Below are 57,671 nucleotides of genomic sequence, written 5' to 3' on the forward strand. Positions count from 1 at the left end.
GGCGCTTGGCCACGGGCTTGGCGGCCACGGTGGGGCCCTTTCTCGGGGAAGCGTTTGTACGGTCGTACGAATGCTTCGCGCCCCGGGATACGGGGAAGTCTACGAAGCGGCCGACCGTCAGCAACGATACCGGCACACCGGGCGGCCCCCACGGGACGGGGGCGTGGCCGGAAGGTAGCGTCTGGGACGAGCGGGCTCGGGAACGCGGACGTGCGGTGGCGCGTTCACGAGAGGACGGCTCGCACCGGAGCGGTCGTGTTCGGCACGTCGGATCCGCACGCCCCGTCAGCACGCCGTGACCGCCAGCAGTGCCCACCAGCCGTATTCACCAGTCGTATTCACCAAGGGGAAGACGCTCACTTGATGTCGGACCGCAGCCTGCGACTCCTCATGCTCCCTCCGCAGTCGGCACCGGGAGGGGAGCGCACCGGCGTGCTGCTGCGGGAGCGCCCCCCGACGCCACCCGACGCGCCGTCGAACGGCGACGGCGACCGGCGGGGCGGGTCCACGCCGGACGACAATCCGTTCGCGCCGCCGCCCGAGGGCGCCCCGGACCGGCCCTGGCAGCCGCGCCGCCCGGCCGGCGACGGCGGGGACTCCTCCGACTCGCAGGGCTCCTCCGGCTCTCGGGGCGGGGGCGGCCGTCCGCTGTGGGGCAGCCAGTGGAGCGACCGGCAGCCCGGCCGCTCCTCCGGCGGCGGTTTCGGCGACCGGCCCGGCGGCGGCCCCGAGGGCCAGGGCGGCGGTCCGGGCCGCGGCGGAGTGCGCTGGGATCCGACGGACCCCGCGCAGCGCCGGGCGCGCTACGCCCTGCTGTCCGGTATGTGGGCGTTCTTCTTCGCCCTCTTCAGCTGGCCGTACGTGGCCCTGCTGCTGGGCGCGCTGTCCCTGTACTGGGGCATCAGCGCCCTGCGCACCAAGTCCCGCACCCCCGACCCCGACACCCCTGCCGCCGCGAACTCGGCCACGGGGCGCCCCCAGACGACCGCCGCGGTCAGCGGTCTGGTGACCGCGTCCCTGGCGATCATGCTCGTGGCGGCTACCTTCACCGCGCAGTTCGTGTACCGCGACTACTACACGTGCACCAACGACGCCCTCACGAACGAGGCCCGGCAAGCCTGCAGCCAACTGCTGCCGGACGGGCTGCGGAGCGTGCTGGGGGCCAACGCCTAGGACCGCGGTTCCCGGGAGCCGGTCTCACGAGTCGTCCGGCTCGCTCCCGGCCTGCCCCGACGCCTTCTTCAGCGCCGCCCAGCGGGCCTCGCGGGCGTCGTCCTGCCAGGGCGTCGAGGGTTCGACGGGCAGCAGGTCGTAGTCGTCGCCGCTGGGGTCGTACGCGCCGTCCGAGGTCCGGTGGGGCGCGTTGCCCGGGGAGTCCGACCGGCGGTCGGGACCGTTCTCGTCACCCTTGCGGGGTCGCCAGAGGCGACGCAGGCGCGGGGCGGGGTCAGGCGTGCGGGGCGCGGCGGGCGCGGCCGATGCGGCGGCGTGGGGGGCGGCTCCGGCTCCGGCTCCGGCTCCGGCTCCGGCTCCGGCTCCGGCTCCGGCTGCCGAGGGTGACGGATTCGCCTTCGGCTTGCGGGGTGACGGAGAGTCCGGGGCGGGCGCGGGGGGATGCGGCGCCTCCGTCCGCGGGCTTCCCACTACGTGGCCGGAATCCGGTGCTTTCAAGCTGACGTTCGCCTTGTCGGGGCGGGGGTCCCTGTCGATGAGGGGGTCCTCGTCGGGGCGGGGGGCACGGTCGTGGCCGGGATCGGGGCCGGTGCCATCGGGATCGGGACCCGGGTCAGAGGCGCGCTCCACCGTCGCTCGCTTCGGCGTCGCTGCCGGACCGTCGGCCTCCGCGTCCGTGCGGTCCGCTCCGCCGCCTCCTCCCAGTCCGTCCACTCCGTCCACTCCGTCCGCCGCGTCCTCTTCGGGCCGCGAGCGGGCGGCGGGTGAGTCTGCGGCGTCGGTACGGGCCGTCGGGTCCGATGACCGGGCATCACCATCGGAACCGCCCAACTCCGTGCCGCCGCCGTATGCGCCGCCGTCCACCGCGGCCTCGGCCTCCCCGGGCGACCCGGTCTGGGACTTTCCGGTCGGCGCCGACCCGGCCGAACCGGTCTCCTCGTTCTCCGCCTCGGAGTCCGTCGCGGGGCTTGCGTCCTCCTGCGCCTCGGCCGACTCCAGCGCTTGGGCCGAGGGCTGCTCGCCATCCGCCGTCTCGGCTCCGGCGTCCTCCGCCGTACCGGGCGCGGCCACCACGGCCCGCGAGGCCGCGGCCGTTCCCGCATCCGACGCCGGCGCTTCCCGCTGCCGGCCGACGGCCGCCGTCGCCCGCCGTTCCCGGCGCCGGCACAGCAACGCCCGCGCGGCCAGCGCCGTCGGGACCGCCACGACCGCCATCCACACCAGCGCCGCCGCTCCCACCTGCCACCACACCGGTCCGAACCGGGTGAGCACCGTCACCCCGAGGGGACCGCCCGCCAGTCCGGCGAGCACCGCGAGTCCCGCGGCGCACCACACGGCCGCGAGCCCGGCCGCGCCCGCTGTCCGCCCCGACGACCACGGCTCCCGGCGCCGCCCCGTCCCGGCCCGCGCCGCCCGTCCGGCGTCGCCGCCCGGCCGCCCGGTCCACGGAACGGATCCCCGCGTGCTTCCGGTCCCGCCGTTCACCCCGCCGGCCCCCCAGGGCACATCGTCGTCGGACTCGGCTCCCTTGGCAGCGGCCCTGGCGGTGAACCACCCGATCGTCATCCCGGCCGCCACGGGCACCGCGGCGGCCGCCCAGCTCAGCGCCGTTCCCGGCCCCGTCCCCGGCACCGCCGCGAGCAGCGGGAACGGCGGCAGTTCCGGAACCGGGTCGCCGGACAGCGGTCCCGCCGTATGCCCGACGCCGAGCGCGAAACCGGGGCCGAGGGCGTACGCCGCGGCCCACACCGCAGCGTTCGGTACGAGCGCCAGGCACAGCAGCAGCACCGCGAACCGCCCCGACCACCCCTCCGTCAGCTGCGCGAAGGCGTCGCGGGCCGCCCCGCCGTGCCACACCAGCGACACCGCGACCAGCAACGCCCCACCGCCGACGAGCACGGCGGCCCCGGCCGCGCCCGCCCGTGCCGGATAGGCGATCCGTTCCTGGACCCTGGTGCCGCGCACCAGCGGGCGCAGCCGGCGCGGCAGCAGGATCAGCACGCCGTTCACCGGACCACGCGGTCGCCCGTACGCCGCCCACACCCCGGTGGCCGCCGCCACCATGGTGATCACCGGCGGGCACAGCGCCGTCCACAGCCAGTCGGGGCGCAGCGCGCCGCCCCCGGCCGCGTAGCCCGCCACCGCTCCCCCGACAGCGAGGTATCCCAGCACCACACCCGCCCACGCCGTGCTCCCGCCGACCAGCGGGCCGCCCTCCACCTCGCCGTCCACCGCGTCCCGCGCCGCCCGGTGCAGCAGCCATACGGGCAGCGCGAACAGCAGCAACGGAGTGATGCCGACCGGTGCGGGAACACCGGAGAGCGTGTCGGGCCGGACGAGTTCCGCGCCGTGCGCCAGCAGCCACAGGCCCGCTGCGATGTGCAGCGCTCCCCCGGGACCGCTGTCCGGATACGGCGAACTGATCCAGAGCACCATCACCAGCACGGCGAACGAGCCGAACCCCAGCCCGGCCGCGACCGCGCCCCCCAGCAGGCTGGCTCCCAGACCGGGCGAACGGCCACGCATCCGGGTGAGCAGCGGCGACAGGGGCGATGAGTGGTGGTCCGTCATCTGGGTCACGACCGTCATGCTCCCAACGACACGCGCTTTATCCGCGTAACAGGCGAAGCTCGGATGTGTCGCCCAATATGTGTTTATGTTCTTTTTCACGCGAAGGGGCGCCCTGTGAAGCAGAGCCCTGGAAACCCGCTTCCCCCGCCCGAGGAGCGCCGACGTCTGCGTGAGTCCCGCTCGCTGACAGAGGCTCAGCTGGCGGAGCGCCTCGGGGTCACCCCGCGGAAGGTGCGGGCGTGGGAGACCGGCCGCGCCGACCCGCGCGGCCGGAGACATGAGGCGTACGCGCAGTTGCTGCGCGAGCTGAGGACGGCCGCCGAAGCCGCCGCGCGGAGAGCCGATGTGACGGCAGGTCACGGCAGTCCCTCCGCCGGCAGATCCTCCGCCGGCAGATCCTCCGTCGGCAGATCCGCCGCCGGCAGATCCTCAGCCGGCAGCTCGTTCGCCGGCACCGCCGGTACCGCCGACGCCGCCACTGCCGATCCCGACGACACGGCCGAACTGCCCCCCACCCCCGCCGCCCTCACGTCCGGCCCCGCGCCGGAGGGGGTGGGGGAGGCGGGGATGGAGTTCGGACCCGACGTGCCCGACCTCGTTCCGTCCGAGACCGTCCTGACTCCCACTCAGGCCTTCGACGCCCTCTACGCGTTCTGCGCCCCCGGCCTCGTACGCCAGACCTACGTCCTCACCGGCCGGCGCGAACTGGCCCGCGAGTCGGTCGAGCGGGCGTTCCAACTGGCGTGGCAGCGGTGGCCCGAAGTGGCCGTCGACCGCGATCCGACCGGCTGGGTGCGGGCCGCGGCCTACGAGTACGCCCTCTCCCCCTGGCACCGGTTCCGCCCGCGCTACCGCCACCCCGAGGCGCCGCCCTCCGACGCCTACGACCGCACCCTGCTGAACGTGCTCCTGGAACTGTCCCCACCGCACCGCCGCACCCTGCTGCTCTACGACGGCGTGGGTCTCGACCTGCCCGAGACCGCGGCGGAGACGGAGGCGAGCACCCCGGCGACGGCGAACCGGCTGCTGAACGCGCGCCAGGCGGTCGCCGAGCGCCTGCCGGAGCTGTCCGACCCGGGCGAAATGCACCGCCGCCTGTCCCGGCTGGCCACCGCGGAACGGCTGCGGGCGCCCAAACCGCTCGCGGTGCGCAGCGACAGCGAACGCCGCGCCCGGCTGTGGACCCGGGCGGCCATCGCCTTCACGGTCACCCTCATCGGGGTGACGGCCCTGACCCTGCGCACCGCCCCGACGCAGTACGAGCCGCCGGTGGCACCGGGCGAGACGGTCCGCGGAGTACCGCCGCGGGCGGCACCGGGACCGCTGTCGGAGGACCAGCTGAAGCTGCGGAAGGCACTGCGAGAGGAGACGGCCAGCGGTCCGGAGAGACTCGTACCGCAGCCGAGATGAGGCCGGGGCGCTCCGAGCCGGGGGCGCACCGGAGCGGGGGCGTGCCGGAGCGACGGGCTGCCGGGGTGCCGGAGCGGCGGGGTGCCGAGCCGCCGGGGTGCCGAGCCGCCAGGGTGCCGGATCGGCGGGGTGCCGAGCCGCCAGGGTGCCGGATCGGCGGGGTGCCCCGGCGGGCGTGTGCGGCGGTGGGCCCGCCCCGCCGGTGTGAACGACGGTGGGCCCGCCCCCACCCGGGGAGCGGGCCCACCAGCGATCGGATCGGCCGAACTCAGCCGGCCAGGATCTCGCGCGCGAGCTTCGCGGTCTCGGTCGGCGTCTTGCCGACCTTCACGCCGGCGGCCTCGAGGGCCTCCTTCTTCGCCTGCGCCGTGCCGGAGGAGCCGGAGACGATCGCGCCCGCGTGGCCCATCGTCTTGCCCTCGGGGGCGGTGAAGCCCGCGACGTAGCCGACGACCGGCTTGGTCACGTTCTCCTTGATGAACGCCGCGGCCCGCTCCTCGGCGTCGCCACCGATCTCACCGATCATCACGATCAGGTCGGTGTCGGGGTCGGCCTGGAACGCGGCGAGCGCGTCGATGTGCGTCGTACCGATGATCGGGTCGCCACCGATGCCGACGGAGGTGGAGAAGCCGATGTCACGCAGCTCGTACATCATCTGGTACGTCAGCGTGCCGGACTTCGAGACCAGGCCGATACGGCCCGGCTTCGTGATGTCGCCCGGGATGATGCCGACGTTGGACTGGCCCGGGGTGATGATGCCGGGGCAGTTCGGGCCGATGATGCGGGTCTTGTTGCCCTTCTTGCCGGCGTACGCCCAGAAGGCGGCCGTGTCGTGCACGGCGATGCCCTCGGTGATCACGACGGCGAGCGGGATCTCGGCGTCGATCGCCTCGACGACGGCGTCCTTGGTGAACTTCTCCGGTACGAAGATGACGGAGACGTTGGCGCCGGTCTTCTCGATGGCCTCCTTGACGGTGCCGAAGACAGGTACCTCGGTGCCGTCGAAGTCCACGGTCTGACCCGCCTTGCGCGGGTTCACGCCGCCCACGACGTTCGTGCCGTCACCGAGCATGAGCTTGGTGTGCTTCATGCCGGTGGCACCGGTCATGCCCTGGACGATGACCTTGCTGTCCTTGTTGAGCCAGATAGCCATGGTGTGTTGATGTCCTCGTCCTCGGTGCTTACTTGGCGGCTGCGGCCAGCTCGGCGGCCTTGTCGGCCGCGCCGTCCATGGTGTCGACGCGCTGGACCAACGGGTGGTTGGCCTCGGTGAGGATCTGCCGGCCGAGCTCGGCGTTGTTGCCGTCGAGACGGACGACGAGCGGCTTGGTGACTTCCTCGCCGCGGTCCTCCAGGAGCTTCAGGGCCTGGACGATGCCGTTGGCGACCTCGTCGCAGGCGGTGATGCCGCCGAAGACGTTGACGAAGACGGACCGGACGTCCGGGTCGCCGAGGATGATCTCCAGACCGTTGGCCATGACCTGGGCGGAGGCGCCACCGCCGATGTCCAGGAAGTTGGCCGGCTTGACGTTGCCGTGCTTCTCACCGGCGTACGCGACGACGTCCAGGGTGCTCATCACGAGACCCGCGCCGTTGCCGATGATGCCGACCTCGCCGTCGAGCTTGACGTAGTTGAGGTTCTTCTCCTTGGCGGCGGCCTCGAGCGGGTTGGCCGCGGCCTTGTCGTGGAGCTCCTCGTACTCGGGGTGACGGAACTCGGCGTTGTCGTCCAGCGACACCTTGCCGTCGAGGGCCAGGACCTCACCGGAGGCGACCTTGGCCAGCGGGTTCACCTCGACCAGGAGGGCGTCCGACTTGAGGAAGGTGTCCCACAGCTTGACGAGGACGTTCACCACCTTGTCCGCGACCTCGGCCGGGAACTTGGCGGCCTCGACGATCTCGCGGGCCTTGGCCTCGTCCACACCGTCGATCGGGTCGATGGCGGTCTTGGCGACGGCCTCCGGGCGAGTGGCGGCCACCTCCTCGATGTCCATGCCGCCCTCGACGGACGCGATGGAGAGGAAGGTGCGGTTGGCGCGGTCGAGGAGGAAGGAGACGTAGTACTCCTCGACGATCTCCGGAGCCGTCTCGGCGATCATGACCTTGTGGACCGTGTGGCCCTTGATGTCCATGCCGAGAATGTCCGTCGCGCGCGCCACGGCCTCGTCCGGGGTGGCGGCGAGCTTCACGCCACCGGCCTTGCCACGGCCACCGACCTTCACCTGCGCCTTGACGACGGACTTGCCGCCCAGACGCTCGGTGATCTCGCGCGCCGCCTCAGGCGTGTCGATGACTTCACCGGCCAGCACCGGTACATCGTGCTTGGCGAAGAGGTCCCTCGCCTGGTACTCGAACAGGTCCACGCGCTTCCGTCCCTATCAGTGATCTCGCGGTTCGTTGGATGCGTGGGCGTGCCGCGAAGGGCAACGTGACGACCGCATGTGTCACAAGGGATGCGCACACGGTGTCCGAGCGCGCGGCATGTCCGTCTCGCAGGTTATCCCCGCTTCCGGGGGGTCTCTAAATCGCGGGTCACACCTGAGCGGTGATACCTGTCACATGATGCCGCGTTCCCTGGCACGGCGTGCCCTCCGAACGGCGCGGGGCAGGGCCTCACCGGGCTGGGGTTGACCCGGTGAGGCCCCTTCGACACCCCCGGGAGCCCGCTGTACGCGCGGGCTCCGGCGGCTCGGTCCGGCGATCCCCACCCCAATGGGGACCGCCGGACCGTTACCGCAGGCTTCCGACCACCCGGAGGACCGATGGATTTCGGCCGCCCCGAGGGGTGGGGTCCTGCGGAGTTCTCAGCACCACGACCCCGGTGACCCGGTCGGCCGCGGCGACGAAAGCGGGGCTGCGGAGCAGCGACGCTGGGGGCTGCGGCGCTGCGGTGGGTGTGCGGTGGGTTGGGGGGTGCCCCCGGCGAGGGCTGTGTGCGGTGGGTTGGGGGGTGCGCCTCCGGCGGGGGCTGTGTGCGGTGGGTTGGGGGGTGCGCCTCGCGCGGGGGCTGTGTCTTCGGTGGGTGGGCGGTCGGCGGGGGCTGTCTCTCCGGTGGGTGTGCGGTGAGCGGGGGCTGCGCCTCCGGCAGGTGTGCGGCGGGCGGGACTGGCGTCCGTCGGCTGTGCCTCCGGCGGGAGCGCGGGTGCCGGGACCGCGGCGGGTGCCGTGGGCGGGGCGGGTCCCGTCGGCGGGCGGGTCCCGTCGGCGCGGCGCGTGCGGTGGGCGGCGGGGTGGCGGTGCGGCCGGTCGGGGCCGACGCGGTGGCCGCGGCGCGTGCCGTCGGCGGGGTGGTGGCCCTGCGGCCGGCCGGGGCGGGTGCCGTGGGCGGGGCAGCGGGTGCACCGCACCAGAGCGGGTGCCGCGCCAGAGCAGGTGCCGTGGCCGGAGCGGGTGCCCTCGCCGGGCCGTCCTGCTGTGCCCCCGCACGGAAGGCCGCGCCGGGAAAGTGCCTGCCCTACCCGGGGAAAACGGGAATGTCCCGGTGGCGGTCCTTCGTCCCGTCCACCTCGACGCCCTCGACGGCACCCGCGACGAGCGACAGCGGCGCCCGCGGGTTCACGGCGACGGCGTGCCCGTCGAAGTGCCGTGACGTGCCGTTGTCCGACGCCGAACGGTTGCCCAGCACTCCGTCACCATGACCGCCCGGCGCATGACGCACGGCCGCGTATTCGTCGCCGACGTGCGCCTGCCGCCCGTCGCCCTGAGACGTGACCCGCCCCGCCTCGCCGGTGGACTTGCCGAGACGCGGCCCGTGACCAGTACCCGCCCGCGCCGTACCGCCATGCCCCGCCAAACCGACGTCAGCGGACGGCGACGTCTGCACCACTGTTCCCGGCCCGGACTCCCCGCCGACAGGCAGCGGAAGGATCTGCCCCGGGAGCTCGGGCAGGACCGGGAGCGCGGGTGTGGGATCGGACGGCTCGGCGGCGCCGGGCAGGTTCGGCAGGACGGGCAGGGTGGGTGACTCCGACAGACCGGGGATCGGCAGCGGCAGCAGCGGCTCGGGCGTCTCCGCTCCGGCCCGCGCCAACCCCTCGGTCACGGTCTCCACCACGTCACCGACCGGCCGCACGACCCGCTCGTCTACGGACGCGCCGAGCGACCCGACGAGAGGCTGGACGCCCGCCGAAACAGCCCGCCCGGTCACCGGGCGCACAACCTGCTCCACGCGCCCACCGACACCGCTCCGGTTTTGCGGAGCACCGTCCCGGGGATGCCCTGCCGACTCCGGCGAGGATCCCGTGGCACGGTCAGCCGGCTCGGCGAAGTCACCCGGCGTCGAGAGGGCAACCGGCTCAGCAAGGTCAGTCAGTGTCGCAAGGCCAGCCGACTCGGCCAGGCCACCCGGCGTCGCGAGGTCACCCGGTGACGTGGGGTCGCTCGACCTCACACGGTCGGCGTCGTCCTCACGCCCGTCCGCATCCGTCGCTCCCGCGCCCCCCGTCGCACCGACCGTGGCCGTCACGATCGCCGAGACCGGTGAGGTCACCCGTCCCGCGCCGGCAATGCCCTCGGCTGCCCCCGCCTGCTCGCCGTACAGCACGCCGAGGGCGAACAAGCCGCCCACCAGCAGTGCCAGCTGGAGCGCGCCACGGCCGGCCGCCGCGCGCAGCACACGCACAGCGGCACCGGACAGAGCAGCCGACCAGATCAAGACGGGAAGGGTCCTCCGTGCGAGGGAACGAATCAGGTTGTGTCCGGCGCGGTACGGGCGAGTTGGGCCATTCGCGCCATGGACAAGGGTTCGATCCTCGCACGGGAGTCCCGAGGTTGCGCAAGCCCTCCGTTACCGATGGGTAGTCATATCCCCTTTCAGGGCGAACCCACCCGGTGCTCCCCGGTCGTCATGCGGTGTCCGGTATCGGAAGGGGACGCTTCTCGATGGCCGCCGCCATCACGTCCGGGAAGAGGTCGGGCGTACAGGCGAACGCCGGTGCGCCCAGTTCCGCGAGCGCCGCCGCGTGCTCGCGGTCGTACGCCGGCGCCCCCTCGTCCGACAGCGCGAGCAGGGTCACGAACTGCACCCCGGACGCCTTCATCGCCGCGACCCGCCTCAGCATCTCGTTGCGTATCCCTCCCTCGTAGAGGTCGCTGATCAGCACGACAACCGTCTCGGCGGGCCGGGTGATCTGCGACTGGCAGTACGCCAGGGCCCGGTTGATGTCGGTGCCGCCACCGAGTTGGGTACCGAAGAGGACGTCGACCGGGTCGTCGAGCTGGTCGGTGAGGTCGACGACCGCCGTGTCGAAGACGACGAGCCGGGTGCTGATCGACCGCATGGACGCCAGCACCGCTCCGAACACGGAGGCGTACACGACCGAAGCCGCCATCGAGCCGGACTGGTCGATGCAGAGGACGACCTCCTTCTTCACCGACTGCGACGCCCGCCCGTAGCCGATGAGCCGCTCGGGCACGACGGTGCGGTACTCGGGGAGGTAGTGCTTGAGGTTGGCCGCGATCGTACGGTTCCAGTCGATGTCTTGGTGGCGCGGCCGGTTCACGCGGGCGCTGCGGTCGAGGGCTCCGGTCAGGGTGGCCCGGGTGCGGGTCGCCAGCCGCTTCTCCAGGTCCTCGACGACCTTGCGCACGACTGCTCGGGCCGTCTCCTTCGTCGTCTCCGGCATCGCCTTGTTCAGGGACAGCAGCGTGCCGACGAGGTGGACGTCCGCTTCCACCGCCTCCAGCATCTCCGGCTCCAGCAGCAGGGCGGACAGCCCGAGCCGGTCGATGGCGTCGCGCTGCATGACCTGCACGACGGACGACGGGAAGTAGGTGCGGATGTCCCCCAGCCAACGGGCCACGGCCGGCGCCGACGCCCCGAGCCCCGCCGAACGGTCTTTCCCCGTCCTCGGTTTGTCCCCCTTTCCGTAGAGCGCGGCGAGCGTCCCGTCCATCGCGGCGTCCCGCCCGCCGAGCGCGCACCCCGTGCCGTCCGCCGCCTCACCGCCGAGCACCAGCCGCCAGCGGCGCAGCCGCTCCCGGGCGGCGTCGTCCGGCTCGGCCCCGGCTGTGGTCTGCGTCGTCATGCGTCCTCCTCCCCCGTGCACTCTCCCCGGTGGGCCGGCACGTCCGTCCCGCTCCCGCTGTCTCCGACTCGCCCGCTCATCCCGCCACCCCCACCAGCCCGGCGCCCTCGCCCGCTCCCGGCGCGTCCAGTCCCAACAGCAGCCGCACCACCGGCTCCACACCCGCCGCGCGCTCCGCGTCGAGGTCCGGACCGAACCCGGGTGCGCCGGCTCCCGGGGCCGTCGTGCTCCCCCGCTGTCCCGGACCGCGCCGCACCAGCTCGCCGAGCGTTCTGCGCACGCCCGGTTCGTAGGCCGAGAAGGTGCGCCGCAGTAGCGGCAGCACATCCGTGAACGCCTCGGTGGACACGCCGGTCAGCCAGCCGTCGACCAGCGCGAGCAGCCGCTCGTCGTGGATCAGCAGCATCCCGCCGCCTCCGCCGACGAAACCCTCGATCCACGCGGCGGAGTCCGCGGGTGGTGTACCGGCGGAAAGGGCGAGCCCCATCAGCCGGGCCGCCTCGTCCTGGGCCAGTTCCCCGTCGTCCAGCAGCAGCCGCACCGCACGCCCCTGGATGACTCCGGGAACCGTGTCCCGCGCCGACAGGATTCCGAGCACCCGGTGCCAGCGGTCGCGAAGGCCGCCGCCGTGTGCCGAGGCACGTCCGGGGCGGACGGTCTCGTCGAGCATCCCCACCGCGCCGTGCACCGCGTCCACATGGTCACGTATCTCCTGGGCCGCGTCCGTGTCGAGCGCCGCGCAGGCCGGGGGCAGACCGACGAAGATCCGCTCGGCGAGGCCGGCGGCGACGCCGGTCAGCGCCGAGGTGTCGGTGCCGCGCACATCGCCGTAGCGCAGTGACCGGACCAGGGCCGGCAGCGCCTGGGCGAGGTGGCCGACGTCCGTGTCGAGTGCCGCGCGGTCGGCGAGGATCCGCATCACCGCCGGGAGGGCGTCGGGCAGTTCGGCCAGCAGGCAGCGTTCGGCGAGCCCGGTGACCTCGGCCAGGCCCTGCGCCGAGGTGGCCTCGGTCTCCGCCCTGGCGGTCGCCGCGGCGAGCACGGTCGTCCCCCACACTCCGGCCTCCGCGACCCGGACGGACAACTCCGGCTCCCAGCGCAGCCGCCATGTCTCCCGGAAGGTTCCCGTGCTGCCGCGTGAGGCCACCGGCTCCCCCCAGGCGATGCCCAGCAGCCGCAGCCGGTGCAGCAGCCGACTGCGCCCGGCGTCCGTCTCCTTGCGCAGGTCGAGCTCCAGCTCCCGCTCCAACGCCTCCGGTTTGAGCCGGAGCCGCCGCTGGAGCCGGGTGAGGTCGCGCTGCAACGGCACCGCCGGTGCCGCCTCCGGCACCTCGCCCAGTACGTCCCCCACGACCAGCCGGTCGTGCACCAGGGCCAGCGGCACGTCCGAGCCCTCGCACATCACCGCCCGCACCGCGTCGGTGGTCTCGCCGAGACCGGCGAGCGGCCGTCCGCGCATCACGGCGAGCGTCTCGGCCAGCCGCACCGCCTCGATGACATGCGCCGAGGAGACGATCCGGTCCTCTTCGCGAAGCAGCCCCGCGACCTTGGTCATCCAGCGCGCCACCGGGCGGTCCGGGGCGGCGAACAGATGCCCGTACCACCCCGGCGAGTCGATGCCCGCGCCGTATCCGCTGGCCCGGGCCAGCCTGCGGTTGGTCCACGGCACCCAGGTCATGTCGACCTTGACCTTGGGCAGCCCCTTCACCAGGCTCCGGTCAGCGGTGACGGTGGTCCTCTGCCGCAGCGCCGGCACGTGCCACGCACCGCAGACCACGGCCACGCCGCTCTCGAACTCCCGCCGTGCGGCGCGGATCTGGAGCCGCATGTACGCCTCGCGCACCAGGTCGCGGTCGTGGCCGCCGCTCCCGTACACCTCGCGCAGGGCGGTCATGGCCTCCTCCAGCACGCCGAACGGTGCGAACGCGTCCTTCTCCCCCGGCCCTCGGTGCTCGACGACGTCCTCCCACCATCGCTCGGGGTCGTCGTACCCCGCGGTGCCGGCGAGCACGGCGAGCGGATCGACCCGGACGTCCACTTCATCGGCCGGGCTCCCGGCGCCACCCGCCGCTTCAGCCCTGTCCCCTTCCGCCTCGGTCCCCGCCTCCGCCTCCGCCTCCGCCTCCGCCTCCGCCTCCGTCTGCGTCTGCGTCTCCGCCTCGGGGGCGTCCCCGGCCGGGCCGTTGATCACCGGACCCGTCTCGGACTCTCCGTCCCACACCAGCGTGTGTGTGGCCGGCAGATCGATGAAGCGAGCGGGAACGTCGTGCTCCAGGGCCCAGCGGATCGCCACCCACTCGGGCGAGAACTCCGCCAGCGGCCAGAAGGCCGAACGGCCCGGTTCGTCCACCGCGTGCGCGAGAAGGGCGACCGGTGGCCGCATGTCCTCCTCGGCGGCCAGCCCGATCAGCGCGTCGGCCTCGGGCGGCCCCTCGATCAGCACCACTCTTGGCAGAGCCGCGTCCAGTGCCGCCCGCACGGCACGGGCCGATCCCGGGCCGTGGTGCCGGACGCCGAGGAGCAACGGCTCCGCGGCGAGTCGCCCGGCTCGGGACTCCTCAGCGCCCGTCACGCCGTCCCCCTCGCCTGCGCGGCCACCCCAGGTCGTCCTCGCCCACTGCCCTCACTCCCCCCGTCACCACGGCCTGTCCTCTCTCCGTCCGACTCCCGTGCGCGAGACCCCCCTCGTCCGTCACGAGCTCACCTCACGGCAGGCCCGGTAGAAGTCCTTCCAGCCGTCGCGCTCCCGGACGACCGCCTCCAAGTACTCCTGCCAGACGACCCGGTCGGCCGCGGGGTCTCGCACGACCGCGCCGAGGATGCCCGCGGCCACGTCGCCGGCTCGCAGCACGCCGTCACCGAAGTGCGCCGCCAGCGCGAGGCCGTTGGTGACGACGGAGATCGCCTCGGCCGTGGACAGGGTGCCGCTCGGCGACTTCACCTTCGTGCGCCCGTCGGCCGTGACTCCGTCGCGCAGCTCCCGGAAGACGGTCACGACGCGGCGGATCTCGTCGATGCCGTCGGGCACGGCCGGCAGATCCAGGGAGCGGCCGATCTGGTCGACCCGGCGCGAGACGATGTCGACCTCGGCATCGACGCTCTCCGGTAGCGGGAGCACCACGGTGTTGAAGCGGCGGCGCAGGGCACTGGAGAGGTCGTTGACCCCGCGGTCCCGGTCGTTGGCCGTGGCGATCAGGTTGAACCCGCGGACCGCCTGCACCTCCTGGCCCAACTCCGGTATCGGCAGCGTCTTCTCCGACAGGATCGTGATCAGCGTGTCCTGCACGTCGGCCGGGATGCGGGTCAGCTCCTCGACGCGCGCCGTCATCCCCTCGGCCATCGCCCGCATGACGGGGCTCGGCACCAGCGCGTCGCGGCTCGGGCCGTGGGCCAGCAGCTGCGCGTAGTTCCATCCGTACCGGATCGCCTCCTCCGGTGTGCCGGCCGTGCCCTGCACCAGGAGGGTGGAGTCGCCGCTGACCGCCGCGGCCAGGTGCTCGGAGACCCAGGTCTTCGCGGTGCCCGGCACGCCGAGCAGGAGCAGGGCGCGGTCGGTCGCGAGGGTGGTGACGGCGACCTCGACGATGCGGCGCGGGCCGACGTACTTCGGTGTGATGACCGTGCCGTCGGGCAGTGTGCCGCCGAGCAGATAGGTCGCCACGGCCCACGGCGACAGCTTCCAGCGGGCCGGCCGCGGCCGGTCGTCCTGTGCGGCCAGGGCGGCGAGTTCGTCCGCGAAGGCGTCCTCGGCGTGCGCGCGTAGCACTTCCGCCGCGGATGCGGATGCGTGCGCGTCCGCGCCCGCGGTGATGAGGGTGTCCGCACCCGGGTTCGCGGGCGCGGACCCGTTCTGGCTCGGGTCGACGGACGTCGGTTCTGCGGACACAGACATGGCTGAGTCCCCCTCCAGCTCGGCCGGTTCTGATCTGCCCACAACGGTGCACCACGCCACTGACAATGCGGTCTGACCTGCGGAAATGTCCACACGAGGTCGATTGTCAGTGGTGGGATCTACCTTCGATGTCATGACTCAGCAGGGGGCGCGCTGGACGGCGGACCAGGTGCTGGCACTGGCGCCTGACACCGCGTCACGCAAAGCGGGAAGCAAACTCGGCGCGGCGGGGCCGTGGTCCGAGGGGGGCAGTTCTGACGAGGGGACGGTGTGGGGGCTGTGCAAGGGCAGCGGCAGCAAGCCGTATCGGACGGTCGTCGACATCGCGGACGCGTCGGGTCCCGCCTACAAGTGCACCTGTCCGAGCCGCAAGTTCCCGTGCAAGCACGCACTCGGGCTGCTGCTGCTCTGGGCGAGCGGGGACGCCGCGGTGGCGTCAGGCACGGCGCCGGACTGGGCGGAGCAGTGGACAGAGGGGAGACGGAAGCGTTCCGCGGAAAAGCGTGCGGCGGGCGCGGACGGTTCCCCGGCCGGTTCGGCGGATCCGGAGGCCGCGCGGCGCAGGGCGGAGCGCCGGGCCGAGCGGATCACCGCGGGCGCGACGGAGCTGGAGCAGCGTCTGACCGACCTGTTGCGCAGCGGCCTGGCCACGGCCGAGCACGCGGGATACGGGCTGTGGGAGGAGACCGCGGCCCGCATGGTCGACGCCCAGGCACCCGGGCTGGCGGCTCGGGTGCGGGAGCTGGGTGCCATCCCGGCGTCCGGTCCCGGCTGGCCGGTGCGGCTGCTGGAGGAGTGCGCCCTGCTCCACCTCCTCGACCAGGGCTGGCTGCGCCGTGACGAGCTTCCCGAGGAGCTCGCGGCCACGGTCGGTTCCCGGGTCGGCCTGCCCACGTCGGCACAGGGCCCACCGGTGCGGGACCGCTGGCTGGTCCTCGCCCAGTACGACGTGGCGGACGCCCGCCTGACGACCCGCCGGATCTGGCTGTACGGCTCAGACTCCGGCCGCACGGCTCTCCTTCTTTCCTATGGCGCGGCCGGCCGCGCTCCCGAACTCGCCCTGCCGGTGGGCCTCGCCCTGGAGGCGGATCTGCTGCCCTACCCGGGTGCGGGCCAACGGCGCGCGGCCCTCGGCGAGCAGTTCGCGACGGCCGCCCCGACCGCGGTACGTCCACCGGGAGTGACGACGACCCGTGCCGCCGTCGCCTACGGCGAGGCTCTCCGCACCGACCCGTGGCTCACCTCGGTGCCGGTGACGCTGGACCGGGTCATACCGACGCCCGACGGCGACTCCTGGCAGCTGTCGGACGCCGACGAGGACGCTGCGCTCCCGCTGACGCCCGCCGCCCGCTCACGCCCCGGCCTCTGGCGACTCGTCGCGCTCTCGGGCGGAGCCCCCGTCAAGGTCTTCGGCGAGTGCGGCCATCAGGGCTTCACACCGCTGACTGCCTGGCCGGCCGGCGAGGGCATTCCGATCCACCTGTCCTGAACGCCGCCCTCCCAGCACACCGGAAACCGTCCCCCTCCCACCCCGACCCACCCCACGCCGGCAGCCCCGAAAGACCACCCCCGAAAGGACCCTCGTGAACAGGACCTCCGCTCCCGCGGACTCGCCCACGTCGGGCGCCTGGGAGGAGCTCGTGACCACCGCGCTGCTCGGTACGGACCGGCGTACGCCGCCAGGCGTGGCGCCGGGCGTGGCGCCGGGCGTGGCGCCGGGCCGGGACGCCCCCGCGGCGCTGCTGGACGCCGCGGCCATGGAGACCGTACGACGACGTGCGGGCCTGATCCCGGCGCGATCGGCTCCGCGCCCCGACCCGGCACCCGAGGACCCACGCCCCTCGCTGCCCGCCCCGGCGGCCCGCCGACTGGCGATGCTGCTGGCCGACCGCCCCGCCACCGCGGGCAGTGGGCGCAGAGGCACGGCACCCGACCTCGTGGAACTGCTGCCCCAATGGCTCGCCACGGCGAACGCCCGCGGTTTCACCGCACCGCCGGAGACCTTGCCGGCGCTGTTGGACGCGGCCCGGGGCCGTACGGACCTGCGGCCGTCGGCACTGGCCTTCGCCGGTCCCCGTGCCCTGTGGCTCGCCCGGCTCAACCCCGAATGGCGGTTCGCGCTGCGGGCGACACCGGGCGGTGGAGCGTCGCTGCCGCACCTCGACGACACCGAGAAGGTGCGAGAGCTGTGGCAGGAGGGCCTGTTCGCCGAACGCGTCGCACTCCTCGCGGCCATACGCGCCGACGCGCCCCGAGCAGCCCGCGAACTGCTCGCCACGACCTGGGCGACGGAACGGGCCGAGGACCGGCTGATGTTCCTCGATTCGCTGCGGGACGGTCTCGGTGACGAGGACGAGCCCTTCCTGGAGCAGTCCCTGGCCGACCGGAGCCGCAACGTCCGGGCCACGGCCGCTGAGCTGTTGTCATCGCTGCCGGGTTCGGCGCTCGCCTCCCGGATGGCGGCCCGCGCCTGGGCCTGCGTGGCCGTCGACCACACCCGGGACACCCCGACGATCACGGTGGAAGCGCCGCACGAGTGCGACGCGGGGATGGAACGGGACGGCATCGCGGCCAAGCCCCCGGCCGGCCGGGGCGAGCGGTCCTGGTGGTTCGGCCAGTTGGTGGAGGCGACACCCCTGGGGACGTGGCCCGCGCGGCTCGGCAACCGGACACCGGAGGGCATCGTGGCGCTGCCGGTCGGCGACGACTGGCAGGGGGAACTGCACGCCGCATGGTGCCGGGCAGCCGTACGGCAGCGGAACGCCGTCTGGTCGCGGGCCCTGCTGGGAGCACCCTCGGCACCTGAGGCAGGCGGCCCCGGCGCGGTGTCGCTGGCCGAGCGGGCCAAGCTGCTGAGCACCCTGGAAGCCGACGAACGCGCCGAGTGGGTCGCCGGATTCATCGCGACGCACGGTCTGTCCGAGGCGTTTCAGCTACTGGGTGTGTGCCAGGTGCCATGGGCACCGCCGCTCGGGCAAGCGGTCGTGGACGCGCTCAACATCGCGCGGGACGCGGGAAGTTATCCGTGGAGCTTCAGTGGGGTGATGGGGCTGGCCGAGCGCTGCCTGGACCCGGTGGCGGCCAATCCTCTGGACGGACTGCTGGCGGTACCGGAGGAACCTCAGGACGCGTCACCGGGCGCCGGTGGCTACTGGGCCGAGGCCTTCCAGCGCCTGGTCACCACGCTGCGGCTGCGTGCCGCCATGGCCCAGGAGCTGGGAGTGGAGCGGGAGGAGAGCCCGCCCGCCCACGACTGACCGACGCGAAGCCGAAACACGGCCACCTGGCCACCCGGCACCGACCGCGGTCAACCGTGGGTCGGCCGCCCGGCCCCGACCGCGGTCACCCGATGGTCGGCCGCCCTGCACCGACCACGCCCAACCGACGGCCGGCCGTCCCCAACCACAGCCCTCCCCAACCCTCGGCTCTCGGTCCCAGCCCTAGCCCCCGGCCCCGGCCCCGGCCCCGGCCCCGGCCCCGGCCCCGAACTGAGGATCCCGTCCCCCGAACAGCCCACCACCGAAGACAGTGACCCACTCAGCTCGCCCACCACAGAACGACCCCATCAGCCCAACACCCAGCCCAGGGACCCGAACAGCCCAACACCCAGGACAAGGACCCGAACAGCCCACCACCGAACACAGGAACCCGATCAGCCCAAGACCTGGAACAAGGACCTCATCAGCCCAGCACTCAGGACAAGAACCCCATCAGCCCAACGCCCGGGACATGGACCCGATCAGCCGAACGCGCCGGACGCCGGACGCCTACGCGCTCGCGACCTGGCGGACGTTCGCCCGTACCCACTCCACGATGGCCGTGGTCGTCGCCCCCGGCGTGAAGATCTCCGCGACACCCTTCTCCTTCAGCAGGGGGATGTCGTCCTCGGGGATGATCCCGCCGCCGAAGACCAGGATGTCCTCCGCTTCGCGCTCCTTGAGGAGGTCGATCACGGCGGAGAACAGCGTGTTGTGGGCGCCGGAGAGGATGGACAGCCCGATGGCGTCGGCATCCTCCTGGATCGCCGTGTCGACGATCTGCTCGGGCGTCTGATGCAGGCCGGTGTAGATGACCTCCATGCCTGCGTCCCGCAGCGCGCGGGCGATCACCTTCGCCCCTCGATCGTGGCCGTCGAGTCCCGGCTTCGCCACCACCACGCGGATAGGACCGGCTGCCACACCCATCACTGCCTCCATGAAGCGATTACATCCATCCGTACCGATAAGTACCGCACACCACGGTGCCCGCCAAGAGAAGGCAACCGGCCCCGAACCCAGCCGGGAAGTGAACGAACGTTATCTCCAGCATCCCGCAACCGGCAGTTTCGCGGTGCAGACCGAGGGGGAAATCACACAGTGGGACATATTCGCCGCGCAGTGTTCAGAGTTTCCCGAGGCCCACCGCGCACCCAGCGGAGGACGGGCTGCGGGGGGACACTCGCACTGGGAGCCGCAAAGAGGTCGCCGCACCTCCACGCCGCAGGCCGCGCGCCGTGGTGAAGCGGCGCATCGACCGGAACGAAGGGCAGAACAGCACAGAGGGCACACAGGGCAGGTCCTACCCACCGCCGACGGCGCCGAGGACGCCACCCAACCGGACCGGCTCGCGCAGGACGCGCACCCCGCGCAGGAAGCGCCGGACGCGCACGATGCGCCCCCGCCCGCAGACCCCACTCGCGCCAGTCATCGCCTCCACCGCGACTTCCACGGGCGCACACGGGGGAACAAAGTGGTCCTCCCGCGTGCCGACAGGAGGTCGGCCATGAAGGTCACACAGGTCACCAGGGCGCTGCTGCCCTTTCCGCTCTGCCAGCGTCTGCTCCCGAGCAGCTTGGCTGGACTCTCCCTGGCCATCCTGAAGGCGGCCGCCCTCGAGGTCGCGATCCTCGCGGGGCACCTCCTCCTCTACCCGTCGGGCATCATCCAGGAGCGCCGGTCCCCAGCCGCCCTGATCCCCTCCCAGGACGGCACGGACGGCACGGCACACCTGCCGACGGAGACCAAACCACCGGTCGTCCTCCTGCACGGCTTCATCGACAACCGCTCCGTCTTCGTCCTGCTGCGCCGTTCCCTGTCCCAGCACGGCAGGCAGCACGTCGAGTCGCTGAACTACTCCCCCATGACCTGCGACATCGCCACGGCGGCGAAGCTGCTGGGCCGGCACATAGAGGAGATCTGCGACCGCACGGGCAGCGAGCAGGTCGACATCGTCGGGCACAGCCTGGGCGGCCTCATCGCGCGCTACTACGTGCAGCGACTGGGCGGCGACACCCGCGTGCGCACGCTCGTCACGCTGGGCACCCCGCACTCCGGCACGAAAGTGGCCCCGCTGGCGAACGCGCACCCCATAGTGCGCCAGATGCGCCCCGGCTCGGCGGTCATCGAGGAGTTGAGCAGCCCGGCGCCCGGCTGCCGTACGCAGTTCGTGAGTTTCTGGAGCGACCTCGACCACCTCATGGACCCGCTGGAGAGCGCCTGCGTCGACCACCCCGACCTGCTGGCACAGAACGTGCGGGTCAGCGGTATCGGCCATCTGGCCCTGCCCCTGCACCCCGCCGTGGCGGCCGGGATACGCCAGGCCCTCGACGGCGAATACGCAGCCGCGCGGAACGGCGCCGGGTCCGCGGCGCACCGTGACGGTCTCACCGTGGCCTGACGACCGCTCTCCGACAACTTGATTCAAGGCCTGTCAGAGCCAGTCGGTATCGAACAATCTTCGAACACAAAGCCAAACCCGTGCCCGCGGTCCCCCGAAACACGGCCGAATGCCCGTTTCCTGCGAGCGCGAAACCTGCCGAAGATTGTCGTGCCCGCGTACCGCCGGGTACAGTCACCGCACTGCTCTGCCAGCCCCTGTTGTCGAGGCGAAAGAGAAGTTGGTGAACGATCGTCACCCGTCGGGGGCCATGACCTCCCCGGCTCCGGCTTCCGAAGCCGCTTCGGCGCATTACGCGTCCTACGGCACACCGGAAGCCCAGTACGGCGACTTCACCACGTACGGCACCTACACCGCCAACGGTTTTGACACCAGCGGTCACGTCGCCGCGAGCGCCACCACGAGCTTCGAGACCGACCCCCTCTTCGGCGATCTCGCGGCCGGCGGTCACGCCACCGGCGGGTACGACGCCACGCAGTGGTCCACCGGCAACCATCAAACGCTCAACTACGACCCGTACGCGGCCCAGCACCACGCCGCCTACGACAGCGGCGCCTACGACGCGACCGCCTGGTCCGGCGACCACCAGCAGCTCCCCCTCATCCCGCAGCAGGCCGGCGCGCCCGATGTGAGCGGGCAGTGGGACGCGAGCGCATGGCTCCAGCCCGAGCAGGCGGCCGTTCCCGCCGACCGGACCCAGCAGTGGGACTGGGGCACGCAGGCCTACGACACCGGCGCGTACGACGCCACGCAGTGGAACTCCGACGGCACCCCGAACACGGGCTCCGATGCCTACGAGCAGCACGCCGAACCCTTTCCGCAGCAGGCCGGCCCCTACGAGCACCCCGCTGAGGAATTCGCCGCGCAGACCGAGTCCTACGACCACGCGGCCGAGGACTTCGCCGGGCAGGCCGATCCGTACGACCAGGCGAACACCCCCTTCGACCAGCAGGCGACCGCCACCTTCGAGCAGGTCGCGTACGGCGAATCGGCCGACGACGCCCGCGAGTCGACCGACTTCGCCGATCTGCCCACCATGACCGCGCCCCTCCTGGACGACCAGGAGGAGGTCACGCCGGCCCCTGTGTCGCGGACCGCCTCCCGCAGTGGTGCCCGCTCGCGGCGCCGGAGCCCCGCCAAGCGCTCCGCACTGCTGACGGTCGCCGTGCCCTCGGCGTGCGTGATGGGTGTGGCCGGCATCGCCGCCGCCTCCGTCGGCACGCTCGGCGGCGACGAGCAGGACACGAACACGACGGCGTCCGACGCGCAGCCGGTGAAGCCGTCCGCCGCCAACAACCAGCTCGACACCCAGCTCGAGAGCCTCACCGCCGAGGCCGACGACTTCGCCGACCGGGCCAGCCGTACGCAGGAGCGTATCGACCTCAAGGCGCAGCAGGAGTTGGAGAAGAGGAAGGCGGCGGAGGAGGCGGCCCGCAAGGAGCGGCTGCGCCCCAAGTTCGCCCTGCCGGTCGCGGGTGGGCTCAGCGCCTACTTCGGCCAGTCCGGCATCAACTGGATGTCGGTGCACACCGGTATCGACTTCCCGGTCCCGTACGGCACCACCGTGATGGCCGCGACCGACGGCACGGTCCGCACCCAGTGGAACAACGCCTACGGCAACATGATGATCGTGACGGCGATGGACGGCACGGAGACCTGGTACTGCCATCTGTCGAGCTACCAGGTTCCGTCCGGTACGACCGTCAAGGCGGGCACTCCGATCGCCTTCTCCGGCAACTCCGGCAACTCGACCGGTCCTCACCTTCACTTCGAGGTGCGTCCGGCGGGCGGTGCGGCGATCGACCCGCTGTCCTGGCTGCGCAGCCACGGGCTGGAGCCGAGCTGAAACCGCGGGCCATCGCCCCGCCCTGCCCCGAACCCTGGTAGCACCGCGCCCTCGGCGCACCCCGCCACGGGAGCACCGATCCCCTCACGCACCCCATCACCTCGTCCCGCGCCCCCGCGCGGCACGGTGGCGAGCCCCGCGCCCCCGCGCACCGCACGAGTGAGCCCCCGCCGAACGGCGGGGGCTCAGTGCGCATCGTACGAAGCGGCTACAGCTTCTCGACCGGCGCGTACCTCAGCAGCAGACGCTTCGGCTTCGTGTCCCCGAAGTCGATGGTCGCCTCGGCGTTCCCGCCGGTGCCCTTCACCGCGACGACGGTGCCGAGCCCGAACTGGTCGTGGGTCACCCGGTCCCCCACCGCGAGGGAGACCACCGGCTTCTCCGACGTCCTGCGGGTGGCGAACCCGGACGCGCCCGACGCCGACGAGCGGGACCGGGACGAGGACAGGGATGCCGCCACCGGCGAGACCGGGCCGGCCGGTGCCGCGCCGCCGCCCGTGCGCTTCCAGTCCACGTGCGCCGGGGGGATCTCCTCCAGGAACCGGGAGGGCGGGTTGTAAGACGGCTGCCCCCAGGCGCTGCGCATCGCCGAGCGGGTCAGATACAGCCGCTCACGCGCGCGCGTGATGCCGACGTACGCCAGGCGGCGCTCCTCCTCCAGCTCCTTGTTCTCGCCGAGGGCGCGCATGTGCGGGAACACGCCGTCCTCCATGCCGGTCAGGAAGACGACCGGGAACTCCAGGCCCTTGGCGGTGTGCAGGGTCATCAGGGTGATGACGCCGTCGCCCCCCTCGTCGTCCGGGATCTGGTCGGAGTCGGCGACCAGGGCGACCTGCTCCAGGAAGTCGGACAGCGTGCCCGACTCGCCCTCGCCGCGCTCCTGCTCGAACTCCAGGGCCACGGCGGCGAGTTCCTGGAGGTTCTCGATGCGGGTCTCGTCCTGCGGGTCGGTGGACGCCTGGAGCTCGGCGAGGTAGCCGGTGCGCTCCAGCACGGCTTCCAGGATGGTGGCGGGTCCGGCGCCGGACTCGACGATCGTCCGGAGGTCCTCCATGAGCGTGTTGAAGCGCTTCACGGCGTTCGTGGAGCGGGCGGCCATGCCGTACGCCTCGTCGACCCGCTTCAGCGCCTGCGGGAAGCTGATCCGCTCCCGCTGGGCGAGGGCGTCGACCATCGCCTCCGCGCGGTCGCCGATGCCGCGCTTGGGGACGTTCAGGATGCGGCGCAGCGGGACCGAGTCCTCCGGGTTGGACAGCACCCGCAGGTAGGCCAGGACGTCCCGGACCTCCTTGCGCTCGTAGAAGCGGACGCCGCCGACGACCTTGTAGGGCAGGCCGACGCGGATGAAGACCTCCTCGAAGACACGGGACTGGGCGTTCGTGCGGTAGAAGACGGCGACGTCGCCGGACTTCGCCTCGCCCGTGTCCGTGAGGCGGTCTATCTCGTCGGCGACGAACTGCGCCTCGTCGTGCTCGGTGTCGGCCACGTAGCCGGTGATGCGGGCGCCGGCGCCCGCATTGGTCCACAGGTTCTTGGGGCGGCGGGACTCGTTGCGCTCGATGACGGCGTTGGCCGCGGTGAGGATCGTCTGGGTGGAGCGGTAGTTCTGCTCCAGCAGGATCGTCGTCGCGTCCGGGTAGTCCTCCTCGAACTGGAGGATGTTGCGGATCGTCGCGCCGCGGAAGGCGTAGATCGACTGGTCGGCGTCGCCCACCACGCACAGCTCGGCGGGGGGCAGGTCGTCCGGGCCGGGCGGTACGTCCTCGTCGTGCGTGCCGGTGCCGACGAGTTCGCGCACCAGGGCGTACTGGGCGTGGTTGGTGTCCTGGTACTCGTCGACGAGGACGTGGCGGAAGCGGCGGCGGTAGTGCTCGGCGACGTCCGGGAAGGCGCGCAGCAGATTGACCGTCGTCATGATCAGGTCGTCGAAGTCGAGCGCGTTCGCCTCGCGCAGCCGCGACTGGTACAGGGCGTAGGCCTGGGCGAGGGTCTTCTCGAAGCCGTCGGTGGCCTGGGCGGCGAAGTCCTCCTCGTCGATCAGCTCGTTCTTCAGGTTGCTGATCTTGGCGCTGAAGGACTTCGGCGGATAGCGCTTGGGGTCGAGGTCCAGGTCGCGGCAGACCAGGGCCATCAGGCGCTTGCTGTCGGCGGCGTCGTAGATCGAGAACGACGAGGTGAAGCCGAGCCTCTTGCTCTCGCGGCGCAGGATCCGCACGCACGCGCTGTGGAAGGTCATGACCCACATGGCGTTCGCGCGCGGGCCGACGAGGTGCTCGACGCGCTCCTTCATCTCGCCGGCGGCCTTGTTGGTGAAGGTGATCGCGAGGACCTGGCCGGGGTGCACCCCCCGCTCGGCGAGCAGGTACGCGATGCGGTGGGTGAGCACGCGGGTCTTGCCGGAGCCGGCGCCGGCCACGATCAGCAGCGGGGAGCCGGAGTGGACGACGGCGGCGCCCTGGTTGTCGTTGAGCCCCTCCAGGAGCGCGGCGGAGTCCACGGCGGGGCGCGGGGCGCCGTCGCGGTAGTACGCGTCGCGGTCCGGGGGCGCGTCGAACTTCCCGCCGAACAGATCGTCCGGGACCGGCTCCGGTACGTGATCGTCCTCGGGCGGCGGCGGGGGCTCCTCGTGGGCCCGCGGGGCCTGGAGGTCCGCCAGGAAGCTGTCGTCAAAGAGGCTGCTCATCGCTCTCCGAGTCTAGGGCGCCCCACCGACAACCCGGGGCCGCCCCGGGAACATCGCGGCGGGAACGTGTTCGATCTTGAGCGGTGAGGCGGGCGTCACATCGCCCCCGGGGGCCGGCGACCTGCGGGTCCCTTCCGCCTCACCCTCCGGCGGCGCCCCGCTACCGCCCGCAACCACTGACTGAAGGTCACGAAAATGTATCGGGCATATCACCCACCAACCTTCACACGCGCCACACGAGTTGGCTACCGTTCCGGGCAGGCCGTACGACCCCCACCGGCGAACGACGCCGGGCCGTACGGCCTCCGCCGAATCCGGAGCCCACGCGGCAGCCGGAGCCGGGGACCCAACCGACTTTGGGGTGAATCGGTCCAACTCCTCCACGGGGAGGGACCGTAGGGCAACCCTTCCGAACCACCCGCCCGAACCCGACAGCTAACCCGGTAGGCGGCCCATGGAAGGAGTCGCCTCCTTTGGCGTCGCACCGCAAGTCGCGTCCCACGGGCGCGCGCGTCGCAGGCATACGCACCCCCGCGCTCGCGACGGCTGCCCTCACCTCGGTGGCCCTGCTCTCCCAGACGGCCGAGGCGGCTCCCTCGACCGACGACAAGCCGAGCCTCGAAGAAGTCGAGAAGAAGGTCGACGACCTCTACCGCCAGGCGGAGTCGGCGACCGAGAAGTACAACGCGGCCAAGGAGAAGACCGCGAAGCAGCGCAAGCGCGTCGACACCCTCCTGGACGACGTCGCCCAGCGCACCCAGAAACTCAACGACGCCCGCGAGGAGCTGGGCTCGTTCGCGGCGGCCCAGTACCGCACCGGGGCGTCCGCCCCCGACACCGCGACCTTCCTGCTCGCGGACTCGCCGCAGGACTACTTCGACCAGACCCAGCTGATGGGCCGGCTGACCAGCCGGCAGAAGGACGCGGTCGACGACTACTTCACCGAGCAGTCCGCGACCATGAAGAAGCGCCAGGAGGCCGCCGACGGCCTCGGAACGCTCACCGAGTCGCAGAGCGATCTGCGGACGGCCAAGGCGACCGTCCAGCAGAAGCTCTCCGACGCGCGCGAACTGCTGTCGCGGCTGACCGCCGAGGAGAAGGCGCGGCTCGCGGCGATCGAGAAGGAGAAGCAGGAGGAGGCCGAGCGCAAGGCCGCCGAGCTCGCGCGCGTACAGGCGGAGGAGCAGCGGCGCCAGGAGGCCGCCGCACAGGAGCAGCAGGAGCAGGAGACGGCCGGCAGCTCGTCGGGCGGCACCGAGACCGGCTCCGGCTCGGACACCGGCGCGTCCGACTCGGCCTACGGCACCAAGGCCGAGAGGGCGCTCGCCTTCGCCCGCGCGCAGATCGGCAAGCCGTACGTCTGGGGCGCGACCGGCCCCGACTCCTACGACTGCTCCGGCCTGACCCTGGGCGCCTGGAAGGCGGCCGGCGTGTCCCTCCCGCGCACCACGTACGACCAGGTGAACGCGGGCACGACGGTCTCCCTCGCCGCGGCCCAGCCCGGTGACCTGGTCTTCTTCTACGACGACGTCACCCACGTGGGCATCTACATCGGCAACGGCATGATGATCCACGCCCCGAAGCCCGGCACGTACGTGCGCGAGGAGTCGATCTACTACGACGGCGAGTCGTCCATCCACAGCGTGGTGCGACCGGCCTGACGAGGAGGGCGCGGGGCGCGCGCTCCGGGCGGGCCCGGCCCGTACCGGTGCCGCGCCCGCGTGGTTTTCCGCCGGTACGCGCGCGTGCCCCGGCCGCCGGGCCCGCGAAGATCCATAGCATCGGCGCATGTCCGGCACCTCACCCCTCCGCGCCTGGTGGGCGCGGCATCCACCGGCGGCCGGAGCCGCCGTCATGGCGACCGGCATCGTCTCGGTCGGCCTGTACCTGGAGGGCTACGAGGTCCTGTCCCTGGTCTTCCTCGCGGTCGCCTGCGCCGCGTGGCTCGCGCTGGCGGCACAGTTCCTCGTACGGCTGGTGCGGCAGCCGCAGCGCTGGATGAGCGAGGCGGCGACACCCGCGGCGCTCACCGCCGTCGCCGCGACCGCCGTTCTCGGCACCCGCTTCTCCGCGCTGGGGTGGCAGACCCTGGCCGCGGCGCTGCTGGCGTCGGCGGCCGTGCTGTGGGCGGTGCTGCTGACCGTCGCGGTGCGGCACCGGCGGCGCCGCATGCCGGGGTCGGTGTTCCTCGGCACGGTGGCGACCGAAGCGCTCGCCGTGCTCGGCGCGACCCTCGCGAAGGCCGAGTCGGCGGCGTGGCTCGCGCACGCGGCGCTCGTGCTGTTCTGGCTGGGCCTCGTGCTGTACGGCTTCGCCCTGGCCCGCTTCGACCTGCGGCAGGTGGTCGAGGGGGCCGGCGACCAGTGGATCGCGTGCGGCGCCCTGGCGATCTCGGCGCTGGCCGGAGCGCGGCTGATCGCCGCCGACGGGCCGGACCTCTACCTGTGGAACGACGACGCCGACGGTGTGCTGCGCACCATGACCGGCGCCCTGCTCGTACTCGATCTGGCCTGGTACGCGGTCCTTCTCGTCGCCGAGATCGTCCGGCCGCGTCCGGGGTACGACGTGCGGCGCTGGGCCACCGTCTTCCCGATGGGGATGACGGCGGCGGCGACATCGGCCGTCGCCTCCACGATGGACGTTCCGTGGCTCGACGTGCCCGGCGAGGTGCTGCTGTGGATCGCCGTGGCCGCGTGGCTCGCGGCGGCCGTCGGGACGCTCATGGCGGCCCGGGAGGCCGTCCGCGGCACGCCGCCCACGCCCCCGCGCGCCGGTCCGTGAGAGCGGGCCCCGGACACCTCCGCGGCCCCCGGCAGCCCTCGCTCGCCGGGCGCGCTCAGGTCCAGAGGACCGCGATGAAGACGTTCGCCGTGGTCAGCAGTCCGACCAGGCCGAACGCGCCCTTGTCCACCTTCTCCTCGTCGCGTTTCACATAGACGAGGCCGAGGATCACGATCAGCAGGGCCAGCTTCACGCCGATCTTGATGTTGTTGACGGCCTGGTCGTCGGCCTCGTTGAGACCGACCAGGATCACGCCGGTGACCAGCATGGTCAGCGCACCGTGCAGCATGGCGGGGCCGAATCGGGCGGTGCCCTCGCCCATCGCCTTCATCTGGGTGAGGAAACCACCGAGGAGGGAGGCGATACCGATGATGTGCAGGCCGACGAAGAGGTGGATGAGTACGTCCATGGCCGGGAGCCTAATCAGCGGCCCGGACCCGGCCCGCACCGGGCTTCGGCTCCCCGCCCGCACCGGACATCGGCTCCCGGCCCGCACCGGTCGGCGCCCCCGTGCGCCGGCCGGGACCGGACGCCGCCGGGCAGGGAGCCGGGCCCGGCCGACTGGATGCATATATGCGCTCCATAGCACCTCCGGACTCACACCCGTCCCGGAACCGTGACATCGGTCATCGCTCAGCGTGAAGGCGTCCGCCGCGAATCGGGATCACGGTCACATACGGTCACCTCGCGCTCCCCTCACGCCAGTTCCGCACATCGCGTCACCGGATCGTCACACCCGGGTCTAGCGTCCTCCACCAGGTGACCGGCTCCCCAAGGCCGCCCGGGCCAGGGGCGGCAGTCGGACATCACCGCCGAGAAGGTCCGGCGGCGACCCAGCTCCCCCTGCGCGGGCCGCCGCCGGACGCGGACCGCGTCGGGGCGGACCGCGTCCGTCCGGTGGCCGTACCGACCCGGTGGTCGCACGGCCGCACGGCGGTCCGGCCGCACGGCCGTCGGAGACGTACGAAAGGACGTGCAGTCCACGTGGCAGCCCACCGCAAGCCCCGGCAACGCTCGGCCCAGGGCGCCAAGGCCCGTACGGCGGCCACCATCGCCCTCGCCGGCGCGGCGACCGCGACGGGCGTCGACGGCGTCGGACACGCCGAGCCGCAGCTGACGCCGGGACAGGTCGAGGCGAAGGTGGACAAGCTGTACCAGGAGGCCGAGGTCGCCACCGAGAAGTACAACGGGGCGAAGGAGAAGGCCAAGGAAGCGGAGCGGCGTCTGGAGGCGCTGCGGGACGAGGCGGCCCGCAAGGAGGAGCGGCTCAACTCGGCGCGGGGCGCGCTGGGTTCGTTCGCCGCCGCGCAGTACCGGGGCGGCGGCCTCGACCCCGCCCTGCAACTCGCGCTGTCCGACGACCCCGACCGGTACCTCGACGGCGCCGCTTTCGCCGAACGGGCCGGCGACCGGCAGACCGCCGCCGTGACGCGGGTGCGCGGCCAGCTGCGGGAGATCGAGCAGCTGCGCGGCGCCGCACGCCTGGAACTGGCCTCGCTCCGGTCGCGGCAGGCCGAACTGAAACGCCACAAGAAGACCGTCACCGACAAGCTGGGTGATGCCCGGCGACTGCTGTCCCGGCTGACGGCCGAGGAGCGGGCGCAGCTCGCGGCGGACGGCGGCACCGACCGCGCCACCCGGGCCGCCGGGCAGCGGGACGGCCTGACCGCGCCGGGCACGGCCGAGGCGCCCAACGCCCGCGCCGCGGCCGCCGTCTCCTACGCCCACCAGAAGCTCGGCAGCCCCTACGTCTGGGGCGCCACCGGCCCGAACGCCTTCGACTGCTCGGGCCTGATCCAGGCCGCCTACCGCTCCGCCGGCGTCTCCCTGCCCCGCACCACCTACGCCCAGATCGACTCCGGCCGCCGCGTCTCCCGCTCCGAACTCCTCCCCGGCGACCTGGTGTTCTTCTACTCGGGGATCAGTCACGTCGGCATCTACATCGGCAACGGGCAGATGATCCACGCCCCGAACCCCTCGTCCCCGGTGCGGCTGGCCCCGATCGACCAGATGCCCTTCGCGGGGGCGACGCGGGTGGTGTGAGCCGGGCGGGCGCGGCCCCCGGCCCGCCTTCCGTCCGGCGCCACGACCGGACCGCCCCTCACACCAGCCGTCGCGCCGTGGCCCACCGGGTCAGCTCGTGCCGGTTGGAGAGCTGGAGCTTGCGCAGCACCGCCGAGACATGGGACTCGACCGTCTTGACGGAGATGAAGAGCTGCTTGGCGATCTCCTTGTACGCGTAGCCGCGGGCGATCAGCCGGAGCACCTCGCGCTCGCGCTGGGTCAGACGGTCCAGGTCCTCGTCGACGGGCGGCGCGTCCGTGGACGCGAACGCGTCGAGGACGAAGCCGGCCAGGCGGGGGGAGAAGACCGCGTCGCCCTCCTGGACCCGGAACACGGAGTCCACCAGGTCCGTGCCCGTGATCGTCTTGGTCACATATCCCCGCGCGCCGCCGCGGATCACGCCGATGACGTCCTCCGCGGCGTCGGAGACGGACAGCGCGAGGAAGCGGACCGGCCGCTCGGCGTCGGCCATCAACGCGGCGCAGCGGCGCAGGACTTCGACCCCGCCGCCACCCGGGAGGTGCACATCGAGGAGGACGACCTCCGGCCGGGTCGCGGTGATGACCGTGACCGCCTGGTCGACGTCCGCGGCCTCGCCGACGACCTCGACGCCGGTCTGCTCGGTGCGGCCGATCTCGGCCTGCACGCCCGTGCGGAACATGCGGTGGTCGTCGACGAGCACCACGCGCACGTGCCGCCGGGCCGCACCGCCGCCCGGCGACTGGGCGGGCTCGGCCGCCTCTCCCGCTCCCGCAGTACCGTTCGCCTCGGTCGGGTCGCTCATGACGTCTTCTCCGCCCTCTCCATCTCCAGCTCGACCTCGGTGCCGCCGCCGGGTACCGCCCGCAGCCGGGCCGTACCGCCGTAGCGCTCCATGCGGCCGATGATCGATTCTCTGACGCCCATGCGGTCCGCGGGTATCGAGTCGGGATCGAAGCCGGGACCGCGGTCACGGACGGACACGAAGACCTTCTTCCCCTCGACTTCGGCGTAGACCTGCACGGCGCCGCCCTCGCCACCGTACTTGGCGGCGTTCACCATCGCCTCGCGCGCGGCCTGCATCTGTGCGCCGATCCTCTCGTCGAGCGGGCAGTCCCCGACCACGACGACCTCGATGGGGACGCCGTGCTTGTCCTCGACCTCGGCGGCGTTGTGCCGGACCGCGTCGGCCAGCGTGGTCGGCTCGTCCGCCTCGTCCTTGCCGGTGCCCTCGGGCTTGTACAGCCAGGTGCGCAGGTCGCGCTCCTGGGCGCGGGCCAGCCGGCGCACCTCGCCCGCGTTCTCCGCGTTGCGCTGGATCAGGGTCAGGGTGTGCAGCACCGAGTCGTGGACATGGGCGGCGACCTCCGCGCGCTCCTGGGCGCGGATGCGCATCAGACGTTCCTCGGACAGGTCCTGGGTCATGCGCACGAGGTAGGGACCGGCGAGCAGCGTGATGCCGACCAGGACCGCGAGGGCCGCCTGGAGGACGGAGCCGAGGTGGGCGGCGGAGCCCTGGAGCACGAAGATGCCGGTGACACCGGCGGTGACCAGCAGGACGCCGCCCACCGCGCGCAGCAGGGTGAGGGTGCGTTTGCGGCGGCCGACCTCGACCCAGCGGGCCCGGCGGGCGTTGTCCGCCTGGCGCCACACCAGGGCGACGCCCGCGCCGACGAGCACGGTGGGCCAGAGATAGGCCTGGGCGCCGCTGCCCAGATTGACGTTGCCCACGAAGACCATGGCCACCACGACCATGAGCAGCAGGGCGACCATCTGGCCCTTGTCGGGCCTGCGGGCCACCAGCTTGCGGCGGCCGTCGGGAGCGGTCTCGGAGGTGACCAGGGAGGGCGGTTTCTGCGTCTCGACGCCGCCGACGCCGAGCGGCACGAAGAACCAGAACGCGGCGTACAGCAGCGCGCCGAGGCCGTCGGCCATGAACAGGCCGACGAAGACGAGGCGCACCCAGATCACGGGCAGCCCGAGATGCCCGGCGAGCCCCCGCGCCACGCCACCGAGCCAGCGTCCGTCACTGCTGCGGTAGAGCTTGCGCGGCGGCCGCGGTTCATCGAGTGGCGCTGCTGCGGTGGCGGCTTCCGGCATGCCATCGATGGTCACACGGTGGGCGGGCGGGAGCATCAGGGTCGACCCCCTAGACTCCCCTGATCTTCGAGGTCGGGACCGTCGAACGCGCCCTGCGCGCCGGCTCAGGGTCGATATCAGGGTCCGTCCAGGGTCGTTCCGCCTCCCGCCGCGGCAGCTCGCCCGTCACCATGGACACATGACTGATCACCAGCACGACGCGGACGCCGCGCCCGACGCGGAGGACCCGCGCGACGCGGGCACGGCGTCCGGACCGGCGGACGCGAACGGCGCGGGTGAAAAGGCCCGCGCGCGCGAGGACGCGGGCGGACGGACGAGTGGGACCGGGGACGTGAACGGGGAGACGACGAGGGCCGCGGCCGGACCGGGGACGACCGACGGGCGGCGGGCCACCACCGACGGCACGGCACCCGCCGCCGCGAGCACGAACGAGAGCGCGGCCACCGCCGACGGAACAGCCGCGGCCGGCGGCACAGCACGCGACGCCGCGAGCCGAGGCGCCGCCGAGACCGGCGGCACGGGCACGACCGGCGGCGCCGCCGAGACCGGCTCCGCGGCACCGGACGCCACCGCCACCAGCGAGCCGCCGCCGCGCTTCCGGCGCGACCGGCGGCACAAGACGTTCGCCGGGGTGTGCGCCGGGCTGGGCCGGCAGTGCGACATGGATCCGGTGATCTTCCGGATCACCCTGGCGGTGCTCTCCGCGACCGGCGGTCTCGGCCTGATCTTCTACGGCTTCGCCTGGCTCCTCGTCCCGTACGACGACGAGGAGGAGAACGAGGTCCGCAAGCTGCTCACCGGCCGCGTCGACGGGCAGGCGCTCACCGCGGTGCTGTTCGCGCTGGTCGGCTGCGGCGTCTTCCTGACGATGCTGAACAACGGCGGTGTGCTGACCTTCGCCGTGGTCCTGTCCCTCCTGCTGGCCGGCGCCGGGTACTGGTCGCAGCACCGCGGCGCCCCCGACCCCGACCCGCTGGCCGCCCAGGCCGCCGCCGACGCCCCGCCGGAGGCCCAGGCGCCCCCGGTCCCCGCGGCGTACTCGTCGTGGTGGCGCGAGCCGATCGTCAAGGACGGCACGCACGTGGGCGGCACCGGCTATCTGTGGGGGCCGGGCGACTCCCGGGACCGGGACATCGCGGCGGCCGTGAAGATCGCGACGGGCACCCGCGGCAGCGCCCACGAGTACCGGGGCGCCCAGCGTCCGGCGCAACCCAGACCGCGCGGACCCCGCTGGATAGGCGGCTGGGTGTTCCTGGCCGCCCTGCTCGCCGGTGCCCTCGCCACCCGAGAGACCTGGGACGCGCGGCCGCTCGGCACCAGTCTCCAGACGGGCCTCGCCTGCGCGCTCGCGGTGATCGGACTGGGCATCGCGGTGAGCGCGTTCCTGGGCCGCACGGGAGCGGGCTCGGTCTTCCTCGCCGTCATCACGGCCGGGCTGCTGGCCGGGGCGGCGTCCCTGCCGAAGAACATCGGCACGGAGTGGATGCGGACGACCTGGCGGCCGGCCGCGGTGGCCGACGTGGCGCCGAGGTACGAGCTGGGCAGCGGCGTCGGCACCCTGGACCTGACCCGGCTGGATCCGGGCCGGGGGCGGACCGTCTCCGCGGACGTCGAGGTGGGCGCCGGCCGCCTGCTGGTGGTCGTCCCGCCGGACGTGACGGTGAAGGCCACCATCGACGTGGGGCTGGGCGACATCCAGTTGCCGGGCGAGAAGACGCAGGACGTGGACGTGCAGCCGGGCAGGTATCAGGAAGTGACGTTGAAGCCGCCCGTGGGCGTGAAGAACGCGGGCACCGTGGAGCTGGACCTCCGGGTCGGCCTCGGACAGGTGGAGGTCAGCCGTGCTGCGTCATGAGTTCCAGCCCGGAAGGCTGGTCGCCGGTTTCTTCCTGGCCGCCGCGGGCGTCGTCTACGCCGGTGACGCGGGCGGCGCCTGGGAGATCCCGTGGTTCGCGCTGATCCCGATGGTGGTGGGCGGTCTCTGCCTGGCCGGGGCCGTGGGGATGCTGAGCCACGGCATACGGCGACGGCGCCGCGCCGACCGCGAGCCCCGCCCGGACACGCCTGCGGGTGTGCCCCGCTGATGCTCGCGGCGCCGCCGTCGGCGGGGCACCGTCAGCGCTGACGGTGGCCCGCCGCCACCGTGGCCCTACCGGTAGCTCCGCCGTTGCCGTCGGTCCCGCAGCGCCGCGTCCACCGAGAGGAGGGGGGCGCCGGCGAGGACGAGCGGCAGCCAGGCCATGAGGTAGACGAGGTCGTTGCCGTAGTAGTACGGGTCGGAGGCCCAGCTGACCGTCAGCCAGAGGCTGAGGGAGATCAGTGCGCCGCCGAGGGCCGCGAGGCGGGCGAGGAGGCCGAGCAGCGTGCCGATGCCGACGGCGATCTCACCGAGGGCGATGGCGTAGCCGAAGGCGACGGGGTTCTCCAGTGCCATGTCGACCATCGCCGGAATCGCCGAGGAACCGCGGACGGTTTCCATCATGCCGCCGATCGAGCCGGCGCCCGCGTCCTTCAGGAACGCGCTGTCGGTGAGCTTGTCCAGCCCGGCGTAGATGAAGGTGACGCCGAGGAAGACCCGCAGGGGCAGCAGGGCGTAGCGGGTGGCGGTGTCCCGCCAGTCGCCGCGGCTGCCGTCCAGGTGGGGGGTGTGCGTGTCCGTACGAATACTGTGAGTCATCGTTGATAGCCGCCTCTCGCACGCCGTGCCGTGGCCCTCATCAGACGATACGTATGAATGACGGGGCCCGCTCATCCTCGTGCGCCGCGAATTCCGGCGACGCGCCCCGATGGGGCGCGGAACAAGGGGCTCTAACGGCGGCTCAGCTGTTACTCCGTCACATCGATCACGTACGCGTTCGTCTCCACCCCGGCCGCGGTGACGACGCGCACCTCCACCCGTCCGGGCTCCACGTCGACGGGCACGGGCACCGTCAGCAGGCCGTCGGTGGGGTTGCTGAAGCCGCCCGCCACGGGGACGAGGGGGACGTGCACATGAACGGTGCCGATGCGTACGACCATCCGGGACAGCCGCGCGGCGCCGTCGGCGCCCGGGGGCACGAAGCCCGCGCCGCGGATCTCGATGTCCTCGCCGGTGCGGATGGGCGCGTCGAGGTCGCCCGCCTCACGCGCGCGGACGACGGACAGGACGACCGGGCGGCCGCCCTCTGCGTACTTGCCGGCCACATAGGTGGCCGCCGACACGAGCACGACCGCCGCGAGCCCCCACGGCAGGTCGGGCAGTTGGTCGGGGCGGCGGGCCAGCCGCACCGCCGCAAAGACCAGGGCGACGGCGCCGATGACCGCGTACTGGATGTCGGCGAAGGTGCCGCGCCCCGAATCGTCCGTCAGCAGGTCGGCCGCCCTCGGCCGGTCCGCGCGGACCTTCTGGAGCCGTTGCCCGAGCACGCGCGTGCCCACGAGGCGACGCACCAGGACCGCGATGGCGCAGGTCACGGCGAGGACGGTGACCACTCCGGCGCCGCGGGCGAGTTCGAGTCCGGCGATCAGCTCGTCACGCTCGCCGGGCGCGGAGGCCGCCGCCAGCTGCCCCGCCAGCACGAGGACCGCGTAGGCGACGAACAGCACCCACAGCGCGGCCACGGCGCGGGAGGTCGACAGGCGGTTGTCCTCACCGATGACCGGGGCCAGCACTCCGCCGCGCGTGCGGTGGAACCAGGAGGCCGCCGTCAGGGTGCCGGCCACCACCAGCGCGGCGAGCAGTCCGGCGGTACGCGCCGCCGTCCAGCCGGCGCCGATCGCGGTCAGTGCCTGCACCAGCAGCAACAGCACCACCAGCGCCCACACCGTGCAGGCCGTACGGCGCCACAGGAGCGCCAGCCAGGCGTCGCCCTCGGCCCGGCCGCGTTCGGCGACCGCCGCCGCGGACTGGGTCAGTTCGTCGGAGACCCACTGGCGGGTCGCCGAGGCGGAGTGCGCGACCGCCGCCGGCAGCCCCTGCCCGGCCGCGAACCCGTCGCGTTTCACCAGGAACTCCGCCACCGCCCGGCGGTGCCCGGTGCGGGCTCCGTGCGGGCAGTCCCCGCAGGTGCAGCCGCCACCGTGGACGCCCGCGCGCGCACTCGCGTCCGCGCCCTGTCTCGCCTCCTGCACCGCCACGCCCGACGCCCGCCTTCCCGCGAATCCCCGTAGAACGGAGCCGTACGTACCAGGTGTACAACTCCTGTGCGATGACAGGGCATTGTGCCCTACGCCACGCCGGGCTCGTCCGCCAGGTCTGGTCAGCGCGGGTGAAAGGGCGACCGCCGTGTTGACCCGGCCGCGAGAATTCCCGTACGGCCGGGATCATCCAGCGTGACGGCACCTGGGCCTTCGACGGCAGCGCGGTCAGGATCACCCCTCTGCCCGGTCCGCCGGTACCGGTCTCGGTCCGCTCCTCGGACGGCACGGTGTCCTTCGACGGTACGCAGGTGCGGATCGACTGGAGCGAGATCTCCGACCGGGTCAAGCGCGCGACCGGCCCGCGGATCATCGCCGTCGGTGACCTGGTCCGGGTCGAGTGGCTGCCCGACTCCGGCTCCGAGGACGGCTTTCTGCGCTTCGTGACGCGGGAGACGGCGCACTCCGAGCTGCCGCCGGAGAAGGATCCGTACGCGCTGGACCTGTGGGGCAGCGCCCGGCGCGACCTGCTCACCGCGCTCGTCGCCGCCGCCGTCACCGCCCGTCCGCCGCGCCCGTCCACCCGTACCGGCGCCGAGCCCGAGGACCGGCCGCCCCGTCCGGCGCCCGCCGTGCCGGCGCCGCCCGCCGACCACGACGTGCTGCTGCGCAGACTGCGGGAGCCGGCCGAGCTGTACCGGGACGGGGTGCTCACGGCCGAGGAGTTCGCACGGACGAAGGCGGCCGTGCTCCGGGACTTCTGTACCCCGCCCCACGGCCGAGGTCCCGCTGCGCCTGCTACGACAGCAGGTCCGGCTCGCTGCGGCTGATGTCCTGCCAGAGCGGCTGGTAGTTGATCCAGGCCACCAGGTCGCCGCCGAGTTGCTCCCGGGTCGCCACCGCCGACTTGTGGTCGATGAGCACCGGACGCCCCGCCGCCTTCGCCGTGAGCTGCACCTGGCTGGAGCGTTCCATCGACAGGAACCACCAGGCCGCGGCGTCCACCGAGTCGCCGACGGTCAGCAGTCCGTGGTTGCGCAGGACGAGCGCCTTGCGGGTGCCGAGGGCGGTGGCGATCCTGCGGCCCTCCGCGATGTCGACGGAGACGCCGGTGTAGCTGTCGTACAGGGCGTGGTCCTCGTAGAAGGCGCAGCTCTCCTGGGTGATGGGTTCGAGCAGGTCGCCGAGGGCGGACAGGGCGCGGCCGTGCACCGAGTGGCAGTGGGCGACGGCGACCACGTCCGGGCGGGCGGCGTGCACCTGGACGTGCACGGTGAACGCGGCCTGGTTGACGTGGTAGCGCCCGTCGATCACCTGCCCGTCCTGGTTGGCCAGCACCAGGTCGCTCACGGTGACGTGCTTGAAGGGCATCCCGAACGGATTGACCCAGAAGCAGTCGGTGTGCTCCGGATCGCGTGCGGTGATGTGCCCGGAGACACCGTCCTCGAAGCCGAGGCGCCCGAAGATCCGCAGCGCGCCCGCGAGCCGTTCCTTGCGGTGCCGGCGTTCCTCGTCGACCGACTCGTACATCGGCGGCATCGCGAACTGGAGCCGGTCGGTGGGCAGGGGCTGGAGCGGGTTGAGCGCGGACATCGGTCCTCCGGCGCTGGGTTCCGGTACGGAGCGGAAGTTACCGGCGGTCAGCGCAGGAGAACAGGGCTTCGGCGACATGTCTGAATCACGACAGCAGATGTCCGGTTTCGGCGGCACACTCGCCGTATGGCAGCAAACTGGGCAACTTTCGTCGCCGCCGAACCGGACTTCGCCAAGACCGTCGAGGACCGTTTCGGCGCCTTCACCCACCACGTCCTCGCCACCCTGCGCAGGGACGGCTCACCGCGCACCACCGGTCTGGAGGTGCGGTTCCTGGACGGCGAGCTGTGGCTCGGCATGATGCCGGACTCCCTCAAGGCGCTCGACCTGCGCCGTGACCCGCGCTTCGCCCTGATGGCGAACCCCGGTGAGGGTACGGCGATGGGCGGCGGTGACGTCCGGATCGCCGGGCGGGCCGTCGAGGTCGACGATCCGCGGACCAAGCGCGCCTACGGCGAAGAGGTGGAACCGCCGGAGCCGTTCCACCTCTTCCGCACCGAGTTGACGGAGGTCGTGAGGACCGGCGTCGAGGACGAGACGTATCTGGTCGTCCAGGTCTGGAAGCCCGGAGAGCCGGTGCGCACTCTCAAACGGACCTGACCCCGCGGCGGGGGCCTACCGGCCTACTCCCACTCGATGGTCCCCGGCGGCTTCGAGGTCACGTCGAGGACGACCCGGTTGACGTCGCGCACCTCGTTGGTGATCCGGGTCGAGATCCTCGCGAGGACGTCGTACGGCAGTCGGGACCAGTCGGCCGTCATGGCGTCCTCGGAGGAGACCGGGCGCAGCACGATCGGGTGGCCGTAGGTGCGGCCGTCGCCCTGGACGCCGACGCTGCGGACGTCCGCGAGCAGCACCACGGGGCACTGCCAGATGTCCCGGTCGAGGCCGGCCACCGTCAGCTCCTCACGGGCGATGGCGTCGGCCTCGCGCAGCAGGTCCAGGCGCTCCTTGGTGACCTCGCCGACGATACGGATGCCCAGGCCGGGGCCTGGGAACGGCTGGCGCTGGACGATCTCCTCCGGCAGGCCGAGCTCCTGGCCGACCATCCGGACCTCGTCCTTGAACAGCTTGCGCAGCGGCTCGACGAGCTGGAACTCCAGGTCCTCGGGGAGGCCGCCGACGTTGTGGTGGGACTTGATGTTGGCGGTGCCGGTGCCGCCGCCGGACTCGACCACGTCGGGGTACAGGGTGCCCTGGACGAGGAACTCGACGGCGGGGCCCTCGTCGGCGACGATCTCGGCCTGCGCCTGCTCGAAGACCCGGATGAACTCCCGGCCGATGATCTTCCGCTTCTCCTCGGGGTCGCTGACCCCGGCGAGCGCCTCGAGGAACCGCTCCTCGGCGTCGACCACCTTCAGCTGGACGCCGGTCGCGGCGACGAAGTCCTTCTCGACCTGCTCGGTCTCACCCTTGCGCATCAGGCCGTGGTCGACGTACACGCAGGTCAGCTGGGAGCCGATGGCCTTCTGGACGAGGGCGGCGGCGACGGCGGAGTCCACGCCGCCGGACAGGCCGCAGATGGCGCGCTTGTCGCCGACCTGCTCGCGGATCGCCTGGACCTGCTCGTCGATGACGTTGCCGGTCGTCCAGGACGGGGTCAGGCCCGCGCCGCGGTAGAGGAAGTGCTCCAGGACCTGCTGGCCGTGCGTGGAGTGCATGACCTCGGGGTGGTACTGGACGCCGTACAGCTTCTTCTCGTCGTTCTCGAAGGCGGCGACCGGGACGACGTCGGTGGACGCCGTGACGGTGAAGCCCTCGGGGGCGGCGGAGCAGGCGTCGCCGTGCGACATCCACACGGCCTGCTCGGCCGGGGTGCCCTCGAAGAGGGTGGAGGAGGACTTGGCGACGTGCAGGCCGGTCCGGCCGTACTCGCGGGCACCGGTGTTGTCGACGGTGCCGCCGAGGACCTGGGCCATCAGCTGGAAGCCGTAGCACATGCCGAAGACGGGGACGCCGGACTCGAAGATCGCGCTGCCCAGGCGCGGCGCGCCCGCCTCGTAGACGGACGAGGGGCCGCCGGAGAGGATGATCGCCGCCGGGTTCTTGGCGAGCATCTCCTCGACCGGCATCGTGCTCGGCACGATCTCGCTGTAGACCCGGGCCTCGCGGACGCGTCGGGCGATGAGCTGGGCGTACTGCGCACCGAAGTCGACGACCAGAACGGTGTCGGGGGCGGCGGGGGTCGCTGATGACACGGGTTGCCTTCCGGCGGCTTGTGAAGGGGCTGTGGGACCGATTCTAACGGGGCTGCCGCGCCCGGCTCCCGTCTCACGATGCAACCCGGTGTGGACCGTCACCTCCGGTCACGGCATACTGACCACATGTTCATGCGCTCGACCTTCGTCTTTACCTATGGCACCCGGCCCGCCGGCTGCCATGGTCGTGACGCTTGAACCACTGACAAGCGACTTCCCAGGCGCCCCGGGCCGACAAGGTCCGGGGCGCCTGGTTTTTCTCCGGATCCTGTCGCTCCGGGGCGGCCCCACCACCGTCCAGTGAGGAGCCCCCGACATGACCGCGACCGCAGCGGAGAAGACCGGAGCGCACACGCCCGAGGCCGTCGACGTGATCACCGGCGCGCGTGAGCGCATCGACGCGCTCGACGACCGGATCATCGGCCTGATCCAGGAACGGATGGCCGTCTCGGCCGTGATCCAGGAGGCCCGGATCACCTCCGGCGGGCGCCGGGTCAACCTGTCCCGGGAGATGGAGATCCTCGGCCACTACCGCGAGGCGCTGGGCAAGCCGGGCACCGCGCTCGCGATGACCCTGCTGGAACTGTGCCGCGGGCGCATCGGGGGCTGAATCGGCGTTCCGTGTACGTACGTGCGCATGACCCCTCACCCGTACGGCGCGTGACCGTCATGCGCGAGCCTTCGTTGGTCCGGGTGTCCGTGCCAGCCAGGGGCGGGCCCGAAAGAACCACGCGTGGCTCGCTGGAGCGATGAGACGTACGGATCGTGCCGTGCGTCGTGGGACCTCGCTCCAGGGAAGTGACCGGACGGCAGGGGACAGCAGCCCGGTCACCCAAGAGAACGGTCGGCTCCGGGGACGCTCGGGGCCGACCGGCGGGAAATGTCCAAGGCAGGACCCCATGGCCGCGAAGGCCACGGCGGTCCGGCGCGATGCGTGAACAGGCCCCACGTCCCGTCGCAGTGAGCGGCGTTGCCGTGCACCGGCACACCGCCGCAAGTCGAGACCAGCGGCGCAACCCCCCGGCGTCGCCCCCAGGCACCGGCGCTGCCCTGACGCCGGTGCTGACGAAAGAAGGGCCCCGCGGCTCCGCCCCGCGGGGCCCTTCGCATGCGCGGACATCCGTGCGAACGAGTGACTGAGGTCACATAAAAATCTCGTGAAGTGCCGGACAACCATTCACAGGCTTCGCCGATCAAACCTGCTGAATCAAGGGTTACCACCGCGCCCCACACGCGGGGCCCACCGCCCACGCGTGCTGCCGCACCGCAGCACACCGGACTTCTTGAGGTCTTCATGAAGCTTCGCCGTGCTCTGGCATCAGCGGCCGCGACGGCTGCCCTGGCCCCGATGGCGCTCCTCGCCGCCCCGGCCGCCCACGCCACCGACGACACGGACACCGCGTCCCCGATCGTGACCGCGACGGAGTCGGCCTCCGAGACGGCCACCACCGCGCCGTCGGAGACCGCCACCGCGACCGAGTCGGCCTCCGAGACCGCCACCGCGACCCCGAGCGACTCCGCGTCCCAGTCCACGACGGCGGCGCCGACCGAGTCGCAGTCGGCCACGGCGACGGCCACCCCGTCGGGTTCGGCCTCCACCACCGCCTCGCCGAGCCCGAGCACCTCCGCCCCGGAGGAGGAGCCCGACCTCTGCGAGGACGCCGAGGACGAGGTCGGCCTCAGCGAGGACCTGACCAGCGGTCTGTCCGGGCTGCCCGAGACGATCGTGGCCGGCAGCGGCTGGACCGGCTTCTCCTTCGACATCGCCAACCGCGGCGACGAGGAGATCAAGAACATCAAGCCGCTGATCGGCGTCGCCGCGGTCGGCTGGAACGAGCAGGACTACTCGGGCGAGATCCGCGTCCAGGTCTTCGACAAGGCCACCGGCACCTGGCGCACGCTCGCGGACGCGGCCGGCGAGGGCGCGACGTTGACCGCGTTCTCGCTCGGCGCGGGCGAGTCGACCTCGTTCCGGCTGCGGCTGAGCGTCAGCGGCAAGGTGCCCGACGCCATCGGTCTGACCGGCGGCTTCGCGCAGTACTCGGACGCCGACGGCTGCTGGATGGCCGACGACCCCAACGGCTGGATCTACTTCTTCGACATCCTGGCCGCGGGCTCGGACGCCGGTGACCCGGACGACGCCGAGCCGCAGGGCGGAATGGGCGAACTGGACGACGTGAACTCGGTCAGCGCCACCGGCAGCCTCGCCGAGACCGGTGCCGGCTCCGCGCTGCCCATGATCGGCCTGGTCGGCGGTGTCGCCGTCGTCGCCGGTGCGGGCGCGGTGTACGTCGTGCGGCGCAACAGGGCCGGCGCGCAGGCATAACGCGCCCGACGCACGTCAGTGAGGCGTGCCGCAGAGCAGAGAGAGGGACCTGGGCTCGGAGGGGGGCACAGGTCCCTTTTTCTTTTCCCGCTTTTCCTGTCCCGCTCTTTCTTGGGCGGCACCGCTTTCCTGCCCGCTACTTCTTGGGCGGCACCGACGGCATCCCGAGGAACGGCAGCCGCAGCGCGCCGAACGCCTCCGCGGGCACGGCCGGACTGCGGGGCTCGACCGGCTTCAGGCGCTCGTAGGCCGCCCCCTGCGCCGGACGCGGGTCGGCCTCGTCCTTGTTCGGCCAGTACGACATGGCGCGCTCGGCCTGCGCGGTGATCGTCAGGGACGGGTTCACCCCGAGGTTCGCGGACACCGCGGCGCCGTCGACGACGGAGATGCCGGGGTGTCCGTACAGACGGTGGTACGGGTCGATGACGCCGGTCTCCCCGGAGTCGCCGATCGGGCAGCCGCCGAGGAAGTGCGCGGTCAGCGGCGTGCCCATCAGCTCGCCGACGTTGCTGCCGGGGAAGCCGTTGATCTCCGCGGCGATCGCCGACGCGCTCAGGGAGGCGGCCTCGATCTGCTTGGGGTTGGGCGCGCCGTGGCCCTGGCGGGCGGTCAGCAGACCCTTGCCCATGCCGCCCGGCTTCAGATACGTCGTCAGGGAGTTGTCCAGCGACTGCATCACCAGACCGATGATCGTACGCTCCGACCAGCGCCGGTTGGACAGGGAGCGCAGGACCAGCACGGGGTGCCGGGCGGCGTTGCGCAGCCACCCCAGAACCCGGGACGAACCCCGCGCGTAGGGCACCTGGAGGATCGACAGGCCGCCCATCGAGTTGGAGCCCTTGCCGTAACGCACCGGCTCGATATGGGTGTTCTCGTCGGGGTGGACGGACGACGTGATGGCCACGCCGCGTGTGAAGTCGGCCTTCCGCTCGCCGGTGGCCTTCCGGTAGCGCCGGTCGGTGGTCTGCGCGCCCACCAGGGCCTCGGAGTTGGTGCGGGTCAGCTCACCGAGCCGGTCGGACAGACGCGGGAGCATGCCGCGCGACTTCATCCGGTGCAGCAGCGTCTGGGTGCCGTAGGTGCCTGCCGCCAGCACGACCCACCGGGCCCGGTAGGTCCGGCCGGCGTCCTTGCGGTTGTCGGTGGGCAGGGTGGCGACGGCGTAGCCGCCGCGCGCGTCGTCGGTCACCGACACGACGGTCGTCATCGGGTGCACGGCCGCGCCCGCCTTCTCGGCGAGGTACAGATAGTTCTCGTTCAGCGTGTTCTTGGCCCCGTGCCGGCAGCCCGTCATGCACTCGCCGCATTCGGCGCACGCCCTGCGGGCGGGGCCGGCACCGCCGAAGTACGGGTCCGGCACGTCCTCGCCGGGTTTCCCGCGCGCCGCGCCGTCGGCGTCCTCGCCGTCGCCGAAGAACACCCCGACCGGCGCGAGATGGAAGGTGTCGCCGACACCCATCCGCTGCGCGGCCGCCTTCAGATGGACGTCGGACGGCGTCATCGTCGGGTTCAGCCGCACGCCGAGCATGCGCCGCGCCTGGTCGTAGTACGGCGCCAACTCCTCCTGCCAGTCGGTGATGTCCCGCCACTGCGGGTCGTCGAAGAACGGCTTCGGCGGGACGTACAGGGTGTTGGCGTAGTTGAGGGAGCCGCCGCCGACGCCCGCTCCGGCCAGGACCATGACGTTGCCCAGCAGGTGGATGCGCTGGATTCCGTACATGCCGAGCTTCGGCGCCCAGAGGTAGTTCTTCAGGTCCCAGGAGTTCTTGGGCAGCGAGTCCCGGGTGAAGCGGCGGCCGGCTTCCAGGACGCCTACGCGGTAGCCCTTCTCCGTCAGGCGCAGGGCGGTCACCGAGCCGCCGAAGCCCGATCCGACGACGATGACGTCGTAGTCGTGGGTGTCCTGGGGCACGGGTGTCTCCTCGTCGAGTTCTGCGTGCGGCCGTGTGTGCTGTCTCGCGCGGTCCCCGCCCCCGAGAGGCGGCCGGGGCCTGTCGTCACATCGCTGTCGTTGCCGGACGGCGGCGTCGCGGGGCGGGCGGGGATCTGACGACGGGCCCTAGCGGAACCGGAACGCCTTCATGACCCGCAGGCTGCGGCTCATGAACTGCGCGTACTTCTCGTCGTCCATGCCGAGCGACGGGGCCATCGGCAGCAGCCGCTGCTGCGCCACCGTCTGGGCCTCCGTGTACTTGAGGATGCCCTCGGAGCCGTGCCGGCGGCCGAGGCCGGAGTCCTTCATGCCGCCCATCGGCGACTGGACGCTGCCGTAGGCGGGCGCGTAGCCCTCGTTGACGTTGACCGTGCCGGTGCGCAGCCGGGCCGCCACCGCTCGGCCGCGACGGCCGTCCTTCGTCCACACCGAGGAGTTCAGGCCGTACGGGGTGGCGTTGGCGTGCTCGACCGCCTCGTCGTCGGTGCGGAACCGGTAGACCGACACGACCGGGCCGAAGGTCTCCTCCGTGCACACGGCCATGGGCGCTTCGACGCCGTCGAGGATGGTGGGCTCGTAGAAGTACGGGCCGATGTCCGGGCGGGCCACCCCGCCGGCCACCAGCTTCGCGCCCTTGGCCACCGCTTCCTCGACGTGCCGTGTGACCGTCCGGAGCTGGCGCTCGCCGACCAGCGAGCCCATGTCGGCTCCGTAGGCCAGGGACCGGCCGAGCCGCATGCCCTTGGTGCGGGCGGCGAAGCGCTCCAGGAAGGCGTCGGCGACCGACTCGTGGACGTACAGCCGCTCGATGGAGATGCACAGCTGGCCCGCGGAGGAGAAGCAGGCGCGCACCGCTCCCGCCGCCGCCTTGTCGATGTCGGCGTCCTCCAGCACCAGCATGGCGTTCTTGCCGCCCAGTTCGAGGGATACGCCGACCAGCCGGGCGGCGGCGCCCTGGGCGACCTCACGGCCGGTGCGGGTGGAACCGGTGAAGGAGACGTAGTCGGCGTGCTTGACGACCTCGGGGCCCACCACGGGGCCCTCACCGAGGACGACTTGGAAGACCTCGGCGGGCAGCCCCGCCTCGATCAGCAGGTCACGGGCCCACAGCGCGGTCAGGCAGGTCTCGGTGTCCGGCTTCATGACGACCGCGTTGCCCGCGACGAAGGCGGGGAGCGCGTCGCCCACCGACAGCTCCAGCGGGTAGTTCCAGGGAGCGATCTGGCCGACCACACCGCGCGGGTGGCGCAGTTCGGTGACGCGTGTGAGGGTCGGCATGGCCCCGGCGTGCCGCTTGGGGCGGAGGTAGGCGGGCGCCTTGCGGCCGTAGTGGCGGGCGGCCACCGCGACGGCCTGCACCTCCTCGTGCGCGTGCAGCCGCGCCTTGCCGGTCTCCAGCTGGATGAGGTCGAGGACCTCGGCCTGCCGTTCCAGCACCAGGTCGTGGAAGCGCAGCAGTACGGCGGCGCGCTGCCGCACCGGCCGCTGCGCCCAGACGGCCTGCGCGGCGCGGGCCGCCTCGAAGGCCTTCTGTACGTCCTCGGGCGTGGACTCGGGCAGATCCGCCAGCTTCTCGCCGGTGAGGGGCGTGTGGTTGGCGGTGCGGCCGGAGCCGACCACTCCCCTGGTGAGCTGGGCGACCAGCTCGGGGGTGACCACGTCCACGGCGGTGCGGGCGCCCTCGGGGGCGGGGGCGAGGGGATTCGTGCCGGTCTTCACCGGGGCCTGCGCGTCCGTCATGAGGCGCAGAGTATGCCCGGGGGGAGCCTTTGTGTACCCGTCGGTAATGGGGATTCACGGAGTGCTCACACGCCGCCAGTGATCACTGGCAACAAATGCGCTGATCAGGGCGTCGAGGCGGGCGACCCGGCCGTACGTCAGTTCTCGCCGATCTTGAGCCGGTCGCGGGCGCCCCGGAACACGGCGGTGCCTGTGCGCTCCGCGGGCGTGCCCTTGGGCATGTCCACGCGCAACTCGTACATGCGCCCGTCGCCGGTCCTGACGATCAGCTGCATGACCCGGACCGGCCCGGCGTCCCTGTGGTGGGTGGTGTCGGCGAGCACCGCCTCCTGGCCGTCCAGCGTGGTCCGCGTGTACCGCGTGCGTGTGTCCCTCCGCTCCCAGCCGGAGTGGATCTCGTACGCCCGGGAGAGCGGCGAGCGGGGCGCGGCGTCCCACTGGGTCAGCCGTACCTCGACGTCGGCCCCGTTGCCGTAGACCACGATCCGGGGCTGGTCGGCCGCAGTGCCCTGCCGGACGGTCTCCGCGTACGGCTCGGGCAGGGACAGGACGGCGCCCATGTCCGGCTCGGGGTGAGCGGTCCAGGGCGCCGGCGCGGCACCCGCGCTCGGCACGCCGCGGTCCGCGCCGCGGCTGCCGCCGTGCCCTGCGGTGTCGTCGCCCCGGGCGCCGACGAAGGAGGAGGTGCCGAGCCAGATGCCGCCCACGAGGAGGGCGGCGAGGAGAGCGGCGGGGGCGGGACGTATCGGTACGCGAACGCGGGGGCGTGGACCGGGCTGGGGCTCGGGCTCGGGTCGTGGCCCGGACTCGGGCTCGGGTCGTGGCCCGGACCCTCGCTCGGCGTCGGGTCGTGGCCCGGACTCGGGCTCCGCGTCGGGTCGTTGCCCCGCCTCCGGGACGGATTCCTGGCCACCGGGTGCGCCGCCGGGTTTCGGTTCGGGTTCTTGGCCGGGTTCAGGTTTGTAGGCCCGCCCGGGTTCCGGCTGGGGGTCACTCCCGGATTCCGGCTCCGGGGCACGCCCGGATTCCGGCTGGGACTTCGGCTCGCGCTCCGGCGGGGACTTCGGCTCGGAATCCGGCAGGGACTTCGGCTCGGGCTCCGGCAGGGCGTCCGACTGGCACCCCTCGGCCGCGGCACGCAACCCCGCCGCGACCTCCGACGGCTCCGGACGCCGCTCCGGGTCCTTCGCGAGCATCCGTACGATCAGCGGCCCGAGCATGCCGGCCTTCTCCGGCTCGGGCGGATCGGCGGCGAGGAGCGCGGCCGGCGTCGGCTCCGCGGTCGTACGCCGGAACGGGGACCGGCCCTCGACGGCGGCGTACAGCAGGACGCCGAGCGACCACAGGTCCGAGGCCGGTCCGGCCCCCGGTCCTGACATCCGCTCGGGCGCGACGAACTCCAGCGAACCGACGAACTCCCCGCTCGGGGCGATGGATTCGTCGCCCTGCGCCTGAGCGATGCCGAAGTCGGTCAGGACGACCCTGCCGTGCGGCCCGAGCAGCACATTGGCGGGCTTGACGTCGCGGTGCACGATGCCGACGGAGTGCGCGGCGCGCAAGGCACCGAGGACGGCGAGCCCGATCCGGGCGGACTCGGCGGCCGGGACCGGCCCGCGCCCGAGGACCTCGTGGAGGGACTCGCCCCGGATCAGTTCCATGACGATCCAGGGGACTCCGTCCTCCTCGACGACGTCGTGGATGGAGACGGCGGAGGGGTGGTCGACGCGGGCGGCGGCGCGGGCCTCGCGGTACAGCCGGTGCGCGGCCCTGCGACGGGTCTCGTCCCCCGGGTCGCCCGGCAGCCGGGGCTGTTTGACGGCGACGTCCCGTCCGGCGAGTTCGTCCCGGGCGCGCCACACGGTGCCCGTCCCGGCGGCTCCGGCACGCTCGACCAGCCGGTAGCGCCCACCGATCAGCCGTCCCTCGCGCAGGAGTTCACCGCCGTCACTCATGTCCCATGCCTACCGCGCGGCGGGCCCTCTTGTCGACGGGCGTCAGAGCTTGTCGACGTCCAGGTTCGCGATCGCCGTCCGCGCCACCTCGCGGCCCCGATCGGTGAAGTCGCCCTCGCCGGGATAGCTGACGGTGAGCTTGTACATGTCCCCGGTGGAGGTCTTGTAGTAGAAGATCTGCACCTCGCGGGGCCGCGGGTTCTGCGTGTCGTTCGTGACGTACGCGATCGTGTTCCTGGCGGCCTCCCGGCCCTGGAACGTGGCGTTCGCGTCGGTGACCGTCGACTTCGGGTCCGCGGGCATGTCAAGGTTGTACGCGCCGGACTCCTTGAAGCGGCCGTTGTCCTCGTGCATCTCGGCGTCCGCGGAGTCCCCGATCTCACCGCCGGTGTCCTCGGACTTCTTCTCCAGACTCAGCCCGACCCAGATGCTTCCGCTCGCGTCGGAGTACGTGACCCAGTGGCCGTCGTCCGTCTCCCGGTCGGGCCTGCTCGCCGTGTAGCCCTCGGGCACCGCCAGGGTCGCGGCGACGTCCTTCTCCCCGTGCGTCGCCCAGTCGTCGGGCAGCGGGCCCGCGAACGGGTCGGCGATCACCAGGTACGCCGTCACCGCCGCGGCCGCGACCACCGCACCGGCCACCGCGCCGAGGCGGAACAGCGCCTTGCGGCCGATCCGGATGCCGCCACCCTGCCCGCCGTCGCTCGCAGTGACCGTTACCACCTGCGTCGGCACCGGCTCGGGCGGATGGGCGGCCGCCTCCAGCAGCGCGCGGACCCGGGCGGCGTTCGGGCGGTGCGCCGGGTCCTTCTGGAGCAGGCCGTTGATGGCGTCGGCGAGCGGGCCGGAGGCCGAAGCGGGCGGTGCGGGCGTGGCATTGAGGACGGACTGGAGGGTGGCCGGGGTGTTGCTGCGGCGGAAGGGCGAGACGCCCTCGGTGGCCGCGTACAGCACCACGCCCAGCGACCAGAGGTCCGAAGCCGGTCCCGGGCGCTGGCCGAGGACCCGCTCCGGCGCGATGTACTCGGGCGAGCCGACGAAGCCGCCGGTGTCGGTCAGATTGGTCTCGCCCTCGATCTGCGCGATACCGAAGTCGGTGAGGACGACGCGGTCGTGGCGGCCGAGGAGCACATTGTCCGGCTTGACGTCGCGGTGCAGGATGCCGGCGGCGTGCGCCGCCTCCAGCGCGCCGAGCACCTCCAGGCCGACCTTGGCCGCCTCGCGGGCCGACAGGGTGCCCTCCTGGAGGACGGCGCCGAGGGAGCGGCCCTGCACCAGCTCCATCACGATCCACGGCCGGTCGTCCACGACGGCGACATCGTGGACGTTGACCACCGCGGGGTGGTCCAGACGGGCCGCGGCACGGGCCTCGCGGCGCATCCGCTCGTAGGCGTTGGCGCGTTCGCGGTCGGGAAGGTGGTCCGGGACCCTCGGCTCCTTGACCGCGACCTCGCGGTCCACCGTCTCGTCCTTGGCGCGCCAGACCGTGCCCATGCCGCCGTGTCCGAGCTTGGCGAGCAGCCGGTAGCGCCCGTCGATCAGCCGCCCTGCCCCGGCGTCCTGCGCGGCGCGGGTCGGCGGTTGCGCGGGCGGCGGGGGCGCGGACCTGGGCCCGTCGTCGGGCGCGGACCGATGCTGCGGGACGACTCGTGTGGGAGTCGCGTACGGGTTGTCCGGATGCGGTACGGCCGCCGGTGGGTTCGGCGGTTGCAGACCGAAACTGGTGGGCTCGTCCGACCCGTGGTGGGCTCCCCCGTTGTCACTCATGTGTCCATGCATATCGCGGCAAGTGCCCGCGCATCCACCACGATGGCCCGCCGGTCACAGACCCGTGACTCAGGTCGCCGCTTATTTACCATTTATAATGGCATGTCAGGTGTGCTGCGGGCCGAGCGGAGGGGACGGTGGCCCCGATGTGCTCACGGACGTCGTCGGCGACGGGCTCCGCGGCGGCCCGCTCCCGTCGTCCCCGCTCCCGCTGATCAGCAGCGCCACCGCGGACACCCCGGCCGCCGCCATCGCCGCCACCAGCAGCGCCGTCACCAGCCGGTCGCGGGGGGTGCGTCGGGCGCGGGACGGTGCCGGTGGTGTGCGTCCGGTCTCCAGGTAGGCGCGCAGCATCCGCTCCGCCTGCCCCGCGTCCAGCCGTCGCTGCGGATCGCGCTCCAGCAGCCCTCGTACGACGGGCAGGAGCGGGCCCGCCTGCGGGGGCGGCCGTACCTCGTCGGACAGGACGGCGTGCACGACGCCGCCCAGCGAGTCGCGGTGGAAGGGCGACGTCCCGCCGACCGCGGTGCACAGCAGCGCGCCGAGCGACCACAGGTCGGAGGCGGGGCCGGTGCCGGAACCCGCGATCCGCTCGGGCGCGGTGTACTCCGGCGAGCCGACGAAGGAGCCGGACTCGGTGAGGGTCGTGGCGCCCTCGACCTGGGCGACGCCGAAATCGGTGAGGACGACCCGGCCGGTGCCGGACTCGATGAGGACGTTCGCCGGTTTGAGATCGCGGTGCAGTACCCCCGCCGCGTGGGCGGCGCGCAGGGCGCCGAGCAGGGCGATACCGATCCGGGCCGCCTCGTGCGCGTCGACCGGGCCCCGCCCGGCGATCCGGTCGGCCAGGGAACCGCCGTCGATCAACTCCATGACGATGCAGGGGCGTTCGTCGTCCTCGACGACGTCATGGACGACGATGACATGCGGATGGCGCAGTTGGGCCAGCGCCTGCGCCTCGCGCAGGGTGCCCGCGCGACGGGCCCGGATCTCGGCGGCCGTCCCGGAGTCGTCCTGGGCGATCTCCTTGACGGCGACCCGGCGGCCCAGCAGTTCGTCGGTGGCGCCCCACACGACACCCATACCGCCGCGGCCGAGTGTCTCCTCGAGCCGGTAACGGCCCGCGATGATCCGCCCGCCCTCCCGCTCGCTCACCATGCGCCCCATCATGCCCCGCCGGAGGCGGCCCTTCCGGGACGTGCGGACCGGGTTGGCCGACAACCGCCCCCGGCCGGCGCGCGCGGCGGGCGGCACTGAGTGAGCGGGACGGGGTATCGCGGCGGTCAGGACACCGTGCTGGGCCGCCAGCCCCGCAGCACCGCGTCGAACTGCTCCCGGGTCGTCTCCCAGTCCTCCGCGGGACCGGACATGTAGAGGGCGTACTCGACGCCGTCCCGGGCGACGTACATCTCCTCGATCGCCCGCCGCGGGCCCGCGTGGATGCCGGGGTCTCTCTCCAGTGCCGTCCAGGTGTACTCCCACAGCGCGCCCTCGCGGTCCCGGTAGATGTTCTTCTCCAGGGTCACGCGCTCGTAGTCGACGAGCCGCTGAAGCTGCTGCTCCAGGTCGCGCTGGTGCTCGTAGGGCTCGGCGAAGTCGGGGGACTTGTCGACGGCGATGCGCAGCAAGTGGATGCCCTTGTCGGGCGTGTAGTCGATCTGGGTGAGGTCGCCGCTGACGCTGTAGACCTTGCGCTCCCAGTCGCCGCTGGGCACGGAGAGCCCGAAGCCCGCCGGGTCGTCGACCGGCACCCAGCTCTCCGGGCCGGACTGCGGGCTCGGGCCGGGGGGCTCGCTCGTCGGCGTCGGGCTCGGGGTGAGGGAGACGTCGTTCCGGGCGCGGCCGTCGTCCCACTGCTGGATCCCCACCGCGGCGGCCCCGCCGACGACCGCCGCGAGGGCGACCACCAGGGCCAGGGTGCGCAGTCGACGCCGTTTGGCCGGAACGGGTGCCGCGGTGGGCGCGGTCGGGGTCGGCCGGACCGGGGTGTCCTGGCTCACGGGCCGGGTGTCCGCCTGCCGGACCGCCGGCCCGTGCACCTGGGTCACCTGCGTCACCTGCGTCACCCGGGGCTGTCTTCCTTCGGCCGCCTCACCGAGCAGGCGTTCGGCCTCGGCGAAGTCGGGGCGCGACGCCGGATCCTTGCGCAGCAGCGCGGTGATGACGGGTCCGAGCGGGCCGGCGTTGCGCGGTTCGGCGGGATGCTCCTCCACCACGGCCTGCATCGTGGAGAGCGGCGAGGTGCGGCGGAACGGCGAGGTGCCCTCGACCGCCGTGTACAGCGTCGCCCCCAGCGCCCACAGGTCGGCGGCGGGCCCCGGGTCGTGCCCCCGGATCCGCTCGGGCGCCAGGTAGTCGACCGAGCCGACCACCTCGCCCGTGCGGGTGATCGTGCTGTCCCCCTCGATCTGGGCTATACCGAAGTCGGTGAGCAGGACGCGCCCGTCGTGGCCGAGCAGGACATTGCCGGGTTTGACGTCGCGGTGCAGGACGCCGGCGGTGTGCGCCGCGCGCAGGGCACGCAGCACCCACAGGCCGATCCGGGCCGCCTCGGCCGGTTCGACACGGCCCGCGTCCTTCACCGCGTCGGCGAGCGAACGGCCCTCGACGAGTTCCATCACGATCCACGGCCGGCCGTCGTGTTCGAGCACGTCGTGGACGGTGACGACGGCGGAGTGGTTGATCCGCGCCGCCGCGCGCGCCTCGGCCCGGGTACGGGCCAGCAGCACCGCCTGGTCGCTCTCGGAGACGTAGAGTGCGGCGGTCAACTCCTTGATGGCGACGGCCCGATGCAGCACCTCGTCGTGCGCGCGCCACACGCGTCCCATACCGCCGCTGCCGATGGCGTCGGTGAGCCGGTAGCGGCCCCCGAGGAGCAGGCCCTGCATCTGATTCACGTTTCCCCGCAATGTTCTTGACGGGCTCAGCCTAGGGACCGGGCCCCGAACGGGGAACAACGGGGCCCCACGGAGACGGCACTGTGATGGTTGTCGCTTTCGGGAACCGGAGGGAACCGCGGGGCGACCCGGCGCCGACGCGCGGCCGACACGCACCGCTCAGCCGGTGGCCCGGTACGTGGCCGCGGCCTGCTCGTAGAGCCGTGTCACCTCGTCCCGTTCGGACTCCGGACCCCGCAACTGCACCACGTGGTAACGGCCGTCGACGAGCATCGCCAGGTTGCGTACGAACAGTTCGCCGCCGCCCTCGCCGGTCCAGGTGAACTGCCCCTCGGCCATGGTCCGTCCGCCCACCTCGATGGTCTTCAGACCGGTGGAGGTGGCCCAGCTCGACTCGCGGTACGGCAGCAACTCCGGTTCCCGCTCCCGCTGGTACGTCATGGGGTCGCCGCCGTACTCGTCCGCGCCGTCCCGGCCCGGCACGACGATCAGTTCGAAGTCGCCCTTGCCGTAGACGACCCGGCCGTTGCCCTTCTCCGGGGTGCGCTGCCAGCCCTCGGCGACGGCGACACGGAAGCCCTCCGGATCCGTTCGCAGCTCGAAACCGTCGGCGACCTGAGGGGCGTCGGTCTGTGCCTCCGTCGAACCGGCGGACTCGGCCGGTTCGCCGGACGCGTTCTGATCGGGCCGCGGCTCACTGCTCGCCTCCGGCGTCCTTTCGGGCGCATTACCGACCTGGCCCGCCGCCCCGGTCCGCTCCGGGCCGCCCGCACCTCCGCCGCCCTCACCGGCCTTGGGCATGAACAGCACGGCGTACGCTATCGCCCCGGCCATCGCGAGCAGCACCAGCACGAGCAGGGTGCGGCCCAGGCTGCGCGGCGAACCGGTCTTCTGCTTGTGCCGGTCCCGCTTGTGCCGCCCGTGCGCCGCGGGCAGACCGGCACGCCGCCGGCGCACCAGTTCGCCCTTGCGCCGCACGATCGGCAGCCGGCTCGCGTCGGCCGGCGGCGCGGCGACGACGTGCACCCCTGCCTCCGGCTCGGGCGCGGAACGCACCAGTGAGCGCAGCCAGCCGCGCAGTTCCTCGAAGTCGAGGCGCTCGGTGGGGTCCTGGCGCAGCAGCGACTCCACGACCGGCCTGAGCGGTCCGCACTCCTCCGCGAACGCCGGCGGCTCGGCGCACACCATCTGCACCAGCTCGGCGGTGGACTCCTCCGGGTACGGCGCGTGTCCCTGCACGGCCCGGAACAGCAGCGCGCCCAGCGCCCACAGGTCGGTCGAGGGCCCGATGGGGGGCGCCAACCGCCAGTTCTCGTGCACCGGTCCGGCCTGCTCGGGCGCCCACCGCTCGGTCACCGGCCCGACCACGGCCATCCGCGCCTGCCGGGCCCGCTCGGCGGCCAGCGCGGTGGTCGGCCCGCGCCGCGCCACCGGCGTCCCGGCGACGAGGTCGTCCCAACTGCTGGGCGCCGGCACCGGGTCGGTCCCACCGGACGGCAGAGCCGTACGGTCCGTCGGCACCGCGGTCCCGTGGCCGGGCGCGGGCGCCCCTTGCCGGGCGAGGCCGTCGCCGTGGAGCGCGCCCTGCCCGTACCGGTCGGTGCTCGCCGCGCCGCCCGGCCAGGGCGTGCCGCGTACACCGTAGGGGTCGGCGATCTGTCCCGGCGGCGCGCCGTCGGGCGTGTGGAGCCGGCCGGCACCGGGGGCGTACGGCTGCTCCGCACCGCCTTCGGAGGCGGGACGGGCGCCCGGCAACGCCGGCCGTCCGGTCTGCTGCTCGGCCTGACCCGAGGTGTACGGCGACTGCGCCCCGGCGCCCTCGGACCCCGAACGTGCTTCCGGCAGCGCCGCGCGCCCGCTCTGCTGCGCTTCCTGGACCCGGGCCGCCGCGCGCGCCCCCGCCCGGTACGCGGCGATCGCCCCGGCCCGCTGGGCCCGGATGTCCCCTCCCGTCTCCTGCGCCCTGCGGGCCGGGACGGCCGATCCGCCGGGTGTGTGCACGCCGCTGCCTCCCGGCAGCGGCAGCCCTCGCGCCGCCCTCGCCTCGATGGCGGCGCGCCGCGCGGCCTCGGGATCGCCCCCGCCGACACCACCCGGCACCCCGGCTCCACGGGACCCACCGGTCCCACCGATCCCACCGGTCCCACCGGTCCCACCGGGTGCTACGGCCCCACGAGCCGCAATGGCCCCACCGGGCCCAAAAGTCGTACCCGGCCCGATGGCCGCACCGGCCCCACCGGCCGCGCCCGTCGCTCCGCTCGCTGCGGAACCCCCACCGGAACCCGGGCGACCGCCCGGGTCAGCGGCGCCACCGCCCTCGTCGGCGCCGTACATCCACTCCGGCACCGGGTCGTACCCGCACAGCGCCTCCTCGGCCGCCCCGACCGCGAGGCCGGTCAGCATGACCCGTCCGTCGTCGCAGACGAGCACCGTGCGAGCGGTGATGTTCCGGTGCACCCACCCGTGCGCGTGCAGCACCCGGAGCGCTGTCAGCACATCGGACGCGACCTCGGCCGCCCGGTACGGCGTCAGCGGCTGTTCGGCCAGCAGCGCCGCCAGCGGCCGGGACGCCACCCACTCGCTGACGATCCACAGCGAACCGCCCTCGGCGAAGACGTCGAAGACCTGGTCGAGCCGGGGATGGTCGGGGATCCGCGCCGCCGCCTGCGCGGCCTCCACCGCCCGCCGGACCGCGGGATCGGTCGGCCGCCTGGTCCCCGCACGGGGCGCCGGCGTCCGCCGTGCCCCGCGGTCCCTGGCCGTGAACCCGTCCGGCAGCCCCTCTGCGTCGAGCACCTCCGCCTCGACGACCTCGGGCAACGGCACCTGCCTGACCAGGACTTCCTGCCCGCTGTAGGTGTCGAAGGCCCTGGTCTCGGTGAGTTCGTACTCGTCGGACGGGGGCAGCGGCAGGCGGTAGCGGTCGGCGAGCACCCGGCCCGCGTAGTCCTCCACGTTGCCTCCCCCGGCCGCCCGGCTGGTCAATTCCGTTCGTCTGGCGTCCCGTTCCGGATGCGTACGGTTCGCAAGCACTCACGATACGTGCCGGAGGCAACCTGCACACAGGGACGGGAGATCTCACGCCCCAAACGCGCCGGACGCCTCCGTCACGCCTTCGGTTCGAAGCTCTTCGCCAGTGTCTGCCAGGTGCTTCGGCGCAGCTCGCCGTCCCACTTCGCGGCCGGCGCCGTGTACATCAGCGCGTAGCCCTGGCTGTCGTTCACGACGAACCCGCGGTCGATCGTCCGGTACTTCGTACCCCCGTCGACGTATGTGAACTCCCAGTCGGCCGTGTTCCAGCCGCGGTAGTCCACCTTCTCTATGCGGACCCGGTCGTACTGGGAGCGCATCATGCCGCGCTCCTGGTTCTCCCAGTCGGCGACGGGGTCGTCCTTGGGCGTGGTGGTCCAGGCGACGAGCAGCTTCTGTCCCTGCGGACCGGTGAACCGGTCGCCGGCCGCGTCCGACGACTGGTACTTCCAGCCCTTGGGCAGACCGATCGAGTAGCCCTGGCCGCCCTCGTAGGTGGAGGCCACCGACGCGCCCCCGGAGGAGTCCGAGGAACCCGAGGAATCGGAGGAGCCCGAAGAATCGGAGGACTCGTCCTTCGATCCGTCGCCCTCGCCCGACGAGTCCGCGCCCGTGCCCGTCGCGTCGTCCTCCGGCCCGGACTGCTGCGCGTCTCCGTCCGCGCCGACCCCGCCCTCGTCGTCCTTCTTCGGGTCGGCGCTCGGGCCGGCACCGGCGGCCTTGTCACCGCCGCGACCGGACGGGTCGGAGCCGTCGTCCCCGCCGAGCGAGACGGCCAGGACGATGCCGAGCACGACGACCAGCACCGCCACCGCCACGATGACCAGCGTGCGCCGGGGCACCACGTCGGTCAGCGGCGCCCTGGGCGCGGGACGCGACGGAAGGTCCGGAGGGGTCATGACGGGCCAGCCCGAACTCCGGCCGCCAAAGCCCGCGTTCGCTCCCTGCCGGCCCTGGTCGCCCCGCGCCGCCCGGTCACCGGCGTCGGACGACGCCGAGGCGGTCACGGCCGTGTCCGGAGCGCCGGACCCGGCGGCGGTGCCGCCGTCCGCGGTCCTGGACTTGGCGCGGGCCGAGGTGGCCGCGCCCGCCGCGACGGCGGCGTTGCGCGCGGAACGAAGCGCACCGCGCAGCCGGTCGGCGCCCTCCTTGCCGGCACCGCCCGGCGCGCTCCCGCGCGGCTCGGGCGTGTCCGGCTGCGGCGGCAGCGGGACGACCTTGGTCGCGTCCGCAGGCTCGGCCGTCCTCGGGCCGGGCTCGTGGATGACGGCGTTGAGCATCGCCCGGGCACCGGCGTCGTCGAGGCGCTGGGCCGGGTCCTTGGTGAGCAGTCCGTGGATGACGGCGCTGAGCGGTCCCGCGTTCTTCGGCTCCTCCAGCGGCTCGGTCATCACCGCGGTGAGGGTCGCGATGGCGGAACCCTTGTCGTAGGGCGGGGCGCCCTCGACCGACGCGTACAGCAGACCGCCGAGCGACCACAGGTCGGCGGCCGGGCCGGGCTTGTGTCCGCGGGCACGCTCGGGGGAGATGTACGAGGGGGCGCCGACGAGCATGCCGGTCGACGTGATGGACGGGTCGCCCTCGACCTGCGCGATACCGAAGTCGGTGAGCACCACCCGGCCGTCCTCGGCGATGAGGACGTTCGACGGCTTCACGTCACGGTGCAGGATGCCCTCGCGATGCGCCGAACGCAGCACGTCGAGCACGGCGAGGCCGACCTCCGCGGCGCGCACGGGTTCGAGCAGACCGTCCTCGCGGATGACCTCGGCGAGCGACTTGCCCTCGACGAGTTCCATCACGATCCACGGCCGGTCGTCCTCGTCGACCACGTCGAAGACCGTCACCGCGCTGTTGTTGCGGATCCGCGCGATGGCCTTGGCCTCGCGCAGAGTGCGCGTGATCAGCCGCCGCTTCTCCTCCTCGTCGATGTTCGACGGGAACC

Annotated in this window: 39 protein-coding genes, 2 pseudogenes and 1 riboswitch (2 of these 42 cut by a window edge); of the genes and pseudogenes, 15 read left to right on the forward strand and 26 right to left on the reverse strand. The window is 72.9% G+C overall.

Annotated elements, in window-relative coordinates; translation table 11 throughout:
* Positions 1-28: the 5' end (the start) of a phosphoribosylglycinamide formyltransferase gene (gene purN / locus DN051_RS16325; RefSeq protein WP_112438975.1), read on the reverse strand. Its footprint begins 602 nt before the window's first position; the window shows 28 of its 630 coding nt (coding positions 1-28); its start codon is at positions 26-28; its stop codon lies beyond the left edge, outside the window.
* A gap of 335 nt (positions 29-363) precedes the next feature.
* On the opposite strand from purN, the gene DN051_RS16330 reads away from it, so the two are divergent.
* Positions 364-1,173, forward strand: coding sequence for a hypothetical protein (locus DN051_RS16330; RefSeq protein ID WP_053760047.1), 810 nt, complete (start codon positions 364-366; stop codon positions 1,171-1,173).
* A gap of 1,161 nt (positions 1,174-2,334) precedes the next feature.
* Here the strand turns inward: DN051_RS16330 and DN051_RS47795 are convergent.
* Positions 2,335-3,762, reverse strand: a pseudogene (locus DN051_RS47795) (cell division protein PerM); the annotation flags it as partial.
* Between the two features lie 96 nt (positions 3,763-3,858).
* On the opposite strand from DN051_RS47795, the gene DN051_RS16340 reads away from it, so the two are divergent.
* Positions 3,859-5,154, forward strand: coding sequence for a transcriptional regulator (locus tag DN051_RS16340; RefSeq protein WP_199314941.1), 1,296 nt, complete (start codon positions 3,859-3,861; stop codon positions 5,152-5,154).
* A gap of 268 nt (positions 5,155-5,422) precedes the next feature.
* Here DN051_RS16340 and sucD read toward each other — a convergent pair whose 3' ends face one another.
* From sucD to DN051_RS16370, 6 genes are all read right to left on the reverse strand, one after another.
* On the reverse strand, positions 5,423-6,307 hold the full coding sequence (gene sucD, locus DN051_RS16345) for a succinate--CoA ligase subunit alpha (protein WP_053760044.1): 885 nt from the start codon (positions 6,305-6,307) through the stop codon (positions 5,423-5,425).
* A gap of 28 nt (positions 6,308-6,335) precedes the next feature.
* Entirely contained in the window at positions 6,336-7,517 is a 1,182-nt protein-coding gene (gene sucC / locus DN051_RS16350) for an ADP-forming succinate--CoA ligase subunit beta (protein ID WP_053760043.1), read from the reverse strand.
* Between the two features lie 1,091 nt (positions 7,518-8,608).
* Entirely contained in the window at positions 8,609-9,322 is a 714-nt protein-coding gene (locus DN051_RS45080) for a hypothetical protein (protein WP_162624945.1), read from the reverse strand.
* Positions 9,323-9,998: 676 nt separating this feature from the next.
* Entirely contained in the window at positions 9,999-11,180 is a 1,182-nt protein-coding gene (locus tag DN051_RS16360; RefSeq protein WP_112438978.1) for a vWA domain-containing protein, read from the reverse strand.
* Positions 11,181-11,256: 76 nt separating this feature from the next.
* Positions 11,257-13,752 (reverse strand): DUF5682 family protein, encoded by a 2,496-nt coding sequence (locus DN051_RS16365; RefSeq protein WP_112438979.1) that lies wholly within the window; start codon positions 13,750-13,752, stop codon positions 11,257-11,259.
* Between the two features lie 120 nt (positions 13,753-13,872).
* Positions 13,873-15,072, reverse strand: coding sequence for an ATP-binding protein (locus DN051_RS16370; protein ID WP_112438980.1), 1,200 nt, complete (start codon positions 15,070-15,072; stop codon positions 13,873-13,875).
* 133 nt (positions 15,073-15,205) lie between these two features.
* Between DN051_RS16370 and DN051_RS16375 the strand changes: the two genes are divergently transcribed.
* Positions 15,206-16,561 (forward strand): SWIM zinc finger family protein, encoded by a 1,356-nt coding sequence (locus tag DN051_RS16375; protein WP_112438981.1) that lies wholly within the window; start codon positions 15,206-15,208, stop codon positions 16,559-16,561.
* A gap of 94 nt (positions 16,562-16,655) precedes the next feature.
* On the forward strand, positions 16,656-18,329 hold the full coding sequence (locus tag DN051_RS16380; RefSeq protein WP_112438982.1) for a DUF5691 domain-containing protein: 1,674 nt from the start codon (positions 16,656-16,658) through the stop codon (positions 18,327-18,329).
* 510 nt (positions 18,330-18,839) lie between these two features.
* Here the strand turns inward: DN051_RS16380 and icmB are convergent.
* Complete coding sequence (icmB, locus tag DN051_RS16385; protein ID WP_112438983.1) at positions 18,840-19,256, reverse strand: coenzyme B12-dependent isobutyryl CoA mutase small subunit; 417 nt, start codon at positions 19,254-19,256, stop codon at positions 18,840-18,842.
* 373 nt (positions 19,257-19,629) lie between these two features.
* A complete protein-coding gene (locus tag DN051_RS47275) occupies positions 19,630-19,758 on the reverse strand; it encodes a hypothetical protein (RefSeq protein ID WP_267890880.1) in 129 nt (42 codons plus the stop codon).
* A 75-nt stretch (positions 19,759-19,833) separates the two neighbouring features.
* Here DN051_RS47275 and DN051_RS16390 point away from each other — a divergent pair, with 75 nt between their 5' ends.
* A complete protein-coding gene (locus tag DN051_RS16390) occupies positions 19,834-20,727 on the forward strand; it encodes an esterase/lipase family protein (RefSeq protein ID WP_112438984.1) in 894 nt (297 codons plus the stop codon).
* A gap of 223 nt (positions 20,728-20,950) precedes the next feature.
* The gene (locus DN051_RS16395; protein ID WP_053759441.1) at positions 20,951-22,573 is read left to right on the forward strand and encodes a M23 family metallopeptidase; all 1,623 of its coding nucleotides are present in this window, start codon (positions 20,951-20,953) and stop codon (positions 22,571-22,573) included.
* Between the two features lie 208 nt (positions 22,574-22,781).
* Here the strand turns inward: DN051_RS16395 and pcrA are convergent, their stop codons facing one another.
* Positions 22,782-25,256 (reverse strand): DNA helicase PcrA, encoded by a 2,475-nt coding sequence (gene pcrA, locus DN051_RS16400; protein WP_053759442.1) that lies wholly within the window; start codon positions 25,254-25,256, stop codon positions 22,782-22,784.
* A 296-nt stretch (positions 25,257-25,552) separates the two neighbouring features.
* Positions 25,553-25,722, forward strand: a riboswitch (cyclic di-AMP (ydaO/yuaA leader).
* Positions 25,723-25,729: 7 nt separating this feature from the next.
* Here pcrA and DN051_RS16405 point away from each other — a divergent pair.
* Complete coding sequence (locus DN051_RS16405) at positions 25,730-26,917, forward strand: C40 family peptidase (RefSeq protein WP_112438985.1); 1,188 nt, start codon at positions 25,730-25,732, stop codon at positions 26,915-26,917.
* 127 nt (positions 26,918-27,044) lie between these two features.
* Complete coding sequence (locus tag DN051_RS16410; RefSeq protein ID WP_053759444.1) at positions 27,045-28,037, forward strand: tellurite resistance/C4-dicarboxylate transporter family protein; 993 nt, start codon at positions 27,045-27,047, stop codon at positions 28,035-28,037.
* Positions 28,038-28,092: 55 nt separating this feature from the next.
* Here DN051_RS16410 and DN051_RS16415 read toward each other — a convergent pair whose 3' ends face one another.
* The gene (locus DN051_RS16415; protein WP_053759445.1) at positions 28,093-28,446 is read right to left on the reverse strand and encodes a hypothetical protein; all 354 of its coding nucleotides are present in this window, start codon (positions 28,444-28,446) and stop codon (positions 28,093-28,095) included.
* Between the two features lie 575 nt (positions 28,447-29,021).
* On the opposite strand from DN051_RS16415, the gene DN051_RS16420 reads away from it, so the two are divergent.
* The gene (locus tag DN051_RS16420; RefSeq protein ID WP_112438986.1) at positions 29,022-30,080 is read left to right on the forward strand and encodes a C40 family peptidase; all 1,059 of its coding nucleotides are present in this window, start codon (positions 29,022-29,024) and stop codon (positions 30,078-30,080) included.
* A gap of 58 nt (positions 30,081-30,138) precedes the next feature.
* Here the strand turns inward: DN051_RS16420 and DN051_RS16425 are convergent, their stop codons facing one another.
* Both DN051_RS16425 and DN051_RS16430 read right to left on the reverse strand, forming a co-directional pair.
* Positions 30,139-30,885: a LuxR C-terminal-related transcriptional regulator gene (locus DN051_RS16425; RefSeq protein ID WP_053759447.1), complete on the reverse strand. Its 747-nt coding sequence runs from the start codon at positions 30,883-30,885 to the stop codon at positions 30,139-30,141.
* Entirely contained in the window at positions 30,882-32,180 is a 1,299-nt protein-coding gene (locus tag DN051_RS16430) for an ATP-binding protein (RefSeq protein WP_112442308.1), read from the reverse strand. The genes DN051_RS16425 and DN051_RS16430 overlap by 4 nt, the downstream gene beginning before the upstream one ends.
* Positions 32,181-32,358: 178 nt before the next feature.
* Between DN051_RS16430 and DN051_RS16435 the strand changes: the two genes are divergently transcribed.
* Both DN051_RS16435 and DN051_RS16440 read left to right on the forward strand, forming a co-directional pair.
* Complete coding sequence (locus DN051_RS16435) at positions 32,359-34,035, forward strand: PspC domain-containing protein (protein WP_162624946.1); 1,677 nt, start codon at positions 32,359-32,361, stop codon at positions 34,033-34,035.
* Positions 34,022-34,264: a hypothetical protein gene (locus tag DN051_RS16440; protein WP_053759448.1), complete on the forward strand. Its 243-nt coding sequence runs from the start codon at positions 34,022-34,024 to the stop codon at positions 34,262-34,264. Before DN051_RS16435 ends, DN051_RS16440 begins: the two co-directional genes overlap by 14 nt.
* A 65-nt stretch (positions 34,265-34,329) precedes the next feature.
* On the opposite strand, the gene DN051_RS16445 is transcribed toward DN051_RS16440, so the two are convergent.
* A complete protein-coding gene (locus DN051_RS16445; RefSeq protein WP_053759449.1) occupies positions 34,330-34,857 on the reverse strand; it encodes a TQO small subunit DoxD in 528 nt (175 codons plus the stop codon).
* Positions 34,858-35,006: 149 nt separating this feature from the next.
* On the reverse strand, positions 35,007-36,296 hold the full coding sequence (locus DN051_RS16450; RefSeq protein ID WP_053759450.1) for a hypothetical protein: 1,290 nt from the start codon (positions 36,294-36,296) through the stop codon (positions 35,007-35,009).
* A 242-nt stretch (positions 36,297-36,538) separates the two neighbouring features.
* On the opposite strand from DN051_RS16450, the pseudogene DN051_RS16455 reads away from it, so the two are divergent.
* Positions 36,539-37,126: pseudogene (locus tag DN051_RS16455) on the forward strand (DUF4429 domain-containing protein); the annotation flags it as partial.
* On the opposite strand, the gene DN051_RS16460 reads toward DN051_RS16455, so the two are convergent.
* Complete coding sequence (locus tag DN051_RS16460; protein WP_053759451.1) at positions 37,095-37,889, reverse strand: class II aldolase/adducin family protein; 795 nt, start codon at positions 37,887-37,889, stop codon at positions 37,095-37,097. The pseudogene DN051_RS16455 and the gene DN051_RS16460 overlap by 32 nt on opposite strands.
* Positions 37,890-38,015: 126 nt before the next feature.
* Here DN051_RS16460 and DN051_RS16465 point away from each other — a divergent pair, with 126 nt between their 5' ends.
* Positions 38,016-38,489: a pyridoxamine 5'-phosphate oxidase family protein gene (locus tag DN051_RS16465; RefSeq protein ID WP_053759452.1), complete on the forward strand. Its 474-nt coding sequence runs from the start codon at positions 38,016-38,018 to the stop codon at positions 38,487-38,489.
* Between the two features lie 23 nt (positions 38,490-38,512).
* Here the strand turns inward: DN051_RS16465 and guaA are convergent, their stop codons facing one another.
* Complete coding sequence (gene guaA / locus DN051_RS16470) at positions 38,513-40,087, reverse strand: glutamine-hydrolyzing GMP synthase (RefSeq protein ID WP_053759453.1); 1,575 nt, start codon at positions 40,085-40,087, stop codon at positions 38,513-38,515.
* Between the two features lie 316 nt (positions 40,088-40,403).
* Here guaA and DN051_RS16475 point away from each other — a divergent pair, with 316 nt between their 5' ends.
* Positions 40,404-40,697, forward strand: a complete 294-nt coding sequence (locus tag DN051_RS16475; protein WP_053759454.1) for a chorismate mutase — start codon at positions 40,404-40,406, stop codon at positions 40,695-40,697.
* Positions 40,698-41,381: 684 nt separating this feature from the next.
* Entirely contained in the window at positions 41,382-42,413 is a 1,032-nt protein-coding gene (locus tag DN051_RS16480; RefSeq protein ID WP_053759455.1) for a hypothetical protein, read from the forward strand.
* A gap of 136 nt (positions 42,414-42,549) precedes the next feature.
* Here DN051_RS16480 and DN051_RS16485 read toward each other — a convergent pair whose 3' ends face one another.
* The 8 genes from DN051_RS16485 to DN051_RS16520 form a co-directional block, all read right to left on the reverse strand.
* Positions 42,550-44,325: a GMC oxidoreductase gene (locus tag DN051_RS16485; RefSeq protein WP_053759456.1), complete on the reverse strand. Its 1,776-nt coding sequence runs from the start codon at positions 44,323-44,325 to the stop codon at positions 42,550-42,552.
* Positions 44,326-44,472: 147 nt separating this feature from the next.
* Complete coding sequence (locus DN051_RS16490) at positions 44,473-46,086, reverse strand: succinic semialdehyde dehydrogenase (protein WP_053759457.1); 1,614 nt, start codon at positions 46,084-46,086, stop codon at positions 44,473-44,475.
* A gap of 137 nt (positions 46,087-46,223) precedes the next feature.
* Positions 46,224-48,038: a protein kinase domain-containing protein gene (locus DN051_RS16495; RefSeq protein WP_112438987.1), complete on the reverse strand. Its 1,815-nt coding sequence runs from the start codon at positions 48,036-48,038 to the stop codon at positions 46,224-46,226.
* Between the two features lie 42 nt (positions 48,039-48,080).
* Positions 48,081-49,802, reverse strand: a complete 1,722-nt coding sequence (locus tag DN051_RS16500) for a serine/threonine-protein kinase (protein WP_112438988.1) — start codon at positions 49,800-49,802, stop codon at positions 48,081-48,083.
* 105 nt (positions 49,803-49,907) lie between these two features.
* Positions 49,908-50,960, reverse strand: coding sequence for a serine/threonine-protein kinase (locus DN051_RS16505; RefSeq protein ID WP_112438989.1), 1,053 nt, complete (start codon positions 50,958-50,960; stop codon positions 49,908-49,910).
* A 125-nt stretch (positions 50,961-51,085) separates the two neighbouring features.
* A complete protein-coding gene (locus DN051_RS16510; RefSeq protein WP_112438990.1) occupies positions 51,086-52,690 on the reverse strand; it encodes a serine/threonine-protein kinase in 1,605 nt (534 codons plus the stop codon).
* A 168-nt stretch (positions 52,691-52,858) separates the two neighbouring features.
* Positions 52,859-55,654 (reverse strand): protein kinase, encoded by a 2,796-nt coding sequence (locus DN051_RS16515; RefSeq protein ID WP_246041040.1) that lies wholly within the window; start codon positions 55,652-55,654, stop codon positions 52,859-52,861.
* A 152-nt stretch (positions 55,655-55,806) separates the two neighbouring features.
* A protein-coding gene (locus tag DN051_RS16520) for a serine/threonine-protein kinase (protein WP_112438992.1) crosses the window boundary here: on the reverse strand, positions 55,807-57,671 show its 3' portion. Its footprint extends 175 nt past the window's final position; the window shows 1,865 of its 2,040 coding nt (coding positions 176-2,040); the start codon falls outside the window, past its right edge; the stop codon is at positions 55,807-55,809.

The sequence above is a fragment of the Streptomyces cadmiisoli genome, assembly GCF_003261055.1.
Taxonomy (GTDB): domain Bacteria; phylum Actinomycetota; class Actinomycetes; order Streptomycetales; family Streptomycetaceae; genus Streptomyces; species Streptomyces cadmiisoli.

Bases quoted from the DNA above. Each gene is read 5' to 3' on its own strand.
- DN051_RS16330 (WP_053760047.1), top strand. From the start codon at position 364: ATGTCGGACCGCAGCCTGCGACTCCTCATGCTCCCTCCGCAGTCGGCA.
- sucD (WP_053760044.1), bottom strand. From the start codon at position 6,307: ATGGCTATCTGGCTCAACAAGGACAGCAAGGTCATCGTCCAGGGCATG.
- DN051_RS16360 (WP_112438978.1), bottom strand. From the start codon at position 11,180: ATGACGACGCAGACCACAGCCGGGGCCGAGCCGGACGACGCCGCCCGG.
- DN051_RS16370 (WP_112438980.1), bottom strand. From the start codon at position 15,072: ATGTCTGTGTCCGCAGAACCGACGTCCGTCGACCCGAGCCAGAACGGG.
- DN051_RS16375 (WP_112438981.1), top strand. From the start codon at position 15,206: ATGACTCAGCAGGGGGCGCGCTGGACGGCGGACCAGGTGCTGGCACTG.
- icmB (WP_112438983.1), bottom strand. From the start codon at position 19,256: ATGGGTGTGGCAGCCGGTCCTATCCGCGTGGTGGTGGCGAAGCCGGGA.
- DN051_RS47275 (WP_267890880.1), bottom strand. From the start codon at position 19,758: ATGACTGGCGCGAGTGGGGTCTGCGGGCGGGGGCGCATCGTGCGCGTC.
- DN051_RS16390 (WP_112438984.1), top strand. From the start codon at position 19,834: ATGAAGGTCACACAGGTCACCAGGGCGCTGCTGCCCTTTCCGCTCTGC.
- pcrA (WP_053759442.1), bottom strand. From the start codon at position 25,256: ATGAGCAGCCTCTTTGACGACAGCTTCCTGGCGGACCTCCAGGCCCCG.
- DN051_RS16410 (WP_053759444.1), top strand. From the start codon at position 27,045: ATGTCCGGCACCTCACCCCTCCGCGCCTGGTGGGCGCGGCATCCACCG.
- DN051_RS16415 (WP_053759445.1), bottom strand. From the start codon at position 28,446: ATGGACGTACTCATCCACCTCTTCGTCGGCCTGCACATCATCGGTATC.
- DN051_RS16425 (WP_053759447.1), bottom strand. From the start codon at position 30,885: ATGAGCGACCCGACCGAGGCGAACGGTACTGCGGGAGCGGGAGAGGCG.
- DN051_RS16430 (WP_112442308.1), bottom strand. From the start codon at position 32,180: ATGCCGGAAGCCGCCACCGCAGCAGCGCCACTCGATGAACCGCGGCCG.
- DN051_RS16435 (WP_162624946.1), top strand. From the start codon at position 32,359: ATGACTGATCACCAGCACGACGCGGACGCCGCGCCCGACGCGGAGGAC.
- DN051_RS16445 (WP_053759449.1), bottom strand. From the start codon at position 34,857: ATGACTCACAGTATTCGTACGGACACGCACACCCCCCACCTGGACGGC.
- DN051_RS16460 (WP_053759451.1), bottom strand. From the start codon at position 37,889: ATGTCCGCGCTCAACCCGCTCCAGCCCCTGCCCACCGACCGGCTCCAG.
- DN051_RS16465 (WP_053759452.1), top strand. From the start codon at position 38,016: ATGGCAGCAAACTGGGCAACTTTCGTCGCCGCCGAACCGGACTTCGCC.
- DN051_RS16475 (WP_053759454.1), top strand. From the start codon at position 40,404: ATGACCGCGACCGCAGCGGAGAAGACCGGAGCGCACACGCCCGAGGCC.
- DN051_RS16480 (WP_053759455.1), top strand. From the start codon at position 41,382: ATGAAGCTTCGCCGTGCTCTGGCATCAGCGGCCGCGACGGCTGCCCTG.
- DN051_RS16490 (WP_053759457.1), bottom strand. From the start codon at position 46,086: ATGACGGACGCGCAGGCCCCGGTGAAGACCGGCACGAATCCCCTCGCC.
- DN051_RS16495 (WP_112438987.1), bottom strand. From the start codon at position 48,038: ATGAGTGACGGCGGTGAACTCCTGCGCGAGGGACGGCTGATCGGTGGG.
- DN051_RS16500 (WP_112438988.1), bottom strand. From the start codon at position 49,802: ATGAGTGACAACGGGGGAGCCCACCACGGGTCGGACGAGCCCACCAGT.
- DN051_RS16505 (WP_112438989.1), bottom strand. From the start codon at position 50,960: ATGGTGAGCGAGCGGGAGGGCGGGCGGATCATCGCGGGCCGTTACCGG.
- DN051_RS16510 (WP_112438990.1), bottom strand. From the start codon at position 52,690: ATGCAGGGCCTGCTCCTCGGGGGCCGCTACCGGCTCACCGACGCCATC.